This is a genomic window from Paenibacillus glycinis, from assembly GCF_009909185.1.
Lineage (GTDB): Bacteria > Bacillota > Bacilli > Paenibacillales > Paenibacillaceae > Paenibacillus_Z > Paenibacillus_Z glycinis.
This window is the reverse complement of record NZ_JAAAMV010000017.1, coordinates 1-57,671: the sequence shown is the minus strand read 5'-3', so window position 1 is coordinate 57,671 and position 57,671 is coordinate 1. Positions and strand designations below refer to the sequence as shown.

General features: G+C 60.9%; 49 protein-coding genes. 17 read left to right on the top strand and 32 right to left on the bottom strand.

Features of this window, described 5'->3' with window-relative positions:
• Positions 1–5: 5 nt before the first annotated feature.
• The 5 genes from GT019_RS18260 to GT019_RS18240 form a co-directional block, all read right to left on the bottom strand.
• Positions 6–938: a phosphotransferase family protein gene (locus GT019_RS18260; protein ID WP_161744628.1), complete on the bottom strand. Its 933-nt coding sequence runs from the start codon at positions 936–938 to the stop codon at positions 6–8.
• Positions 931–1,482: a hypothetical protein gene (locus GT019_RS18255; RefSeq protein ID WP_161744627.1), complete on the bottom strand. Its 552-nt coding sequence runs from the start codon at positions 1,480–1,482 to the stop codon at positions 931–933. The genes GT019_RS18260 and GT019_RS18255 overlap by 8 nt, the downstream gene beginning before the upstream one ends.
• Before the next feature lie 231 nt (positions 1,483–1,713).
• The gene (locus GT019_RS18250; protein WP_161744626.1) at positions 1,714–2,205 is read right to left on the bottom strand and encodes an SRPBCC family protein; all 492 of its coding nucleotides are present in this window, start codon (positions 2,203–2,205) and stop codon (positions 1,714–1,716) included.
• Positions 2,198–2,551, bottom strand: a complete 354-nt coding sequence (locus GT019_RS18245) for a metalloregulator ArsR/SmtB family transcription factor (protein WP_161744625.1) — start codon at positions 2,549–2,551, stop codon at positions 2,198–2,200. Before GT019_RS18245 ends, GT019_RS18250 begins: the two co-directional genes overlap by 8 nt.
• A 166-nt stretch (positions 2,552–2,717) precedes the next feature.
• Positions 2,718–4,529 carry an ABC transporter substrate-binding protein gene (locus tag GT019_RS18240; RefSeq protein ID WP_161744624.1) on the bottom strand — a complete coding sequence of 604 codons (1,812 nt, stop codon included), beginning with the start codon at positions 4,527–4,529 and terminating at the stop codon, positions 2,718–2,720.
• A 145-nt stretch (positions 4,530–4,674) separates the two neighbouring features.
• Between GT019_RS18240 and GT019_RS18235 the strand changes: the two genes are divergently transcribed.
• Entirely contained in the window at positions 4,675–4,860 is a 186-nt protein-coding gene (locus GT019_RS18235; RefSeq protein ID WP_161744623.1) for a hypothetical protein, read from the top strand.
• Here the strand turns inward: GT019_RS18235 and GT019_RS18230 are convergent.
• From GT019_RS18230 to GT019_RS18215, 4 genes are all read right to left on the bottom strand, one after another.
• Positions 4,848–5,426 (bottom strand): isochorismatase family protein, encoded by a 579-nt coding sequence (locus GT019_RS18230; protein ID WP_161744622.1) that lies wholly within the window; start codon positions 5,424–5,426, stop codon positions 4,848–4,850. The genes GT019_RS18235 and GT019_RS18230 overlap by 13 nt on opposite strands.
• 24 nt (positions 5,427–5,450) lie before the next feature.
• A complete protein-coding gene (locus GT019_RS18225) occupies positions 5,451–6,560 on the bottom strand; it encodes an AbrB family transcriptional regulator (RefSeq protein ID WP_161744621.1) in 1,110 nt (369 codons plus the stop codon).
• A gap of 125 nt (positions 6,561–6,685) precedes the next feature.
• Positions 6,686–7,090, bottom strand: a complete 405-nt coding sequence (locus tag GT019_RS18220; RefSeq protein ID WP_161744620.1) for an RrF2 family transcriptional regulator — start codon at positions 7,088–7,090, stop codon at positions 6,686–6,688.
• 116 nt (positions 7,091–7,206) lie between these two features.
• Positions 7,207–8,217 (bottom strand): formylglycine-generating enzyme family protein, encoded by a 1,011-nt coding sequence (locus tag GT019_RS18215; protein ID WP_161744619.1) that lies wholly within the window; start codon positions 8,215–8,217, stop codon positions 7,207–7,209.
• 276 nt (positions 8,218–8,493) lie between these two features.
• Between GT019_RS18215 and GT019_RS18210 the strand changes: the two genes are divergently transcribed.
• Complete coding sequence (locus tag GT019_RS18210; protein WP_161744618.1) at positions 8,494–9,036, top strand: YfiT family bacillithiol transferase; 543 nt, start codon at positions 8,494–8,496, stop codon at positions 9,034–9,036.
• Positions 9,037–9,039: 3 nt separating this feature from the next.
• Here GT019_RS18210 and GT019_RS18205 read toward each other — a convergent pair whose 3' ends face one another.
• Positions 9,040–9,402 carry a winged helix-turn-helix transcriptional regulator gene (locus GT019_RS18205; protein ID WP_161744617.1) on the bottom strand — a complete coding sequence of 121 codons (363 nt, stop codon included), beginning with the start codon at positions 9,400–9,402 and terminating at the stop codon, positions 9,040–9,042.
• Positions 9,403–9,550: 148 nt separating this feature from the next.
• On the opposite strand from GT019_RS18205, the gene GT019_RS18200 reads away from it, so the two are divergent.
• The 3 genes from GT019_RS18200 (at position 9,551) to GT019_RS18190 (ending at position 12,521) form a co-directional block, all read left to right on the top strand.
• Positions 9,551–10,729, top strand: coding sequence for an MFS transporter (locus tag GT019_RS18200; protein ID WP_161744616.1), 1,179 nt, complete (start codon positions 9,551–9,553; stop codon positions 10,727–10,729).
• Between the two features lie 113 nt (positions 10,730–10,842).
• Positions 10,843–11,514 (top strand): response regulator transcription factor, encoded by a 672-nt coding sequence (locus tag GT019_RS18195; RefSeq protein WP_161744615.1) that lies wholly within the window; start codon positions 10,843–10,845, stop codon positions 11,512–11,514.
• Positions 11,511–12,521: a sensor histidine kinase gene (locus GT019_RS18190; protein WP_161744614.1), complete on the top strand. Its 1,011-nt coding sequence runs from the start codon at positions 11,511–11,513 to the stop codon at positions 12,519–12,521. Before GT019_RS18195 ends, GT019_RS18190 begins: the two co-directional genes overlap by 4 nt.
• Positions 12,522–12,580: 59 nt before the next feature.
• Here the strand turns inward: GT019_RS18190 and GT019_RS18185 are convergent, their stop codons facing one another.
• From GT019_RS18185 to GT019_RS18150, 8 genes are all read right to left on the bottom strand, one after another.
• A complete protein-coding gene (locus GT019_RS18185; protein WP_161744613.1) occupies positions 12,581–14,545 on the bottom strand; it encodes an FtsX-like permease family protein in 1,965 nt (654 codons plus the stop codon).
• Positions 14,542–15,294 (bottom strand): ABC transporter ATP-binding protein, encoded by a 753-nt coding sequence (locus GT019_RS18180; protein ID WP_161744612.1) that lies wholly within the window; start codon positions 15,292–15,294, stop codon positions 14,542–14,544. The genes GT019_RS18185 and GT019_RS18180 overlap by 4 nt, the downstream gene beginning before the upstream one ends.
• Positions 15,295–15,488: 194 nt before the next feature.
• Positions 15,489–17,003, bottom strand: coding sequence for an MDR family MFS transporter (locus GT019_RS18175; protein ID WP_161744611.1), 1,515 nt, complete (start codon positions 17,001–17,003; stop codon positions 15,489–15,491).
• A gap of 28 nt (positions 17,004–17,031) precedes the next feature.
• Positions 17,032–17,616, bottom strand: a complete 585-nt coding sequence (locus GT019_RS18170; RefSeq protein ID WP_161744610.1) for a TetR/AcrR family transcriptional regulator — start codon at positions 17,614–17,616, stop codon at positions 17,032–17,034.
• 312 nt (positions 17,617–17,928) lie between these two features.
• Positions 17,929–18,531 carry a class I SAM-dependent methyltransferase gene (locus tag GT019_RS18165; protein WP_161744609.1) on the bottom strand — a complete coding sequence of 201 codons (603 nt, stop codon included), beginning with the start codon at positions 18,529–18,531 and terminating at the stop codon, positions 17,929–17,931.
• Positions 18,532–18,564: 33 nt separating this feature from the next.
• Positions 18,565–19,248, bottom strand: a complete 684-nt coding sequence (locus GT019_RS18160; RefSeq protein WP_161744608.1) for a class I SAM-dependent methyltransferase — start codon at positions 19,246–19,248, stop codon at positions 18,565–18,567.
• Positions 19,245–20,369 (bottom strand): glycosyltransferase, encoded by a 1,125-nt coding sequence (locus GT019_RS18155; RefSeq protein ID WP_161744607.1) that lies wholly within the window; start codon positions 20,367–20,369, stop codon positions 19,245–19,247. Before GT019_RS18155 ends, GT019_RS18160 begins: the two co-directional genes overlap by 4 nt.
• Positions 20,366–21,217 carry a class I SAM-dependent methyltransferase gene (locus tag GT019_RS18150; protein ID WP_161744606.1) on the bottom strand — a complete coding sequence of 284 codons (852 nt, stop codon included), beginning with the start codon at positions 21,215–21,217 and terminating at the stop codon, positions 20,366–20,368. The genes GT019_RS18155 and GT019_RS18150 overlap by 4 nt, the downstream gene beginning before the upstream one ends.
• Before the next feature lie 82 nt (positions 21,218–21,299).
• On the opposite strand from GT019_RS18150, the gene GT019_RS18145 reads away from it, so the two are divergent.
• Together GT019_RS18145 and GT019_RS18140 are read left to right on the top strand one after the other, a co-directional pair.
• Positions 21,300–22,904, top strand: coding sequence for a glycosyltransferase (locus tag GT019_RS18145; protein WP_161744605.1), 1,605 nt, complete (start codon positions 21,300–21,302; stop codon positions 22,902–22,904).
• A 13-nt stretch (positions 22,905–22,917) separates the two neighbouring features.
• Entirely contained in the window at positions 22,918–26,565 is a 3,648-nt protein-coding gene (locus GT019_RS18140) for a BclA C-terminal domain-containing protein (RefSeq protein ID WP_161744604.1), read from the top strand.
• Positions 26,566–26,668: 103 nt separating this feature from the next.
• Here GT019_RS18140 and GT019_RS18135 read toward each other — a convergent pair whose 3' ends face one another.
• Entirely contained in the window at positions 26,669–28,021 is a 1,353-nt protein-coding gene (locus GT019_RS18135; protein ID WP_161744603.1) for a TolB family protein, read from the bottom strand.
• Between the two features lie 173 nt (positions 28,022–28,194).
• Here GT019_RS18135 and GT019_RS18130 point away from each other — a divergent pair, with 173 nt between their 5' ends.
• Both GT019_RS18130 and GT019_RS18125 read left to right on the top strand, forming a co-directional pair.
• The gene (locus GT019_RS18130) at positions 28,195–28,896 is read left to right on the top strand and encodes a cupin domain-containing protein (protein ID WP_161744602.1); all 702 of its coding nucleotides are present in this window, start codon (positions 28,195–28,197) and stop codon (positions 28,894–28,896) included.
• A gap of 14 nt (positions 28,897–28,910) precedes the next feature.
• On the top strand, positions 28,911–30,092 hold the full coding sequence (locus GT019_RS18125; protein ID WP_161744601.1) for an oxalate decarboxylase family bicupin: 1,182 nt from the start codon (positions 28,911–28,913) through the stop codon (positions 30,090–30,092).
• 103 nt (positions 30,093–30,195) lie between these two features.
• Here the strand turns inward: GT019_RS18125 and GT019_RS18120 are convergent, their stop codons facing one another.
• From GT019_RS18120 to GT019_RS18065, 12 genes are all read right to left on the bottom strand, one after another.
• Positions 30,196–31,416: an MFS transporter gene (locus GT019_RS18120; RefSeq protein ID WP_161744600.1), complete on the bottom strand. Its 1,221-nt coding sequence runs from the start codon at positions 31,414–31,416 to the stop codon at positions 30,196–30,198.
• A gap of 17 nt (positions 31,417–31,433) precedes the next feature.
• Complete coding sequence (locus tag GT019_RS18115) at positions 31,434–31,907, bottom strand: MarR family winged helix-turn-helix transcriptional regulator (RefSeq protein ID WP_161744599.1); 474 nt, start codon at positions 31,905–31,907, stop codon at positions 31,434–31,436.
• A 193-nt stretch (positions 31,908–32,100) separates the two neighbouring features.
• On the bottom strand, positions 32,101–37,782 hold the full coding sequence (locus tag GT019_RS18110) for an S-layer homology domain-containing protein (RefSeq protein WP_161744598.1): 5,682 nt from the start codon (positions 37,780–37,782) through the stop codon (positions 32,101–32,103).
• A gap of 34 nt (positions 37,783–37,816) precedes the next feature.
• Positions 37,817–39,157 carry a glycoside hydrolase family 140 protein gene (locus GT019_RS18105; protein ID WP_235948538.1) on the bottom strand — a complete coding sequence of 447 codons (1,341 nt, stop codon included), beginning with the start codon at positions 39,155–39,157 and terminating at the stop codon, positions 37,817–37,819.
• A gap of 199 nt (positions 39,158–39,356) precedes the next feature.
• Entirely contained in the window at positions 39,357–40,667 is a 1,311-nt protein-coding gene (locus GT019_RS18100; RefSeq protein WP_161744597.1) for a carbohydrate ABC transporter permease, read from the bottom strand.
• Positions 40,668–40,672: 5 nt separating this feature from the next.
• Positions 40,673–41,602, bottom strand: a complete 930-nt coding sequence (locus tag GT019_RS18095; protein WP_161744596.1) for a carbohydrate ABC transporter permease — start codon at positions 41,600–41,602, stop codon at positions 40,673–40,675.
• A 69-nt stretch (positions 41,603–41,671) separates the two neighbouring features.
• A complete protein-coding gene (locus tag GT019_RS18090) occupies positions 41,672–43,138 on the bottom strand; it encodes an extracellular solute-binding protein (protein ID WP_161744595.1) in 1,467 nt (488 codons plus the stop codon).
• A gap of 274 nt (positions 43,139–43,412) precedes the next feature.
• Positions 43,413–45,026: a response regulator gene (locus GT019_RS18085; RefSeq protein WP_161744594.1), complete on the bottom strand. Its 1,614-nt coding sequence runs from the start codon at positions 45,024–45,026 to the stop codon at positions 43,413–43,415.
• Positions 45,004–46,869 carry a sensor histidine kinase gene (locus GT019_RS18080; RefSeq protein WP_161744593.1) on the bottom strand — a complete coding sequence of 622 codons (1,866 nt, stop codon included), beginning with the start codon at positions 46,867–46,869 and terminating at the stop codon, positions 45,004–45,006. Before GT019_RS18080 ends, GT019_RS18085 begins: the two co-directional genes overlap by 23 nt.
• A 246-nt stretch (positions 46,870–47,115) precedes the next feature.
• Positions 47,116–49,584 carry a GH116 family glycosyl-hydrolase gene (locus GT019_RS18075; protein WP_161744592.1) on the bottom strand — a complete coding sequence of 823 codons (2,469 nt, stop codon included), beginning with the start codon at positions 49,582–49,584 and terminating at the stop codon, positions 47,116–47,118.
• Positions 49,585–49,928: 344 nt separating this feature from the next.
• A complete protein-coding gene (locus GT019_RS18070; protein WP_161744591.1) occupies positions 49,929–50,753 on the bottom strand; it encodes an NmrA family NAD(P)-binding protein in 825 nt (274 codons plus the stop codon).
• 130 nt (positions 50,754–50,883) lie between these two features.
• Complete coding sequence (locus tag GT019_RS18065; RefSeq protein WP_161744590.1) at positions 50,884–51,336, bottom strand: MarR family winged helix-turn-helix transcriptional regulator; 453 nt, start codon at positions 51,334–51,336, stop codon at positions 50,884–50,886.
• A 238-nt stretch (positions 51,337–51,574) separates the two neighbouring features.
• On the opposite strand from GT019_RS18065, the gene GT019_RS18060 reads away from it, so the two are divergent.
• Positions 51,575–51,991 (top strand): hypothetical protein, encoded by a 417-nt coding sequence (locus GT019_RS18060; RefSeq protein ID WP_161744589.1) that lies wholly within the window; start codon positions 51,575–51,577, stop codon positions 51,989–51,991.
• Between the two features lie 47 nt (positions 51,992–52,038).
• Here the strand turns inward: GT019_RS18060 and GT019_RS32300 are convergent, their stop codons facing one another.
• Positions 52,039–52,173, bottom strand: a complete 135-nt coding sequence (locus GT019_RS32300; RefSeq protein WP_268896070.1) for a hypothetical protein — start codon at positions 52,171–52,173, stop codon at positions 52,039–52,041.
• 129 nt (positions 52,174–52,302) lie between these two features.
• On the opposite strand from GT019_RS32300, the gene GT019_RS18055 reads away from it, so the two are divergent.
• From GT019_RS18055 to GT019_RS18025, 7 genes are all read left to right on the top strand, one after another.
• Positions 52,303–52,758, top strand: coding sequence for a hypothetical protein (locus tag GT019_RS18055; protein ID WP_161744588.1), 456 nt, complete (start codon positions 52,303–52,305; stop codon positions 52,756–52,758).
• Positions 52,759–52,798: 40 nt separating this feature from the next.
• Positions 52,799–53,551, top strand: coding sequence for a plastocyanin/azurin family copper-binding protein (locus tag GT019_RS18050; RefSeq protein ID WP_161744587.1), 753 nt, complete (start codon positions 52,799–52,801; stop codon positions 53,549–53,551).
• A gap of 24 nt (positions 53,552–53,575) precedes the next feature.
• Positions 53,576–54,532, top strand: coding sequence for a plastocyanin/azurin family copper-binding protein (locus GT019_RS18045; RefSeq protein WP_161744586.1), 957 nt, complete (start codon positions 53,576–53,578; stop codon positions 54,530–54,532).
• Positions 54,533–54,610: 78 nt separating this feature from the next.
• The gene (locus GT019_RS18040) at positions 54,611–55,186 is read left to right on the top strand and encodes an RNA polymerase sigma factor (protein ID WP_161744585.1); all 576 of its coding nucleotides are present in this window, start codon (positions 54,611–54,613) and stop codon (positions 55,184–55,186) included.
• Positions 55,183–55,974 carry an anti-sigma factor gene (locus GT019_RS18035; protein ID WP_161744801.1) on the top strand — a complete coding sequence of 264 codons (792 nt, stop codon included), beginning with the start codon at positions 55,183–55,185 and terminating at the stop codon, positions 55,972–55,974. The genes GT019_RS18040 and GT019_RS18035 overlap by 4 nt, the downstream gene beginning before the upstream one ends.
• Positions 55,975–56,295: 321 nt before the next feature.
• Positions 56,296–56,406 (top strand): iron chelate uptake ABC transporter family permease subunit, encoded by a 111-nt coding sequence (locus tag GT019_RS32025; RefSeq protein ID WP_235948536.1) that lies wholly within the window; start codon positions 56,296–56,298, stop codon positions 56,404–56,406.
• 74 nt (positions 56,407–56,480) lie between these two features.
• Positions 56,481–57,176, top strand: coding sequence for a metal-dependent hydrolase (locus GT019_RS18025; RefSeq protein ID WP_161744584.1), 696 nt, complete (start codon positions 56,481–56,483; stop codon positions 57,174–57,176).
• Positions 57,177–57,671 lie beyond the last annotated feature (495 nt).

Here is a 57,671-nt window from a genome sequence, read left to right as displayed (position 1 = left end):
GCCGATCATGATCGGCGTTTGCGATATTGGTCCAGCACATGCAGCAAATACGCGTCCAACCGCGCGATGACCGTCGTTTTGTCCAGCCCGGTAAAGCCCAGGTCCGTCCATCCGCCGTACACCTCGGGTTCCCAGTAAGCCATGTCGATCAGGGAAACGAGATCCCAGTACGGATCGTAGGTAAACGTCTCGCCCGCATGCCGGCAATACGCGTCCAGAAACAGCCCGGCCGCCCGCACGCCGTAGAGCTCCGCCAGATTCACGCGGCAGTGGCCGACATCGATTCCCGCCGGGCCGATGCAGCCGTTCACCCAATCGACGATGCCGCTCACTTCCCCTCCCGACCAAAGGATGTTCGTGGGGTGGTAGTCGCGGTGGATGAAGCGCGGCTCGACTGGAGGCGGCGGAGCTAACACGATCCCGGCCGCGGTCTGCCATTCGACCGGAACCCGCGACCACGCGGAAGTATCCAGCCTCGAAGCATTGCCGTAACGGAAGTGCTTCCATGGAAAATCGCCTGCTTCGACGGCGTGCAGCGCCGCAAGCGCCTTGGCCATGCCATCGATCCACCGATCGAAATCCGGCGGTTCGAGCACCGTCTCCCCCTCCAGGCGCGACATTAACACGGCCGGCATGCCGCAGTCCGCTCCGCTTTCGTCGAAGGCGATGACCTCGGGTACCGGCACTCCCGCAGATCTGGCGGCCATTCGCAGGCTCTCGGCTTCGTGGCGAGCCAGATCCGGCTCGTTCCGCAGCCATTCCCCGTCATGGAACAAGCGCAGCACGACGGACCGCTCCGACTCGCCCGCACGTACCCGCAGCTCATGCACGAGCGACGAAACGCCGCCTTTCAACTGCTTCGCGGAGACGATCTGCGCCTCGGCGTGTACCGCTTTCGACGCCCATGCCAATGCTTCCCGCGTGATTCCGTTAATCATAACCGCCCTCCGCTTCCGGTAACGCTTGGTATGCGTGCTTGCTTTCGACGAGAGTGTGAATGTACTGCCGAAGCTCCAGCAGTTGCTGAGCGTCGTCCGTAATGTCGCAGCGTTCGGATGACCAGCTCATGGACGCGGTTTTGCCGTCTATGGTCACGGTCCAGCTGTCCTCGCTGTACGGCGTCCGGCTGCAAACGGTCGGTGATGCAGCTGCCGGGGCCAACTGCTTCTTGCCCATGATATCAATCTCGCTCATCTTCGCATAGATGCCTCTCATCTCGTCATCCGTCAGCTTCAGGTCGGCCTTGACCGTGCCTTTGGCGATCAGATCCTTCGTAATCGTATCGTCGTACGTATTGATCTCGTTCTTGTTGACCTCCCCGTATCCGTAACGGACTTCGAAATCGAAATCGGGCGGCATATCCGCCGGCATCTTGGTATTGTCGACAGCGGTCGTCTCGACCTTGTCCTTCACGTACTCGCGCTCGCCGCAGCCCGATAGAACTAGCACGGCGGTCAGAACGGCTATCGGCCATCTTCGCATCGCGATCTCTCCTTTTCCCCATAGACGCAGCGTACCGGCGCAGGTTGCAGCTTTCGAAGCCCGATAAGGAATTTCTATCCAAGCGGCGAAAAGAAGATATCCAAGCGGCGGGAAAAATTCGAGAAGCGGATCGATGATTTTATCGCCTATCATTATTCTAACGCGGACTTGAAACACCCGGCCGCGCCGGCAGCCGGGTGTTCGGAAATATCGTTCGTAACCGGCGCCCTTTTACTTCAACCGCGCCAACAAATCCGCCAGACGCGCGTACGAATCGTTGACGCCGCGCTCCATGTCGGATTGCAGCATGCCGTCCCGGTCCGCGACCGAGCGGAACACGGATTCCATCGCGATGCGGGTGCGGCCGCCGGGCAGCTCCTCGAACAGCGCGGTTTCCAGCGTGACATGCCCTCTCTCCGGAAGACCTTCGAACTCGAACGTTTGGATAATGCGCTCCGGCGCCGTCACTTCGTGGAAGACGCCGCGGAAGCCATACTCGTTGCCGGCCGGATCGCTATGCACGTAACGGTAGGCGCCGCCGTCGCGCGGTTCGAACGTCTCCAGCGTCATGGTCATCTCGCGCGGTCCAAGCCATTCCGCGTACAGCTCGGGATCCGTGAATGCCCGGAAGACAAGCTCCCGCGGCGCGTCGAACTCCCTCGTGATCACGATGGTTTGCTTGCCCGGTTCCGCCTTGATCGTCGTCTCGTACCCGTTAGTCATCGTTTTCTTCCTTCCCTTCGATTGAATTGGTTTGGAGCCGTCCCTGCTCTCGCTTCAACACGTTGTCCAATGCCTCGAACCGCTTGCTCCACATGGTCCGGTAATGCTTTGCCCATTCTTCCACTTCCTGCAGCGCGTCCGGATTCATCCGGTAAATCCGCTGCTGCGCACGCTTCTCCACCTCCACGACATGCGTCTCGCGCAAAATCTTGAGATGCTGCGAGATCGCCTGCGGGCTGACGGTAAACCGTTCGGAAATTTCCGTGGCGGACAGTCGGCCGTTGCGGGCCAGCAGCTCCATAATCGATCTTCGCGTGGGGTCTGCTATCGCTGTGAATGTGTCCATGAGCTTATAATAAACGAAATTCTTAATTAAGTAAATGCTTAAATAATAAAAATAAGTATTTCCTGTCTCGTTGAGGAAGGCTTCAAACAAGCTCGGCGCCGACCTGATCGCCGCCCGCGGCAAAAACTAAGGGACGCCGCTCAAGCGTCCCTTAACAGTCGCGGCGTCAGCCGGCGTTTCCCGCAAGCGGTTCGTCTTCGCCGAGCCAAATATCCTTGAAATCGATCCATCCGAGCGAATTCAAGCCGACGCCTTTGATATTCGGATTGTAGAACGTGTTTTGCTTCTTGTGCAGCAGGAACAGGACATGCGTCTCGTCCCTCAGCCTGTTCTCGATGGCGGATAGATACCTTGACCGATCCTCCGCCCGCTTGCAGCCCAGCGCCGCTTCGACCTGTTCGCTCGTCCACGCCAGCAGCGATTCGTCCATGTGTTCCCTCAGAAAATTGCCGGTCTGCTCGTAAAGCTCGATCAGGGAGACGTCATCCTCGTCGAACACGACGCAGTACAGCAGGCAATCGACCTCTTCCAGCACGCCCGGTTCCCGGATCGATTCGAACGACTCCAAGCGCACGGCGACCGCTACGCCGTAATCGGCCAACGTTCGCTGAAGCCAACGCGCATCCATTTCGTGCAAGCCGTAGGTACCGATCGCAATCTCGCTCCCGTCGTATCCCGATGCCAGCAGCAAACTGGCTGCCAGCTCATGATCGGAGCGGTCCGGCAGGCGGTCCAACCGTTCCTCCGGATGAAATCCGGACGCCGCATAAATTCGGTCTTCGCCCAGCTCCTCCACCATCCGGCCGCGATCCACGAGCAGATCCACAGCCTTGCGGAACGCGGCGCTTCGCTGCGGCCCGTCCTTGCGCATATTCCACGTCAGCATCGCGCAGCCGTTGCAGATGAATTCCTTTTGTTCCCAGTCGTCCTTGGGCTGCATCTCCCCCGGCTCCTCCTTCATGAGCAGTTGTTCCCAGCTCTTGGAGTAGGCGATGGTGCCTCCCGGCATGATGACGATCACGATCCCGTCCAGATGGGCGCGGCCCTTGAAATATTCGGCGTTCGCGCGCATCATGAACCGGTCCTCCGTCCATGCCTCGAACCGGAACGGTCCCGTTCCCACGGGATGGCTCCAGAACCGTTCGTCCCGCTCCGCCAGATCATGCGGCACGATCGACAGCGCGGGCGAGCCCAAGAACCGCGGAAACAGCCAGTTCGGCTTCGCGAGCGTGATCCGGACGGTGCGCTGGCCAACTGCTTCCGCCCCTACAACCGAACGGACGAACCATTCGGAGGCGCGGCTTCCCCGCAGGCGGTCCAGCGTATATACGACATCGGCAGCGCTCATCTCCCGGCCGTGATGAAACCGGATCCCTTTGCGAAGATGAAACGTCCACTCCATGCCGTTCTCGTCATGCGTCCACGCATGCGCCAGCGACGGCACGAGCTTGCCGGTCTCGCGGTCGTATTCCACGAGCGTATCGAACAGCTGTTTCACCATATGCGCGCTGAAGGAATAGTATAGCTCCTTCGGATCTAGCGTCAAGATCGGCTTATACACCGGCAAGCAAAGGATGTCGGAGGCTTCGGCGTCGTTCGTCTGCAGCCGGCGGTAGCCGAAATGCCCGTTCAGCCAAGCCACGAACCTTTCGCGCGCCTCCGTCCCCGCGCCGAAATGCTCGATCAGCTCGAACGCCCGTTTGTACTCGCCTTTCCGGGCCAGCTCCTTCGCGATCTCAAGCAGCTTCGCCGCCTTGTCGAACAAGAACGTGATTTGCGAACGGTTGCCCCGGCCGCGCCCGGCATGCCATTCGATGAATCCGTCGTCGATCAGCTTGCGGAGAACGAGCTTCACGTTGCGCGAGGAGCAGAACAACGCCCCGGCGAGCTGTTCCAGCGAGACCTCGACCGGATGGCCCGCCCCCGCCTCGCCGGCAAAGCTCGCGTATAACGCCAGGTACCGTTCGTAAGCCAACATGGGCAAACCTCCGTTTCGACCGCCCTCCGGTGAAAAGGGGAAAGTAATTGCTTTGATTCTACACTTTTTATCCCCTTTTAGCGACAGCATAATAAAGGAGCAAGCATGACAGCCCGCACAGCACCCGTCAAGGAGGATGTTAACCATGATGATCCCGACATACGTTGCCGAGCAATTGTGGCGCCACCGCGAAGCGGAATGGGACAGACGCCAACGCCGCGGCGATTTCATCGCGCCCGATAAGCCGGGCAAGAAAGCCGCCGACGGCCGGTCCAAAAAGAAAAGGCAGCCGATCCCGAAGGATAGGCTGCCTGCCTCCTACAACGATTGATTCTGCTCGATGCCGTCCAAGAACGCCGCCGTCGTGCGCAGCTTTCCGATCCGGGGGAAAATGAATTTGCATGTCGCGTCATGCTCTTCCTGGCTCATGGCCGCCATGGCGTCCGTGATGAAGATTTGATCGTAGCCCAGCTGAAACGCTTCCCTCGCCGTCGTTTCCACGCCGATATTCGTCGATATCCCCAGCAGCACGATCGTATCGATGCCGCGCCGGCGGAGCTGCAGGTCGAGATCCGTGCCGAAGAACGCGCCCCAGTTCCGTTTGGTCACGACGTGGTCGCGCGTCCCGACGCCGAGCTCCGGCGCGAATTCCGCCCAGCCTTCGGGATAGCCGCCTGCCCGAGCCTCCTGATCCGTCGCCGGCTTGAGCGCGTCCTTGCCGTCCAGAAAGTCGACCTTCACGAACGAGACGAACCCGTTGCGCGCGCGGAACAGTTCCACCAGCTTCGCGGCATGCCCGACGATCTCCGGTCCTTTCGGCGACATCCCGACGATGCCCTTCTGCAAATCGATAATAACGAGCGCGGTCTTGGCGAATTCCAGTTGCAATGCTTCCATGATCGATAACCTCCGAATAATAGATTAGGCGGCGCCCCGCCGCTTCTCGCCGCGGGGTTGTATCCGGAACAGCATCCGGATCACCGGCGGCACGATGAAATAAATGAATAACATGCGGAAGAGCTGGTACCCGGCCACGATGGACAGATCCGCATGAATCTCATGCGCGATGATCCCCATCTGATCCATTCCGCCCGGCGCAAGGCTCAGCAGGCCGGTCGCATCCGATACCGGTTGGATCGCGGCCAGCAGCAGCGCCATGCCGAGCGCGCCGACGATGAGCAGCACGCTGCTGCCGAGCGCCAGCGTCAAATTGCGGACCTTGTTCGGCAATTGCGCCGGACGCAGCATCAAGCCGACGTAGATCCCGATCATCAGCTGCGCGATGCCGGTAACGGTGCCGGGCAGCGCCGGACCGTGCACCCCGGCCAGCTGCAGCGCCGCCGTCCCGATGACCGGTCCCAGCATGTACGCGGTCGGCAGCTTGACGCGATTGCCGAGGAATGCGCAGGCTACGCTGACGATCGCGAAGAAGATCAGGTTCGGGAACAAGCTTCCCCAGCTCGCGACGGCTGCAGACGCCGCCGCTGCCGCGGACGCCGCCGCGTCTTTCGTTTGTCCCAGGATCGGGCTGAACACGAGCAGCGGCACGCAGATCACGATCATCATGAGACGCGTGACCTGCGTGAACGTCACCGCCGTGATATTGATGCCTTCCGTCTCCTCCGCCAGAATGATCACCTGCGACAGACCGCCAGGGATGCTGCCCATCAGCGCCGTCTTGAAGCCCATGCCGGAAAATTTCGACACGATGTAGGCGATGCCCCCGCAATAGGCGAGCAGCAGCACCGCCATCAGCAGCATGACGGGCAGCTGCAGCGCGATTTGCTTCAAGGCCGCCGCGGTCAGGGAGAGTCCGATCGTATACCCCACGATGATAAGCGCCGTGTTGCGCAGCGGCTGCGGCCATGCCATCCGGTTCGGAACCAGGTTGTTCACGACCAGCATCGCGAACATCGGACCGAGCATCCAGGGAATCGGAATGCGGATCAGCTCGAATAGCAGGGCGCCCGCGATTCCCAAGACCAGCGTCATCGCGACGGCGCCGATTCGAATCGGGCTTCGGTTGCTCATATGGTTCTCCTCGCTTTCTTTTCAGAATGCCATATCGCGCCGATTTCTATGAAAAGGTCGACGACAAGGCAATAGGCCGACGAAAAAATGTGAGCAATAATTTGCACATTTTACGCAAAAAAAATTTAGCGTTTGATCAGATCCGCCACGGTATAGTCGCCAAGCACCTTCGACACCTGCGTATTGATATCGGCCATGATTTTCCGGAACGATTCGTTGGCCTGTTGACCGAAGCCGTGGCTGCCGGTCGTATCCAGCATGCGGTCCCATACGGGCTGCTCTTCATGCAGGGAGGTGTACACCTCGAATAACGTAATCTCGTCCGGCGAACGCGTCAGCTCGTAGCCGCCCGCGCGCCCCTGGCGCACCTCGACGATGCCGGCGTCGCCGAGCTGCGCCAATATTTTGCGAAGCGCCGTCGGCTCGCATTGAATTTGCTCCGCGATTTCCGCGCTGGAGCGCAGGTCGTCGTTCGCGGCAAGCACGATCAACGCTTGAAGGCCTAAGCCGAACCGTTTTAATTGAGCCATCGTTTATCGCTAACGCCTTTCCGCTCTCTCTTATTGTGCTGATTTTAGCACATATAATGCCGGGATTCAACCTACAGCGTCAAATCCTGGCCCCGCATGGCCGCGCTGCGCGGCGGTCATGCATCCGCCGCGCAGCGAAAACCCATATTCCCCGTCGAGCTGTCCGGCGTGTTCGCGCTGCGCGCGGCGACCCGGTAACGATTGCAATACGATTTGTGGCAGAGGTACGAACCGCCGCGCATGACCCTGCTCGTTCCTTTGGCCGGTCCTCGCGGATTCGAAGCGCCGTTTCGGGCGGGACGGTCGGTGAACAAGTCGCCGCACCATTCCCATACATTGCCGACCATGTTGTACAAGCCGTATCCGTTCGGAGCAAACGATTGCGCGGGCGCGGTGCCGGCATAGCCGTCGGAAGCGTTGTTCTTGTCCGGAAACTTGCCCTGCCAGATGTTGCAGCGATGCTCGCCGTCCGGCTTGAGGAGGTCGCCCCACGGGTACCGTTTCTGAATAAGGCCGCCGCGGGCCGCATATTCCCATTCCGCTTCCGTCGGCAGCCGTTTGCCGGCCCAATCCGCGAAAGCGGCCGCATCGTGCCACGATACGTGCACGACGGGGTGATCCAACCGGTCTTCGACATGGGAGCCCGGTCCCTCCGGCCGCTGCCAGTCGGCGCCGTCTACGGCCAGCCACCAAGGCGTGCCCGGAACCGACTTCGTGCTGCCGGACGCCTTCGCCGCTTCCGGCACGAACAGATGAAACACGAACGACCAGCCGAACCGCTCCGCTTCCGTCAAGTAGCCGGTCGCTTGGACGAACGCGCCGAATTCCCTGTTCGTCACCGCGCAGGCGTCGATATAGAACGGGGCCAAGGCTACTTCCCGGATCGGACCTTCGCCGTCCTTGGGAAACCCCTCCTCGTCGTTCGTGCCCATCAGGAACGTCCCGCCCGGCAATAAAACCATCCCCTGCCGCCGTTCCCGGTCTTCCATCGGCTCGGATCCCGCCGCGTCTGGTTGGACCGGGATCGCCGTTTCAAGTTCCGCGCCTGCTTCATGAACCGCCGCCGAGTCGCGTTCGGCCGATCTTGACGCCGCGCAGCAGCAGGACGGTTGTGCTTCGGTTGACATCTCGTACAGCTCCTTTCGCCGGCCGGCCCCATCGGAGAGCGCTGCCAAGAACCGTCGTTCCCGCCTCGCGGCTGCTCGATATCGGTCCGCATGCGCCCCGTCGATCCTGGGATTCCATTCCTTCACTCGGTACTGCCATGTGTTGAATGATACCTCCCCCGTCCGACGCTTGTCAAAAGTTTTCGGCCGCCTGCCGGGCGGGAGGAATCGGCGCATGCACCGGCGAATCCCAGGTAAGCGCGACGAACGCGTCGATATTCCCTGGAGGTGCGAATCATGCATACGGAGCTTGAACGGTTGCGTTTTCCCATTGGCCGGTTTCAACCGACCGTCGATCCCGGAGCGGAAGACCGCCGCGCATGGATCGCGGATATCGCCGGCATTGCCGGGACCCTGAGGGCCTTGGTCGCGGATCTGACCTCGGAGCAGCTCCGCGTGCCTTGCCGGCCCGAAGGCTGGACCGCGCTGCAGGTCGTTCATCATTTGGCCGACAGCGATATGAACGCCTATATCCGGTTCAAACGGGCGTTGACCGAAGCATCGCCGCTCGCCGCAACCTTCCGCGAGGACGCCTTCGCGACCCTGGCCGATTACCGGGATACGCCGGCCGGCACGTCCGTGACGCTCTTATCGGCGCTGCACGGCAGGTTCGTCTCGCTGCTGCGGAGCATGACGCCGGAGCAGTTCGCGCGCTCGTTCACGAGCCCGACGCATGGGCGAATGACGCTTGATCAGGCCGCAGAGCGCTTCGCTTGGCACGGCCGGCACCATATCGCGCAGATCGCTTCCTTGAAGTCGCGCATGGGCTGGGATAATTAGCGCTTACTCGCCCTGCGCGCGCGGGTCGTTGTTCGTCCCGTCGCCCCATTTGACCGCCCATTTCTCCATTTCCTTCAACGCGTCCTGAAAATCCTCGCCTTTCTCCGTCAACGCGTATTCCACCGTCACGGGCACGGTCGGAAATACCTCCCTGCGCACGATGCCGCTGCGTTCGAGCTGGCGCAGCACGTCCGTGAGCGACTGCGTCTTGACGACCTTCAAATCCCGGTTCAGCTGATTGAAGCGCTTCGGTCCCGAGGTAAGCTCCGCGATCACGAGAAACGCCCATTTGGCGCCAAGGATCTCAAGCACGGCGCATATATTCGTGAACCTGGAGCGCTCCGGTTCGTTCAGACGGTTTTCCATGGCGACGCCTCCAATGACTTACTTATTGTTAGTAAGTCAAAATAGTTGGATTAGATCAAAATCATTTGCCTTCTTACAAAATGTTAGTTCCTTCATTATACTACAGCCAAGAGAAATCTTGCCAGCGATAATGAAGGGATGGATTAGCATGTCAAACAAAGCTCGATTTACGGTGTACGCCCTCGCGTTCGGGGCATTCTTCACGGCGACCTCCGAACTGGTCGTCTCCGGAATATTGAATTTTATCGCCTCCGATCTGCAGGTATCCTTTGCGACGGCAGGCTTGCTGATTACGGCCTATTCCGCCGCGTTCGCCGTCGGCACGCCTCTCGTCGTATCGCTCGCCGCCCGCGCGGAACGGCGCAAGGTGCTGCTCGGCGCGCTCTTCTCCTTCATCCTCGGCAGCTTCGCCGCGAGCGCGAGCACGACGATCGAGACGCTCATGCTGTCCCGGATCCTGCTCGGCGTCAGCTCCGGCGTCTATCTGGTCGTCGCGTTCGGCGCCGCCGCCCGGATCGTGCCGCCGGAGAAGCTCGGCAGCGCCATCGGCACGATCGTGCTCGGCTTCAGCAGCGCGATGATTCTCGGCGTCCCGATCGGCATCGCGATCGCGGAAAGCCTGGGCTGGCAGGCGATCTTCCTGCTGCTCGGCATCGTGAGCGCCGCGTTCGCGTTCCTGCTCTACCGCCTGCTGCCCAAGATCGAGGGCGATGCGCCGGTTCCGTTTCGCGCCCAGTTCAAGGCCATCGGAAGCGCGGTCATCATCGGCGCGCTCGTGCTGACGTTTCTCCGGGAATCCGGCAACTCCGTCCTGTTCACGTACATGACCCCGTTCCTGCAGCAGGTGCTCCGATTCAGCATATCCGGCGTCGGCGTCATGATGCTCGCGCTCGGCGTCGTCGGCGCCGTCGGCTCGCGGGTCGGAGGCTACGGCGTCGACCGCTGGGGCGCAACTCGCGTCATCGCCTCCGGCGTCATGCTCCATATCGCGGCGCTGGCGCTGCTCCCGTTGTTCTCGGGCTCCGGATTCGCGGGAACCTTGCTGCTGGGCGTCGTCGTGTTCGCCATGTTTGCCGTCGGACCGGCCATGCAGAGCTTCTTCCTTCAGCAGGCGCCGCAATCGGCCAATCTAATCCTGAGCTTGAACACGTCCGTCATTCATCTCGGGCTGGCGGCCGGCGCCGGAGCGGGAGGCGCGATGCTGGCCGGCTCCTCGACCTTGCGTTATCACCCTTGGCTGGCGGCCGGCGTTCTGCTGCTCGGACTGGGCGCGGGACTGATCGGCTTCGCGAAAGGGCGCAGCCTGCGGACAGCCCGGAGCCGCTGACGCTCTTCCCGACGGAAGGACCGGCCGTTCCGTCCCGCCTCGCGACTCGTCTTCCTTCATCTGGTATACTGGCATAGACAACCCCGGCAGCCCGCCGAAGGAGGCGTTCCCTTTTGTTCCGAATCATGCTCGTGGAGGACGACGCGGATATCCGCGGCATCGTCGCCGGCACGCTGCGCAAATGGCAGTACGACGTCGTCGAACTGGATGATTTCGGCGACGTGCTGCGCGCGTTCGAGGCCGATCGTCCCCATCTGATCCTGCTCGATATCAACTTGCCGGTATTCGACGGGTTCTACTGGTGCCGGCAAATCCGCGCGGTGTCCAACGTGCCGATCATCTTCCTCTCTTCCCGCACCCAGAACATGGACATCGTCATGGCCATCAACATGGGCGGCGACGACTTTGTCCGGAAACCGTTCGATCTGGAAATTCTCGTCGCCAAAGTCAACGCGCTGCTGCGCCGCAATTATACGTACCAGGAAGAAAGCCTGCAGCTTCGCCACCGCGGCCTGCAGCTCAATCTCTCGAACTCCTCGGCCGAATACCAGGGCCGCACGTCCGAGCTCTCGCGCAACGAATTCATCATTCTGCAGGTATTCCTGCGGAAGGTCGGCGCCATCGTGTCCCGCGACGATCTGATGCAGGCGCTGTGGCATGACGAGCAGTTCATCGACGACAATACGCTCACCGTGAACGTCAACCGCCTTCGGCGCAAGATCGCCGAGCTCGGCTTGGACGCGTTCATCGCGACCCGCAAAGGAATGGGGTATATCGTGGAATGAGGCCGTGGCGATTCCTCAAATACGAAGCTGCGTACATCCTGCTCTGCGCCGCTACCTTCTGCCTGGTCATGCTGATCTGGTACGCGGAGCCCGGGAGCCGGCTTCATGCCGAAAGCCTGGCGTACGCCGTCGCGCTGCAGCTGCTGCTCATGGGCGCCTTCTTCGGTTACCGCTACGCGCGCAGCGTGCGGGCGATTCACATGATGCGGCATGAAGACGTCGAGCCGCTGTCGCTCGAATCCGAGGCCTACCAGCAGGCGCTGCAGGACATGGAGCGCGCGCATATGCTGGCGCTGAACGAAGTCCACGTGAAGCAGAAGGAATATTATGATTTCATCGTATCCTGGTTCCACGAGGTGAAGACGCCGATCTCCGTCATCCGGCTGATGCAGCAGACCGAGGTGGAGCCGAGAAGCCTCGAGGAGCAAGTTACCCGGATCGAACAGTACGTCGATCAAGCGCTGTACTACGCCAAGCTCGACAGCTTCAACCAAGACTACGAGCTCGTCAACTGCGACCTGGAGCCGCTCGTCAAGGACGCCGTCAAAAGCTGCTCCAAAGCGTTCATCGCGAAGAAAATCCGCCTGGCCCTGGACGTCGGCCCCACCGTCGTGCAAAGCGATACCAAGTGGCTGCACTATATCGTCAGCCAGCTGCTCACGAACAGCCTGAAGTATACGCCCGCGAACGGCGAGGTCGTCATCGCGGCGCGCGCGGACGACAAGGAGAAGCAGCTTGTCATCCGCGACAGCGGGATCGGCATCGAGCCCCGAGACCTGCCGCGCATCTTCAACCGCGGCTTCACCGGCACGAACGGCCGCATCCACATGAAATCGACCGGCATGGGCCTCTACCTGGCGCAGGAGCTGTCCAAGAAGCTCGGGCATTACATCACCTGCGTCTCGGAACCGGGCCGGTTCACGGAGATGACCGTGCATTTTCCGCGGCATCACGATCCTTACCGCGCGATACTGCAGCAAGTCTGCGACGGCAATGAATTCGCCTGACGCCAATACCGAACGAACCGCCCCGGTGACTGGATACAGTCATCGGGGCGGTTCGTTTGTTACGCCGCCCGGTTGGCGATGCGGTAATAAATCGTCGTGGAGGCGAGATAGAACCCGGCATAGATCAGGAAATAGACCGCGATGATGCCCCAGACCATGCCTTTCAAATTCGGGAAATCCTGCACGGAATCCAGAATGTACGTCTTGATGATGAGCCAGCTGTTCACCAGGCCGGGCAGCAGCGGGAGCGCGAAGACGAACAGCAGCTGCTTGCGGATGACGCTCATCATCTCCCGCTTGTCGACGCCCAGCTGGCGAAGAATCGCGTACTGCTGCCGCGCTTCCGTCGCTTCGCGAAGCTGCTTGAAGTAGATGACGCTCGCGAGAGCGAACAGCGCGATCAGCGCGAGGAACGCGCTGGCGAACAGGAGCAGCGAGGAGCCTTCGATCTGCTTCGAGTACACGTCCGCGAACGACGAGTAATACGCTTCCGGATCCTTCGTCACGATCGCGTGCAGCCGCTTCGACAGCGCCTCGGCGTTTCCCGCGTCGGCGATGTCGTAGATAAGGTAATTCGCGGCGGCCGCGTTTCCTCGCAGCTCCCCGAACGCCGCATCGGAGATGATCAGCATCGCCGGCTTCTTCACCATGGACAGCACGGGGTCGGAAGCCCAGCCGAGCAGCGCGTAATCCTTCTTCTCGATCAGCCTGAACGTCTTATCCGACTTCGCGCGAACGGTAAAATCGATCCCGCCGCCCGGCAGCGCTTCGGGAAAGTCCATGCCCTGCGACAGCGAGACGGCTTGATTCCCCTCCAGTCGGACCTGCTGCCCTTCGTCGTGCCGATCCTTGACGATGGCGTTGTACTCCGCAGCCGATACGAGCAGCAGACCGGGGAAGAAATACGCGGGATTGTCGAAGGCGGCGCCGGCATCCGACACCGCATCGGCGCACAGCAGCTCGAGCGCATGTCGGCCCGTAATGGCATGCCCGGAGGCCTCGATCTCCGACTTCACTTCGGCATCGACGGCGTCGCTCTTCGATTCGTACGCGACGTCGTTCGGCAGATTGCGGCCGACGGCTTCGAATTGAACGGCGTAGTTGATCGATACGAAGCACATGAGCAGGATGAGAACGGTGCTGAACAGCGAGATAAACGATAAATTCATCGTATTGCCGCGAATTTGGAACCGGATCGCCGACGTCCACAGCACCGTGTTCCCTTCGAAATACCCTTTGCCGCGACTGAGCTTCTGCAGCACCCATCCCGCGAACTGGCGGAAGAACAAGTACGTGCCGCCGATGATGCCGATCGCGCAATAGATCATCGAAGCCGCCGCGTAATCGGTCCAGAATACCGTCTGTTTGCCGCCGCCGATGATCGCGATCGCCGATCCGAGCAGCGCGACGGCCAGAATCGCCAGCGGCGCGGACGAAGCTATCGGCTTCTCCGTCCTCTCCCTCGCCCGGAACAGGTCGATGAGCTGGACGCGCGTAAGCAGCAGGTAGCTCTGGACGCACGCCGCGGCGGTTACGATCGCGAAGACCGCGACCGTCGCGAGGATCGCCTGCACCGGGTACGACAACGAGATGACCCGGTCGTACTGCATCAGATTCATGAGCAGCGACCCGAAGATTTTGGAGAGCAGCCCGCCGAGCAGCCCGCCGATCGCCAGCGAGACGACGCCGATCATCAGCGTCTCGTACATGAGCATCAGCAGAACATGCCGCTCGTTCATGCCGTAGAGCATATAGAGCCCGAGCTCCTTCTTCCGCTGGCGGACGAAGAACGAGTTCGCGTACAGGATGAACAGCACGATGAACAGCACGATGACGAACGATGCGATGGCGAAGCCCGTTTGGAAATTCTGCCGGTTCTCCAGCGCGTCCAGAATATCGCCGTTGTACATGACGGACGCGAAGGAGAAGAAAATCATCATGCCGATGACCATCGAGACCGCGTAGATCGTATACAAGCCGAAATTGCGGCGGACGTTCTTCAGCGTTAATCCGAGCAGGCTCATCGCGGCTTTCCTCCCAGCAGGCTCTGAGTTTCGAGGATGCGGTCGTAAAAGGCCCGCTGAGGCTGATCGCCGGCGTACAGCTCGTTCACGATCGCCCCGTCGCGCAGGAAAATGACCCGCTTGCAGTAGCTTGCCGCATACACGTCATGCGTGACCATCAAGATCGTCGTGCCGAACTTGCGGTTCAGCTCCGACAGCTCCTCGAGCAGCTGCGTGGCCGATCTCGAATCCAGCGCTCCGGTCGGCTCGTCCGCGAACACGATCGCCGGCTTCGTGATGATCGCGCGGGCGCAGGCCGTTCGCTGCTTCTGGCCGCCGGACAGCTCGCTCGGGTACTTGCCGAGCAGCTCGGCGATGTTCAAGGCTTGTACGACCGGCATCAGGCGGCCTTCCATTTCCCGCGGATTCACTTTGCGCAGCGACAGCGGAAGCAGGATATTCTCCTTCACCGTCAACGTATCGAGCAGATTGTAATCTTGAAAGATGAAGCCCATCCGATCCTGCCGGAACCGGCGCAGGTCCTTCTTGCCCAGCGCGAGCAGCGACTGCCCTTCCAGCCAGACGTCGCCGCCGGTGAAGCGGTCGATCGTCGACAGGACGTTCATGAGCGTGGATTTGCCGGAACCGGACGGTCCCATGACGGCGGTAAATTCGCCGGAAGCTACGGTCAAATCGATATTTTTGAGAACCGTCGTCTTGCCGTAGGCTTTCGAAATGTTTTCGGTGCGGATAATCGTGGCCGCGTTCATGGCGCTCCCTCCTCTTCGTACCTCTACTATAGACTGGAACGAATCGCCATATCCATCGAAGGAGGATGCCGCCGGGTGACGTTTTTGTCACTTACGATCATGAATCGCCGCCCCTTATGCGCTCCCTCCGGCGCTCCGGCTCGAAGCATGCCAAGAATCGCGCGCGTGTTGTCGGCTTTGGACAGGGCTGCGCCTTATGCCTGAACGGCCGTCGCCTGCTGCTCCGATTCGGTCTGCGGCGTCAGCACCTCGCGCTTCATGAACCAGCAGATCGCGAAAGCGACGGCCGCGAAGGCCGCGCCGATCAGGAACATCTCTTGGAACGCGTCCGCGAACACGGTCTTGATGCTTAGCACCAGATCGGCAGGCAGCCCCTGCGGAATGCCGCCGTTCATGATCGATTCGGCCGAATCGGCCGGGAAGCGATCCGACATGCCCGCGATGCCGTCATGAATATGACGGGACAGCAGACTGCCGAAGATGCTGAAGCCGAGCGTCGCGCCGAGCGATTGGAACAACTGGACCGTGGCGACGCCGACGCCGGTATGCTCCTTGTCGACGGTTTCTTGCACGATCAGGTTATCGCTGCCGAACAGGACGCCGATGCCAAGGCCAAGGACGAAGAACGCGACGAGAATGTAGAGAACGGTCGTTTCGACGTCGATGCGCGAGAGGATCAGGTAGCCGACGATCGGCAATACGAAGGATACGACGAACAAATATTTGTACGCGACCCGGGTAATGAGAAATCCGCACAGGACGCTCATCGGGATCGCGCCGGCCATGAACGCGAGCGACAGATAGCCGGAGGCCGTCGGGGTCAAGCCCATGACATTCTGCGCGAAGAACGGGAACCCGGACATACCGCCCATGACGCCGAGCATCGTCACGAACACGATCAAGGACAGCACGACGACGGAACGGTTGCGGAACAGCTGCAGCGGAATGATCGGCTCCGGCGCCCTCGCTTCGATGCGGACGAACCATACGATGAACAGCAGGGACAAAACCAGCAGGCCGATGACGACCGGGGACGACCACGCATACCCCTTGACGTCGATCAGAACCGGGGCGAACAACAGCGACAAGATGGCGAGCACGAGCGTCGATGCGCCTGCCCAGTCGATTTGCTTCTTCTCGGGGCTGACCGATTCGCGCAGCCCCTTGGCCACGAAGAACGCCGCGACGAGCCCGACCGGAATGTTCATCAGGAAGATCCAGTGCCAGTCGATATGACTGACGAAGTATCCGCCGATCGTTGGGCCGATCAGCTGCGGCAGGATCAGCATCGGACCGACGAGGCTCTGCACCTTCGCGCGCTGCTCCAGCGGGAAGGAGTCGCCGATGATGATCATCGCGAGCGGCATCAGGCCGCCGGCGCCGATCCCCTGCACGCATCTGCCGGCCAGCAGCATCGTCATCGACTGCGCCAAGCCGCAGATGATCGAGCCGATCATGAACATGACGACGCACATCAGATAAATCCGCTTGCGGCCGTACAGGTCGGCTAGCTTGCCGAAGATCGGCATGAAGACCGTGATGGACAGCATATAAATGCCCGCTACCCAGCCGAACAGCGACAAGCCGTGCAGTTCACGGATAATCGTCGGCAGCGCGGTCGATACGGCCGTCTGGTCCAGCTCCGAGAAGACGAGACCGAGCAGCAGCCCGATCATGATAAAGGTTTTGTTCGTGGATGCTTTCGTCATTGCGTTTCCACCAGCTCTCTCTTCGATATTAAATTGGCTTCACGAGCAGCCGGATCATGAAGTCCGGACCCGGACGCCGATAACCCTCGATCTCGACGGCATGCAGGTTCATCAAGCCGACCAGCGTCGTCAAGTACCACATGCTCAGCTCCCGCGGGTCGCCGTCGATGAATTCCCCGGTCCGCTGCCCTTCTTCGATAATGGTCGCCAGCGCCCCCAGCATCGCAAGCGGGTCGTAATCCTCCATCAGCCTCGCCACCTCGTCCGGCACGTCCCGGGCGACCATTACCTGCTGCATCAGGATGAAGGCATGATTGTCTTCCTGCAGAATCTCCTGGGCGATCATCCGGATTCGGTCGGTCGGCGTGCCCGGCATCGTTCCGACGAGGGCGAAGGCTTCGTTCGCGCCGTCGATGGACGATTTGACGAGCTCGGTCAGAATCTCGTCCTTGGACTTGAAGTAGCGGTAGGACAGCCCGTCGCTGATCTTGGCTTCCTTGGCGATCATGCTCATCTTCGTGCCGATCAAGCCATGCTGGGCAAATACCTTCAGCGCCGCCTTCTTGATCTGTTCCCTGCGTTCGTCGCGAATCTGTTCCGAATCGATGGTCATGCGTCGTTCTCCTCCGTCAGTTGAATATGAGTGAATAATTCATTCATTCACTTTATGAACTTATCTTATTCAGTTCCTGCCGCGATGTCAATCTTATTTTCTTTGTCGCTGCCAAAATTTTTCCGCGCTTCATCATGATTTCCCGCCCGCCATGCGGCAGGGCCGCCTAGCGTGGTGTAAACGGCATCGATCGTGGGCAGGCGCCGGATATACGCAAGTCAAATAGCATCGCGCGGGGATATCTGCGCGATGCTATTTGGGCTTTTTATGTTGCCGTTGCTTTCTTATTCTATCGCTGTTGCTAACGGCCCCCTAGCCGTCCGAAGTTCGCCTTAGGATGATGAAATCCGCGGAAGACAGCTCCTTATGCCGCTGCGGGATGACTTCCTCCACGTAATAATCCTGAATCGCCGCCAAGTAGTGAAAGACGTCCCGGTCCTGAATCGTCTCGATCACTTGCGGCGCGTTGTCCCGGGTGAGCCTCGTGTACAGCACGACGACGCGCGGGCGCGGACTGAACAGATCCCGGAGCGTCGCCCGGTAATCGTCCTCGTCCGTAATATGGTAGAGGACGTCCAGGCAGACGGTCAGATCCGCTTCCACGAAGCCGCGGTTGACGAACATCCCCGGCCGGTACAGCATGAAGCTCTTCGAGCCGTCCACCGCGTATTTCTCCGCGCACAGCCTGATCGCGGAAGGCGAGATGTCCAATCCGAGATACTGCGGATACTGCATGAGCGACAGCTGATGACCGTCCCCGCAGCCGAATTCCATGACCCGCCGGATGCCGTACTGCGCGACGAGCTTGTTGACCACGTCCGCTTTGAACGCGGCCAACTCGCCTATCGAGCCGCTGCCGGACGTACCGCCGCCCTTGTAATTGTTCTCCCAGTATGCCATGTAATCGAATCCCATCGGTTCCTTCGTCTCCCCCTTCGAACGGAGCGCCTAACGTTTGCGCAGGACGGCCCGATAGCAGTACAAGCGCCCCCACAGGTCGGACGACACGGCGTCGGAAGGGAGCGTCTCGTCGAAGTTCCCCGCAAAATCGAAGCCGTTGCCCAAGGCCAACCCGCGAAAGCGCGTCAGATTCACCGTCGGAAAGTCGAAGGTCAGCACGAGCTTCCCGCCCGGTTTCAAGGTCCGGTTGAATTCCCCGAGCGATGCGGCCAAATCCTCGGCGGACAAATGCTCCAGCACCGAAATGCAGAAGATCGTATCGAATCGGCTCGCCGGATACGGCAGCGACGCGATGCTGGCATGCGCCCGGCGCAAACGGCTCATGCTCGACGAGCGCATCAGGCTTTCCGCGGCCCCCTTGCCGAAATCGCGGACCACGTCGAGCAGGATCTCCGTCTCCGATTCGATGCGCGCGTCCCAGTCGCACGCATGCGCCTCCCTGCACCGGTCGGCCAAATAAAACTTGAACGGATGCGAGATGCCGCACGCCGCGTCGAGCGCGACGTCGTCCGGATGCGCGAAGCCGGCGCACCACGCGTATTCGTAAGGCCTGCTCCACCACGGAACGGGAAGCGGAAACACGAACGTGTCCGCCCGCTCGTCGGAAGCCGTGAAGAAGCGGGCCGCGTGCGGATCGCCCGGCCCTGCCGCGCCGCTTTCCGCCCGACTCATAACGAGACCTCCTCATGGATCGAGCCGGAGGTCGCCGGCGATGCGCCGGGCAGCTTCAACACGGCTTCCAAATACGATTTATTATGCAGCACCGAGGCGTCGTCGGGACGATAAGCCCGCGCGCGTTCGTTGTGCGCGTACGCTGTCGCGTAATCGCCGAGCTTGTCGTAGCAGACGCAGAGCTGCAGATGGGGCAGCCACGTCGAGCAGGACATGTTTTGCAGCGACCAGGCTTGATCGAGCTTCGGCGCGTTCGCGGCCGCTTCGTACCAGTAGGCCGCCGTCGCGTAATTGCCCTCCTGCAGATGCCAGTATCCGATGCGGCAGCAAGCATCCGGCCTCGGGCTGCCGTACTTGAAGGACCGCAGCGCGTATTCCAGCGTCAGCTCCTTCACGCCGAGCGCGGCGTAGCAGTCGGATATTTTCCCGCAGGCGGCGATGTTGTCCTCCACCCAGCCCTCGCCGGTCTGGAGGAACCGGCTGTAATAGGCGATCGCCTGCTCGTAGCGGGCATGGTCGTTCAATTCGTTGGCGTAATAATACAGGTCCCGCGGACCGAATGCTTCGCCATGCCCGAGCCGCCGTTCGTAAATGCGCAAATTCCGGTCGCCGTCGTGCCGCAGGCTGGCATGCGTGACGGCGATATCCGCCGCGATGGGCGTGCCGATTACCTGCAAATATTCATGCACGGCGCCGATCCAGCGAAATCCGCGCATCCGATTGACCAGCCGGTTGCGGCGCAGCGAGCTGGTAACGTTACCGTATTCGTCCCTGGCCAAATGATAGTGCATGGAGACCGCATCGGTGTCCGGCGGCAGCGTGCTTTTGAGCGCCAGCAGCTTCTGCAGGTCTTCTTCCAGAAACACGTCGTCCGCGTCCAGCCACAGGATATGCGAGGAGGTTGCTTTGCCGAAGGCGAAATTGCGCGCGGCCGCGAAATCGTCGATCCATTCAAAATCATGCACGCAGTTCGTGTACCTCGCGGCGATGGCCTTGGTCGAATCCGTCGAGCCCGTGTCCACGATGACGATCTCGTCGACGGCGGCTTTTACGGATTCCAAGCATCGGGCGAGCACCTCCTCCTCGTTCTTCACGATCAAACATAAGCTGATGCCGATCACGTTATCGCGCTCCCTTCCGGCGCCTTGTACGCCGCGCATACGATTTCATGGCCGGCGCCTTCGCCTTGAAGGCGCGCGATCAGGCCCATTCTTTGTTCCAAGGACAAGCCGGCGAAGACGGGGTGCGCCGCCAGCAAGTCCTCGAAGCCGTGCACGTATTGGCGGGTGAACAACATGCGGATGCCTATACCGGCAGCAGAAGCCAATTGCCGGATGTTCGCGAGATCGAAATGGCACAGATGGTCGACCTCGGCATACAGCGCGGATCGCATGCCGTGAAGCATGTTCATGAGCGACCGCCGGTTCGGCACGCTGAACGCGATGACTCCGTCCGGCGACAGCAGCGATGCGGCCTCGCGCATGAACGCGACCGGTTGATCGAGATGCTCGAGCACGTGCCAGGCCGCGATGGCCTGATACGGGCCGCCGCTCGCGGCAAGCTCCCGGTTCCACGGCGACCGGTTCAGCGGCAGGCCGTATTTGGCGGATGCGTACGCGCACGCCGCCGCCGACGGTTCGATGCCGACGACATCCCACCCGCCGCAGCGCGCCATATACAAGAACTCTCCCGTCCCGGACCCGATTTCCAGGAGCTTCCCTTTCGCCGGCGCAACCATGTCGAGCAGGAGCGCATTAAAGACCGCGTGATTCATGAAAGTGAAATGCCCGTACTGCTCGCGCATGGCTACCCAAGCCTCGTCGTAGATCTCTTCAATAAGGGAAGCGCCGCCGCGCAGCTTGCCCGGATCTTGGTAGACGAGTCCGCAGCTTGCGCAAGTCTCCAGCTTATGGCGCTCGTAGACCGCGAACAGGCGGGAATCGGCGGCGGCGCAAAGCGGACAAGGCATGCCTTTCCCTCCCGATTTCGAGAATATTACTACTTTATGGCTCATAACTTTCAATATTCCATGATTCGAGGGGAGTGGTGAAATGACCGAGCGGCGCATTCTCATCGGCAGCCCCGTCCGCCAGAAGGAAGAGATTCTCGCCTTGTTTCTTCAATCGCTGGGAAGGCTGCGCCAGACGACCTGGAAATGCGATTACGTGTTCGTCGATGACAACGAGGATGCCGCTGCGAGCACGCTGCTTGTCCGGTTCGCGGACGCCGTCAATGACCAGGGATCGTCCACGGCCAGGCTTCTCGAGCGCAGTCCGACAACAGACGCTTATCGGCGGGACGAAGTGACCCATTATTGGGATGATGAGCTGATCGGCAAAGTAGCCGGCTGGAAAGACCGCTTTATCCAGATCGCCCGCGAAGAGCGGTACGACGCCTTGTTTCTCGTCGACTCCGACTTGCTGCTCCATCCCGAAACCATGGAATCGCTGCTGGAAACGGAGAAACCGCTCGTATCCGCGATATTCTGGACGCAGTGGTATCCCGAGAGCATGGAATTGCCCCAGGTTTGGTTAAAGGACCATTATTGGCCCTGGCAGACGGACGGCGACCCGGACGCCGCCAGAGCCGAGCAGGCAGAGCTGCTCATGAAGCTCCGCATGCCCGGCGTGTACGATGTCGGCGGTCTGGGAGCTTGCACGCTGATCGCGCGAACGGCGCTGGAACAGCCCATTTCGTTTCAACCGATACCGAACTTGTCCCTGTGGGGCGAGGATCGGCATTTTTGCGTGCGCGCCGCCGCGCTCGGCCTCGGACTGTCGGTCGACACCCGTTATCCGGCTTTCCATATCTACCGGGAGACGGACCTGCTGCGGGCGCGGCAGTACTATCGCCTAACGGCGCCGGAAGACAAGGAACGGCGGACGCCGCCTTATTTTTTCTTGAAATACGCGGGTCCGAAGCTGGTCCTCTCCATGGTCGCGCGCAACGAGGAAGGGCGTTACTTGACCGAGGCGCTGAGCCGGCACCGCGAATATATCGATGCTGCCGTCATCATCGACGACGGCAGCACGGATGCGACCGCGGATATCGTTCATGAGCGGCTCGAAGGCATCCCGCTCTATTACGTGCGCAACGAAGAGTCCCGATTCGCGAACGAGGTGGATTTAAGAAAACAGCAGTGGGACGCGACGGCCCGGCTTCGGCCGGAATGGATCTTGAACTTGGACGCGGACGAATATTTCGAAGACCGGTTCTCCCGCGACATCGCTTCCTTGCTGGCTAATCCCCGCGCGCATGCGTATTTGTTCCGGTTGTACGATTTTTGGAACGAACGACAATACCGGGAAGACGCGTACTGGCAGGCGCATTTGACCTACCGTCCGTTTCTCGCCCGGTTCGTCGCCGGTTTCCCTTACCTATGGCAGGAATCGCGGCAGCATTGCGGACGTTTCCCGCGGAACATGTTCGACACCGCCTCGATGCTGTCGGATTTGCGGCTGAAGCATTTCGGCTGGGCGAGGGAAGCCGACAGACGCTTGAAGGCGGCGCGTTACGCCGAGCTCGATCCCGACGCGCGTTACGGCTGGAAAGAGCAGTACGACTCCATTCTCTCCGTTCCCCGGTTGATCGACTGGCAGGAGAACGAAGCTATGCCGACGATGACGACACCTCCCCTTCCCGCAGCTATGACATAGAGGAGTGAACCGAATGGCAAACGACGATGCGAACAACGGGAACCCCTTCGAACTGGACCCGACGCTAAGGCCGTCGCTGCACGACCAGCAGCCCAAGCCGCCGTTGCACGATCCGCAGGGGCAGCGCCTGCATCACGAACCGCCCGTCAGAAAACCGAACTATTCGATTCCGTTAACGCAATCGCAATTGAATCGGCTGAAGCAGCTGCTGGGCCAAATGGCCGGGCTGCTTTCTTCCGTCCTCGCTTCGCCGTCGCCGAGCGGCATCGCCCAGCTGAACGCCTTGCTCCGCGAGCTGCGCGCGCTGGCGCTCGAAATCGATTTCTCGCGGCCGGAACAAGCCGAACTGCTGGCCTTGCTTGAAAATTTCATCACGCTGGTGGAAGCCGTGCCCTTCTCCCCCCTTGGCGCGGCCGTCATCAGCAGCGAGCTGCTGAACCTGCTTGGCGGACTGATCCTGCTGTTCGCGATTCCGCCGTCGGACAAAGACGCGCTGGTGTCCCTCGTCCGGGCGAACGAACAGCAGCTGGCATCGATCTTCTCGCAGTTGGGAATACCGCGCGGGACGCCAGGGCCGCCGGGGCCTCCCGGACCCCCGGGAGTCCAAGGGCTTGGAGGACCGCAGGGACCGGCCGGTGCTGCCGGACCTGCCGGCAGCGTCGGCGCGACGGGCGCGACCGGAGCGACCGGCGTCGGCATGGATGGCGTTACGGTCTTCAACCCGCTCAACGAGCCTTTCTATTCGGAAGGCCAATTGGTCACCTTCGCGGGCAGCACCTTCATGGCGTTGATCGCAAGCCCTTCCGGTTCGCCGGACAATTCCGGCGACTATCTGTCGATCGCGGCCGGCGGCGGCACCGGGGCGACGGGCGCGACCGGCGCGACCGGAAATCCCGGACCGATCGGACCTACCGGAGCCGGCTTGGACGGCATCACGACGTTCAATCCGTTGAACGCGCCGGGGTATCCCGAAGGCCAGGTCGTCACCTTCGGCGGCAGCACTTACGTTGCGCTGGTCGACGGACCGACCGGAACGCCGGGCTCCTCGCCGGATTATCTGCTCGCGGCAGCGGCCGGCGCGACCGGCAGCACCGGGGCCGCCGGGGGAACCGGCCCGACAGGCGCAGGCGCAACGGGAGCCGCCGGCGGCACTGGAGCGACGGGGACCGCCGGTCAGACCGGAGGAACCGGCCCGACTGGCTCGACCGGGGCGCCGGGCGCCGTTGGCGCGACGGGTGCGACCGGCTCGACCGGCGTCGGCTTTGAAGGCATCACGGCTTTTAATCCCGTCAACGCGCCGTCTTATCCGGCCGGGCAGGTCGTCACCTTTGGCGGCAGCACCTATATCGCGACGGTGGCAGGGCCGAGCGGAACGCCTGGGTCTTCGCCGGATTATCTGCTGATCGCCGCGGCCGGCTCTACGGGCAGCACGGGAGCGACCGGCGCGACTGGCGCCGGCACGACCGGGGCCTCCGGCGACACCGGGGCTACGGGCACCCCTGGATCGACCGGCACTACGGGCTCCACGGGCGCAACCGGCGATACGGGTACGACCGGGGCTACGGGCGCCGTTGGCGCGACGGGTGCGACCGGCTCGACCGGCGTCGGCTTCGAAGGCATCACGGCCTTCAATCCCGTCAACGCGCCGTCTTACCCGGCCGGGCAGGTCGTCACCTTTGGCGGCAGCACCTATATCGCGGCAGTGGCAGGACCGAGCGGAACGCCGGGGTCTTCGCCGGATTATCTGCTGATCGCCGCGGCCGGCTCTACGGGCAGCAGTGGGGCGACCGGCGCGACTGGCGCCGGCGGCGACACTGGAGCTACGGGAACGCCAGGAACGACCGGCACTACGGGCTCCACGGGCGCGACCGGCGACTCGGGTACGACCGGGGGTACGGGCGCTACCGGGGCGACGGGAGCTACCGGGTCGACCGGCATCGGCTTCGAAGGCGTCACGGCCTTCAATCCCGTGAATGCGCCGACATATCCGGCGGGGCAGGTCGTCACCTTTGGCGGCAGCACCTATATCGCGACGGTGGCTGGGCCGGGCGGAACGCCGGGGTCTTCGCCGGATTATCTGCTGCTCGCAGCGGCGGGCAGCACGGGCAGTACGGGAGTAACTGGCGCGACTGGCGCCGGATCGACCGGGGCCACCGGCGACACCGGGGCTACGGGCTCCGCAGGATCGACCGGGCTGACGGGCAATACCGGGGCCACAGGCATCGCAGGTGCGACTGGCGCTACGGGCGGAACCGGCGACACTGGCGCGGCGGGCAGCACGGGCAGTACGGGGGTTACCGGAATCACTGGAGCTACTGGAGCTACCGGTGCCGCAGGAACAACCGGGCTGACCGGCAATACTGGCGCGACCGGCGCCACGGGCGGGACTGGCGCGACCGGCGACATCGGGGCTACGGGTACCGCTGGAGCTGCAGGAGCAACCGGAGCGACTGGCGGAACTGGCGCGACCGGCGACATCGGAGCTACAGGTAACACTGGAGCTGCAGGAGTAACCGGAGCTACTGGCGGAACTGGCGCGACTGGCGACATCGGTGCTACGGGTACCACTGGAGCTGCGGGAGCTACCGGAGCGACTGGCGGAACTGGTGCGACCGGCGACATCGGTGCTACGGGTACCACTGGAGCAGCGGGAGCTACCGGAGCGACTGGCGGAACTGGTGCGACCGGCGACATCGGAGCTACGGGTACCACTGGAGCTGCGGGAGCTACCGGAGCGACTGGCGGAACTGGTGCGACCGGTGACATCGGAGCTACGGGTAACACTGGAGCTGCGGGAGTAACCGGAGCGACTGGCGGAACTGGCGCGACCGGCGACATCGGACCTACGGGTACCACTGGAGCTGCGGGAGCTACCGGAGCTGCCGGCTCTACCGGCGCGACGGGCGCCGCCGGAAATACCGGTGCAACCGGCGCGACCGGCGATATCGGAGCTACCGGAGTAGCCGGCTCTACCGGTGCGACTGGCGCCGCCGGAAATACCGGTGCCACCGGCGCGACCGGCGATATCGGGGCTACCGGGGCTGTGGGCTCTACCGGCGCCACGGGAACTACCGGTGCTACGGGCGCGACCGGCGCCACCGGAAACACCGGCTCTACCGGCGCAACTGGCGCCACCGGTGCCACGGGCACTACGGGCGCGACTGGCGATACCGGAGCCACCGGTTCTACCGGCGCGACTGGCGATACCGGAGCCACCGGTTCTACCGGAGCGACCGGCGCCACCGGCACGGTCTTTACGAACATCAACAGCTTTGCCGCCAACACGGGCGGCGGCGTCATCGCGGTCGTGCTCGGCGGCACGAACGTCCCGCTGCCGAACAACCAATTGCTGAACGGCGGCATCACCGTCAACGGAGCCAACGATACGTTCACCGTCCCTTCGGCCGGAAGCTACATGATCTCCTACCAGGCGAATCTGACGGCCGCCTTGCTCCTCAGTACGCGATTGTTGATCAATGGAACGCCGTCGACGCCGTCGATCGTCGCGCCGGTCCTCTCGCTCTCGGAATTCAACAATATGGTCATTCTGACGCTGACGGCCGGATCCACGATCACGCTCCAATTCTTCGGACTGCTCGGAGCCGCGACCTTGATCAGCGGAGCGGCAGGCGCCGCGCTGACCATCGTCAAGCTCTCGTAGATCAGGTCCGTTTTCGGCAAAGCAAAAAGGCTGCCAAGGGATTCCCTTGGCAGCCTTCCCTGTATTCGGGCGAATGCGCCATGATCGGCGAACGCACCGGATTCTATCGCTGCGGGCCTGCACGCTCGGGCGAGTAGAAGCGCAGCACCGGCAGCCAATTCCACTGCTCGTAGAAATTATCGCCGGCGTCGATCCCCTTGATCCACGGCCGCGCGTTCTTGGCCTCGGCCGCGGACTTCGCGACCAGCACGTCGGAGACGGTCCGGTCGGAGCGAACCCAGCCAAGCGCGGCTCCCGTCAACCGTTCCGGGCTGAAATCCCCCCTTCCTCCGCCCGGTTTGGCGATCGCCGTTTGTCTGCCGCCGGACAAGTCCGCCTGCACGAGAAACGGCATCGGCCTCTTGCCGTGATCTCCCGCCCAGGCGCCTTCCTTGGCGCGGGAGACGACGATCGACCCGTCGCCGTACCAGGCCGGATTCTGATCGACGAAGCCGTCCGGCGTATAGACGACCGGCCGCAGCGAGGGAACCGGCGTCACCTTGAGCCGTTTGTTCGAGGTCGCATCCCTGCCGATGCCGGCAATGTACGCCAACCGGTCTCCGGCGGGCGCGGGCGACTTCGGCGACCACTCGAACCATCGCTCGTTATGCGCCATGGAATCGAAGGGGAGGAACGATCGGCCGTCCGCCGATAACACGCACAGCGTGTTGGCGTCCGCCGACAACGAGGCGGTCGGAATCGCGAGAAAGGCGACCCATTCCCCGCTTCCGGACCATTTGAATCCGGTCGTGCCCACGACGATCTGGTCGCCGATTTGTTTCGGCAGAACGTGCAGCGGCTCCTCCTGAACCGGATCCGAGCTTCCACCGGGCAGCAGGATGCGGCTGATCCGCACGGGCGTCCATCCCTCCGGCAGCAGCTGCGCGGCCGACGAGACGATGAAGCCGCTTCCGTCGGGGAGCCAGCCGAAATTCCCGATATCGGCCGCGATATCCGCAGGCTCGTCGCCTTCTTCCGCCCCGACCATGCGAAGCTTCCCGTCGCTCAGGTACGCCAATCTATTCCGCGCCGGAGACCATAAGAACCGGCTTCCGCCTTCGGGGGCAGCCAGATGACGCTTCCCGGTGCCGGCTTCCACCACCCATAACTGCCGTTCGTCTTCCCCGGCATTATAGGCGATCCATCTGCCGTCCGGGGACCAGGCCGGGTTGCGCGCATAACCCCCGGCTTCCGTCAATCGGCGTTCGCTTCCCCGCTCCTTCACCCATAACGCGCCTCCTCGGACGAAGGCCGCCTGCTCCGATATATGTTGAGACGGGATCGCTCGGCTGGCCGCTCCGGCCGACTTTCCGCCTCCTCCGGCCGAAGCCGGAAGAGCCAGCAAACAAAAGCCGCTCGCCACGATCGCGACTCGAAGCCCTTGCCGCAACAGGCCGCGTACGGTCTTCTTATTCATCGCGTGTCCTCTTTCCGCCGGGACGTTGTCTTACGGCATTGCGAACCCGGCAATTTAGCTTGTGCCAAATCGCGCCATTTTATCGCCGGCCGATGCCGCACCCGCAACCGCCCAGCAACATACACTATGGCGTCAGGCAAGAGCCTATATGGATAGAAAGGCAGGAGAAAAAAATGGCAGTGTCCTATATGGATTACACCGCTCCGAACGTGCAGTTCACCTATGATCTCAAAAACAACAACTTTTACACGAAGGATTCGCGCAATTATATCAACGCGCTCGGCATCGGACAGCTGAATACGCTCGGCAACGTGTCGCTGCTCGACATCTACCTCAGCACCGGCAACGTCGTCGAGCCGCATTATCATCAGAACGCCTCCGAGCTCGTCTTCTGCATCAGCGGCGCGGCCGTCGTCTCGCTGATCAACCCCTTCACGAAAAAATTGCTTAACTTCCCCATCCAGCCGGGCCAAGTGGCGAACGTGCCGCAGGGCTGGTGGCATTACGAGATCGCCACGGTCGACAATACCCACTTGCTCGCCATATTCGACGCGCCGGTGCCGGAATTCATCCCCGGTTCGGATCTCCTCCGTTTGACCCCGGCAAGCGTGTACGCCCATACCTACTGCCTCGACGAAGCCGCTTGGAAAGCGGCGGTGGCCCCCATTACCCAAACGGTCGTCATCGGACCGCCGGTCGGCTGCAAGCCCGGCCAAGTCGCGGGAGCCGCGGCGACGCCTCCCCACGCGCAGCAACACGGCGCCCATTATCCGCAGAAGCCTTACGGACAGCGGGAGCAGCCTGCTTACGGATATCCGCAGTTCCCCGCGCCCGTGATCGGCAACGGCTGGGACTACGGCAACTTCAACGGATAAAGGAGGCTATGCGCATGGCACTTGATCAACCTAACGGCGCGAAGACGGAATTCATCCCGCAGCCGATCCGGATGAGCGACGGCTTCGGCGGTCCGGACTTCGGTCCGCGCGACATTATGCGCGACAAGGAAAATCCGAACATGCTCGTTCCCCCCGTTACGGATAACGGGCTGCTGCCGAACATGAAGTTCGCGTTCTCCGACACGCATATGCAGCTGAACAAAGGCGGTTGGTCCAGGGAAATCACCGCTCGCGACCTGCCGATCGCCACGACGCTAGCGGGCGTCAACATGAGCCTTCTTCCCGGCGGCGTGCGCGAGCTGCATTGGCATCAGCAGGCCGAATGGGCCTTCATGATATGGGGCTGCGCCCGCGTCACGTCCGTGGATTGGCAGGGCCGCAACTTTATCGCCGACATCGAGCAGGGCGATTTATGGTATTTTCCGGCCGGCCTCCCGCATTCGATCCAGGCGCTGGAGGGCGGCTGCGAATTTCTGCTCGTGTTCGACGACGGCAATTTCTCGGACCTGAACACGCTCACGATCTCGGACTGGTTCGCCCATACGCCCAAGGACGTGCTCGCCGCCAATTTCGGCGTTCCCGTGAATGCTTTCGACGGTATCCCGAAGGGCCAGGTGTATATCTTTCAGGATAAAGTGCCGGGCTCGCTGGAAAGCCAAGAGGTGCAGTCGCCTTACGGCACCGTGCCGCTGTCGTTCAAGCATTCCATGCTCGCGCAGGAGCCGATCGTCACGCCCGGCGGTTCGGTTCGGATCACGGATTCCAGCAACTTCCCGATCGCCAAGACGATCGCCGCGGCGCTCGTCGAGATCAAGCCCGGCGCGATGCGCGAGCTGCACTGGCATCCCAATAACGACGAGTGGCAGTATTATTTGTCCGGCCAAGGCCGCATGACGGTGTTTGCCGGGAACGGCATCGCCAGAACCTTCGATTACCGCGCCGGCGACGTCGGCTACGTGCCGTTCGCGATGGGCCATTACGTGCAGAACACGGGCAAGGACACGCTCTGGTTCCTGGAAATGTTCAAAGCGCCGCGGTTCGAGGACATTTCCCTGAACCAGTGGATGGCTTTGACGCCGTATCAGCTCGTGAAAGACAACCTGAACGCCTCGCCGGAGCTGATGGGTTCGCTGCGGAAAGTCAAATGGCCGGTCGTGAAATACCCGGCGCGTTAATCGGCGCGGATGTCCCCCCGCATCTCGCCCGAATGCCAAAAAGACCCTCCGGTTCTGAAGGGTCTTTTTGCGTCGTGCGGACATGCGGGCAAACCAAACCGCTTTACATGCCGACGGCCGCGCCGGCCGAAGCCCGCTTGCGCCGCTTCGCGGACGCGAGGTACTGCCAGGCGCCGAGGATAACGAAAACGGCCATGCAGGCCGCCGAATAACGATACATCACGGAATAATTCGTAGCCGCGGACACGGCGCCCAGAATAATCGCCCCCAGCGCGACGCCGAAATCCGTCGAGTTGTAAAACATGCCGTTCGCCGCCCCGTACTGCTCCGGCGTCGATGAGCGAAGCATCCACGCTTGGATCGTCGGCTGGATCGCGCCGAAGCCAAGACCGTAGAAGAGCGCCGACACGATGAGCATCGGCATGGCATGCGCGTTCGAGAGGAGTACCATGCTGAGCATCACGGACAAGCCGGCGGGAAGGAGCACGGCCGCATGGCCCCGTTTATCGAAGATCCGCCCGGAGAACGGACGAACGAGAATGATCGTGATCGCATTGAACAGGAAGAACAGTCCGACCTGTTCGATATGCACATAATCGCCGAACAACGCGAGAAAGCTAAGGAGACCGCTGTACGTGATCGACAGCAGAACGTTCAGCAGCACGGGAAACAGCAGCTTGCGGTTGAAGCCGGGCTTGGCCGCCGCCGGCTTGGCCGAGGCTTGAAGCTGGTCGCCGTCCGCCGGCTGGCGCTTCGAACGCGCCAACCACAAGACGGGGAATATCAGCACCGCCGCGACCCATCCAAGCATCGTCAGCTGCGCGAAACCGGCATGCTTCATGACATTCAAGCCGATCGACGGCCCGACGGACATGGCCAAGCTCGTCGACAGCCCGAAGTATCCGATGCCCTCGCCCATTCTGCGCAGCGGAATGATGCGGGAGACGAGCGTAGGCAGGATCGTGCTGGCCATCCCGAAGCCGATGCCGTAGCCGATCCGAAGCGCCAATAACGCGCCGAAGGAGCCGGCGGCGGTGTACAGCGCCGTCGTCGCGGCGGCGATGGCGAGTCCGGCGATCAGCAAGGTCATGCGCGATACGCGCCGCATGAGCGCGGCCGTGGCGAACCGGGAAACGATCGCCGCCAGCGCGAATACCGTCGTGACGAGGCTGGCCTGCACGTTGCCCGCGTGGAACTCGTCCTTCACGTAGGCCGGGAAGGACGACAATAACATTTGCAAACTGAGGAATAACAGAAAAAAACAGGTCGTAAGCGCAATAAACGGTCTAGTCCACAAAGGGGCTCGTTGTTGGTCCTGCTGCATGTTCATCGCTCCCATGGTTAGTCTTCCGAATCATCCGGGTGTTCAAGCTTGTCCCCGATATGCTGCTGAATGCGAACGAGCAGCTCCATCATCGCGTCGTATTCCGCTTCCGAGATGCACCGCTTCACTTCCGCCGTTACGCGGTCCTCGATCGGCGTCGTTTCGGCGATCACCTGTCGCCCGAGTTCGGTGCTGAACACGAGAAACGATCTCCGGTCCCGCTCGCCGGGCTTCTTATAGATCAAGCCCTTCTTCTCCAGATGATCCAGAATGCGCGTCACGGTCGGTTTGTCCTTGCCCGTCCGGTCGGCGATCTCCTTCTGAATCAAGCCCTGCGCGCAATCGATCTGGTTCAGCGCGGACCATTGCTCCACCGTAATGCCGTAGGCATGGAGCCCTTGCTGAAACAAGGCCGTCAGCTTCCTGTGCGTGACGCCCATCAAAAAGCCGATCGGCAACGGACGATTGACGTTCTGCCCTATTGTAGTCATCTGCGTTCATCCTTCGCGGAATTTAGTTGTTAAGACAACTATATGTGAAACAACTTCTTCTGTCAACAGCAGCACGCATGCTTATTCTTAGCATCGGCCTATTCTTGCCCCTTGATGCCGCAAAACGAAATAAAGCCCTCAAGTCGCAATGACTTGAGGGCTTCGGGCACACTAACAACGGCTGCGAGGATGCTTATTTCCGGTTATAGATCCGGTCCATCAGCACGGCTGCCTGCGCGCGCGTGACTTCGCCTCTAGGCAGCAGATTCTTGCCGTCGCCTTGCAAGAAGCCGGCTTTCGCGAGCGCCGCGACGTTCTTGACCGCATAGGGGGCGATTTTCGAAGCGTCGGCGAACGCCTTGAGGTCGGCTGCCGTTCCGTCAGCCGCCGGCTTCCCTGCCGCTTTCAGGCCTCTGACTACGAGCGCGGCCATGTCCTGGCGCATAATCGGCGCGTCGGGCTTGAAGGCGTTGCCGCCGATGCCGTTCGTGATGCCGAGCTTGCGCGCCGCGCCGATCGAATCGTAGTAAGCCGATGCCGAAGGCACGTCGCCGAAATTCGATTCGAAGCGCGCGGACAAGCCGAGCGCCTTGACCAAGGCATCTACGAATTCCGCTCTGGAGATGCTTGCGCCTGGTTTGAACAGGGTATCGCCGGCAGCAGTCAGGATGCCTTTCGACGTCACCGTCTCGATTGCCTGCTTCGCCCACTTCAGGGCGGCGATGTCCGTGAAGGTCGTTTCGACGTAAGCGACGGCATAGCGGCTAAAGTGCGTAGCCGTGAAGACCATGGACTTCGAAGCCTCGTCGTACCGGCCGTTCGGCACCGGTACCGCATGGCCGGATTCGTCGACGTACCAGATCGCGAGATGATCCGGGTTCGACTGTTCGGCCGCGGACGGCGCGTACGGGATCGACACCGTCACCGGCGCGTCCGCGTTGTTCCAATGCACGGCCTTGCCGTCGACCTTGACGGTCACTTCGACCGCCTGCTTCGCGCCGGCGCCAAGCCCCGCCGTATCCGCCGTGCCGATCGTCCATTCGACGGTCGAGGCGCCTTGGATGTCCTTCGCGTCGAACAGATGGAGCGGAAGCGTCAGTTCGCCGGCGGCGGTGCGGACGATAATCCGGCGATCGGCGTTATCCGTTGCAAATAACGATGCCGGCAGCTGCAGCGCGTAAGCCTTCGCGCCGTTCACCGCTTGGAGCTCGACGGTCGCGGTCCGCGCGTCTCCCGATTTTTCCACGGCTTTGGCGAATTCGTCCGCCGTAATCGCGCCTGTCGCCTTGCCGTCCGCCAGCTTTGGCGATACGCCGATGACCGCGTCCGTGACCGTGTTCGGGCTGCCGGGAGCGACGATGACCGGACCGCCGCCGCCCGCGTTTGCATCCACGCTCAGCAGGTACGGTTTCTCCTGCTCGAGGGTGAAACTCCCCATATCCGCCGTGCCGCCGTTGATCAGCTCGCTTGCCGTGCCCGCCGGCCGGCCGTTCACTTCGATGCTGACCGTCTTGGACGCGACGGAGGTATCGTAATTCGCGATATCGATCAACAGCTTGCCGTCATAGACGGCGCTCTGCCATTCGACGCCGTCGACGATGGCCCCCGTGCCTGTGTCTTTCAGCACCACGTTCATCAACCCGAGACCGGAGAGCTGCGCTCTGACGGACTGCAGGATCGCCCCGGAATCCGCGAGCACCTCCGAACCGGCGAATACCGCGTCGCGGTCGTCCGCGTCCAGCGGCCGGTTGTTCTCGTCCTTGCTCAGCGAATCGCTGCCGACGATGACGACTTTTCCGCCGTTCTGAACGAACGATTTAATCGCCGCCAGCGTGGATTCGCCGACGTTGGTCGCTTGCGGCACGATGAGCAGCTTATACGCGCTCAAGCCGCCGGCTTTCGCTTGCTGCTCCGACACGAAGCCGGCTTTCTGGCCGCTCAGCGTGAGCGCGGTGTGGGCTTTGTCGATCGCATCCTGATAGCTTCCGGAGTAAACCAGGGACGGCAAGGAATACAGGATCGCCGCCTGCGGCTTCACGTTCTGCAACGCCGTTACTTCATACGCCAAACGGTTAAGGTCCAGGTTTAATTTGCCGATCGTTTTCACGACGTCCGGACGTTCCAGCACGCTGCCATAGAAGTCGCTGTTCGGATCGTAGGATCTCTCCCATACCCAGATCGCCGATGCCGATTTGCCGTGTACCGCCGATTGGAACAAGGAGGTTTCCACGTGTCTGGCCTGCTCGGGCGAGTACACGGTATCCCTGTCGCCGATCACGTGGGTCTCCGAGTTGAAGATCGGCGCCTGCCGCATCGAATTTTGCAAATCGTAGAACTGGTTTTCCTTCGTATAGCCCGTAATGCCGCTGCCCAGGTAATTCCAATTGTCGTCGCCGTTCAGGTCGCCGAACTTGCTGAAATCTTCCGGGTCGACCCCGAAGGACACCGCGTCGTCCAGCTTTGCCATGATTTTGGTGCTGGTATGCAATTTCGGCGCGAGCTTCTGAATGATGCCGGCCATCCATGCATGCCAGTCGGAGAAATACTTGTTGTTGAATACGGTCCAATCGTAGAATTGCACCGTCGCCGTCTTGCTTGCCGGCATCGCGACGTCGTCAAACGATTCGTACGTCGTGCCGTATAGCGCGTTCAAACTCGCGATATCGCCGTATTTATCGGTCAAGAATTGATGCCATGGCGCTACGGCGTAAGAATCGGTGCGTGAATCATACGTCGGCTCGTTGCTGATGACGATGCTTTGCAGCGATGCATAATCCTGGACCATCGGAATGATCGTATCCAGGAACGCTTCGACGATGGCCCTCGCTCTTGGATCGTTGACGTTATAGTGCAGGAAGCCGCCGTTGTCGTTCTTGAGATCCGGCCACTTCTGCAGCGCCCAACCCGGGAAATAATGCGGCGACAGCAGCAGGCTCACGGCCACGTTATGCTCTTCCGCCGATTGCAGGACCGGAAGGACGCTGGATTCGATAGCGGCGGTAGAAATGCCGAACGCCTTGCCGCTTCCCTCTGCCGGCGCCATAACGGTGCTGTCCGGGCCGATCTCCATCTGGATGATATTCGCGCCGAGAGCATTGAATTGCGGGATGTCCTTCTGCGCTTGGCTGAAATGCCCATAGCCCGTGAAGAAGATCGGACGCTTCGCCGCCGGATCCGACGCCGATGTTTTCATATCGCCGATGAACGACCCGCCTTCGATCGTCGGTTGGCCGGACACGTATTTCGGCACGGCCAGGGCTGTTTTCGAGCCGTCCAGGTAAGCCTTCAAATTCGTTTCGGCTTCTAGGTACAGCGATTCCAGCTCGTTCTCGACGTAATCCGCGCGGCTGAGCAACGAATGGCTGATGTCGTCCTTGCCGTATTGGATGAAGTTCTTGATGACCGTCAGATTCACCGTTTCGTAATCCGTGGCAATATGCCGCGCTTTCGCTTGATCAAACAAATCCTCGAGCGCGGGAAGCTTCGCGTTCAGCTCATCCAGCGCGGCCGTTAATTTGTCGGCATCCCTCAAAATCGAGACTTGGATGCTCGTTTCCTTCGTTACGCCGCCCTTGCTGACCGTTGCCGTGACCGCTTGCTCGCCGGGAGCATCGAAGGTGACGGGGATGGTCTTCTTCACGACTTTGCCGGCCGGTACGGCGACTACCGTATCCACATCCCCAGCCGGTACTTTCACTGCGAAATCCGCGGTTTCCGTTCCGAAGTTAGGCAATGTCAATACATAATCGTACGGGGTGTTCGAGATCCCGTCTTGCGGGCCATGCAGCGCAGGCGACCACGTCGTGTCCGCGTCCAGCAGCGCCAGCGAGCCCATGCTCGTGGCATCCTTCGGCGTAACGCCGATACCCGGCGTCCATTCGATGTAGCCGTCCCGGCCCCCGCCGTCGTTATCGTTGATCAGGAGCGTGAACGGAACGTTGCCCGTCGGCGCCTCGGCCAGCGCGGCCAGCCACGGCATCGCGATGTCATAGGTCGTGACCTTCGCGCTCTCGTCGCGCGATGCTTTCAGTTTGACGGAATCGACATCGAGCTTGGCGCTGCCGCTGCTCCATCTGAACTTGCTGAGCGCGCCTCCGTTATACGAGAATCCGTATTCCGGACCGTAGGCGTAGCCGTCTTGGGAGAAAGCCATCTGAATTCCGTCGCCCAGCCAAATATCGCCGCCCGATTTGTCGGATTGAACGTTGTCCTTGACCTTCACGTGCAGATAGAGATTCGCATCGTCATGGGCAAGCGAGACGTCTGCGGACAGGTCGTCATCGCCGGTCCAGCCGGACATTTTCACCTGCTTGCTCGCATTGGACGGCAGCTTGAAGGTTGTTTGGCCGCTCCAATCGCTGACGAAGCCATCCTGGCCGACGCTGGCCGGCTTGTTGATCCCCGCCACCATGCGGTCGAGCGTATCCGCTACGTTGCCGTTCAAATTGAACAGCTCTTCGCCCGGCGCGCCCGTTCCGATGGTGTATTGATACGCGGAAACCGCGCTCTTCGAGCCGCCGATCTCCGCATAGGCTTTGATCACCGTCGTGTCTTGAACGATAATCGGCGTCGTATACGTCGTCTTCGTTCCCGAGGTTCTCGGATCCGAGCCGTCCAGCGTATAGTAGATTTGACCGCCGGCGGCCGGCGTGGACAACGTTACCGGCGTACCGGGCGTCACCGCCGATGATCCGGGCGAAGCCGATACCCCTTGCATCTCGTGGGTGAGTACGCGCAAATTGTCGAACTTGTACTGCAAAGAGGTTCTGTTTTGAATCGAGCCGTCTTTGTTGTACACATAAAATACGATATACGTAAGGGATGAACGATCCCCCGGAACCTTGGCAAGGTCCAGCGAGTACGTTTTCCAGTTGTCCGATCCCGTCGTGACGGTCCACGGGCTTTGCGAATCTTGCAGCGTTTGAGTCGGGATGGCGTCCTCGTAGAGCGCGGCATCCGCCCCGTTCACGAGCTTGAAGCGGATCGCTTCCATATCGCCCGTCGTCAGCGTGCCGTTCGCGTCTCCCATTGGCTTAAGATCGAACTTCAGCGTGGACGCGTTCGAGAGATCCAGCGGGTTCGCCGTCATATCCCAATGGATTTCTTTCCATACCGGAATGCCTTTCGGATCGGCGATCGGAACCGTCATGCTTAGCGATTGCGCGCCTTCGGTCTTGTCGGACAGGTCGGCGGCAGCGGCGACGTCGCTGGTAGGCGCCCAGTCGCCTGCCTTATCGAATCCGTTGACGAGCTTCTCGACCAATGGCGGCAGCGGCTCAACCGCGCGCAAATTGTCGAATTTGTATTCAACCGACGTCCGTTCGTTCAAATTGCCGTCTTTGTTGTACACATAGAATACGATGTAGGTGATCGATGCGCGTTTGGCTGCCGGAATGCCGCTCAGATCCAGTTCGAACGTATTCCACTCGCCGGAGGTTTGCGCCGGAATGTTATCCTCGTAAATAGATTGTTCTTGCGAGGCATCCACGAGCTTGAAGTGAACCGGCTCCGCGCTGGTCGATTGCGAACCGACGGGCTTCATGTCCAATTTCAAGCTGGTCGCCGCCGATAGATCCAGCGGGCTGGCCGTGGTATCCCAGGAAAGCTCCCTCCAGGCATTATCCCCTTGCGGGACGGGATACGTGACGTCCAGCGATTGCAAGCCTTGCGTCTTGTCGGCCGTATCGCCGGTTTTGACGATGCCGCCGTCGTTCGCTGCCCAGTCGCTTGCATTCTCGAAGCCGTCGATCGCGACTTCCTGCGTCTCGGAAGGAACCGTATCCGCGAAAACGCGGCTCGCCGGCAGTGCGCCGAGTCCGCTTGCGCCGAGCAGCAAACTGGCTGCGAGGGCGATGGAACTTGCTTTTCTCAACATGAGGCACCTCCGTTATAGTAGATGGATCGCATTCTTAAGGGGCTGGATACCCATTGGAAGCGTCGTCGAGCATCAATACCCAGTCATCCGTTCTGCCGGAAGAAGGCGGCGCGAACCGTTCTTCACCCGAATTGGTTACCGTGCAGGCAGCAAACGATTCTCCTGTCCGCGGGTCGAACCAGCGGACGGCCAGCTCGCTGCCGGGCAAGCTGCCGAGCCGGCATACGACCGGCAGTCCGTTCGGGCTGTAGATGAAGGCGTAATCCTTGCCGCGGCAGGCTTGCAGCCGGCAAGCGCCGGGATAGTTGGAGACGAGCAGGCTCTGATCCGGCACGCGATCGAGCGTCGGCCGCGAAGCCGCGAGCCGTTTGAGATGGGCCATCTGATTCGCCCCCGGCCGCGAAAGCGTTTCCGACCAAAGCATGATGAACGTGTCCGTCGTCTCCTTAGTCATGGACCACACGCAGTGATGGCCATAGGTATGGCCGAAAGCGCCGGCGAACACGGCGAAGTAAGCGGCCTGCCGGACATCCTTCGCATCGAAGAAGCCGTTCTCGATCCGAAAGCCGATCGGATGGTCCTCGTAACAGGGCTCAGCGTCCACGACCGGTTTTGCCGGACTCAACCCGTAATCCTTCGTGATCAGCGCCTCGTTCGGATAGTTCAATTCGTAATGGCTGGACTGGATCATGTTGAAGTCGAGCCAGTCCTCTTCATGCATGTACAAGGACGAGCTCTGCTTGCCGTTCGGATGAAAGGTCATCAGCTGCTTGCCGCGGGCAGCTTTGCGGATCGCTTCCGCCATCGCTTGGATGACGGAGAAATGCCGCCGGTTCGTCAGCTCCCGGTCGCCGCCCAGCACCCAGACGATATTGGCGCTTGCCCCGTATCGGCGCCCGATCCAATCGCCGAAAGCCGCTGCGTTATCCGGACGGAATATTTCCGGGCCTTTGCCCCAGGCTTGATTGATCTTGTCGCCCCAAGCCGGCAGCAGCCCAATGTACAACCCGTATTCCGCCGCTTTGTCGACGATATAATCGACATGCTCCCAATAGCCGTAATCGCCTTCCGCGGCCAAATCCGGCTGCAAGGGATCGTATTCGCCGTCGCCGTTCTTGCGGAGCGGATGCCTGTTATAGGCATTGCCGGCGCCGGCGCCGTCCAATTCCGCCAGCACGACGGCCAAGATAACGGTGAAGCCCTGCTCCGCCCGACTGCGGAGATAGAGGTCCGCTTCCGCCCGGTCCAGCTTTCGGAACAGCTGCCAGGCCGTATCGGCCAGCCAGAAGAACGGCGTTCCGTCCGCTTGGATCAAGTGGCGTCCGTTATCGCTGATGCGCAGCGGCTGCATCCTGTTTCTGTTGATCTCCGCCAATTTAACTCCCAACCTTTCGCAGTTCGTCGTACGGCTTAATCGCCCGATCGAAACGCATCCCAATATTATGTGAAGCGCTTTCATAAACGTTCGGTTATGAAATATTCCCTCCCGAAAGCGGGGGCGGTCGAGCCGCGCCATCATAACGCTGCGGACTCGGACGCGTTGAAACCTGCTTCGACGAGGTCACCCCCTTCGCTCAGCCTTTGATGCCCGTAAAATTAATGCCTTTCTCGATCGCGCCCTGCGTGCCCATGAAGACGAGCAGCAGCGGGATCATGGAGACGACGCCGCTTGCGCTGATCCAGTTCGCGCGCGGATTCGCGCCGCCCTGCAAATCATTCATCGCAACCGTGAAGGTCCAATTATGCGGCGATTTCGTGACAACGTACGGCCATAAGAAATCGTTCCACACCGGTATGAACGTCATGACCGCCACGATCGTAAAGACCGGTATGGACATGGGAATCACGATGCGCACGAACGTCCTGAATTCCGAGGCGCCATCCACGCGCGCCGCTTGCAGCAATTCCTTCGGAAGCTGGTCGAAGAAGCCTTTGAACAAGAAGATCACGAAGCCCCAAGCAAAATGCGGCAGGATAATCGCCCAGATATTGTCCACGAGTTTCAGCTTCTGCATCAGCAAGTACTGCGGAATCAGCACGGATACGCCCGGAATCATGATGGTCATCAGAAAGTACATCAGTACGATGAACTTGGTCTTCTTATTGCGCACGAGCTGCGAGAGCGCATAGCTTGCCATCGCCCCGAAGACCAGCTGCCAGACGATGACCACGGCGCAGACCAGCAAGCTGTTCAGGAAATAATGATAGAACCCCAAGCTGACTTTGGCTTCCGAGGCAAGAATGTTCAAGCTGCGGTAACTGTCGAACAAGCGGACCCAGTTGCCGGACTGCTCCAAGGACGTTAGCTTGCCGTCGAGCAGTTTACGGTCGCTGAAGAAGGTCTGAAGATTCTTGCTTAAAGGTTTATCCGACAGCGTGCCGTCCCCGGTCTTCGCTTGCTTGCCTTGACCGTACCAATTGAAGTCCGACAACCCGCTTGCCTTGATTCTCGGCAGCTTGGCTTTCATGACGGTGTCGTTGAATACCTGCGTCGGCACGATAAACGGCTGACCGACGGAGAAGCTCGCGGACGTCGTCTTCGAACTGTACAGCTCATGCCCGTCCTTCACGCCCTTGATTTTGATTTCCCCGATATTTTCCCGGATATTGGCCATCCACGGGAACCAGGTTGCTTTCATGGCATCCTTCAGATAGAAATCCTCGTTCTGATCCGGCTGGCCCGAATAATCGAGCGTAATCGAGATCGATTTGGGAATGTCGGGAATGAACTTCGGCGTCGTCGCATCAATGGAATCGTTGTCCATCAAGGACGTAAGCAGCAGCCAAACGAGCGGCAGGACGCCCAAAACGATGAAGACGATCGTTACGATATACGAGGTGACCGCGAGCTTGCGTTCGCCTTTCTCTTTGATGCGGCTGTTCATGTCGCTTAGTCATCCTCCTTCTGCAATCGGAATTGAACGATCGTCAGCACGGCGATGACGATGAACATGAAGAACGAGAGCGCTGCCGAGATCCCGAATCTGGACTGCACGAATGCCGTTCGCTGAATCATGAGGGCGACGACGAGCGAGGCGTCGGCCGGCCCGCCTTGCGTCATCACGAAGATATTATCGAACGATAGCAGGACGCCGGACATGAAGCCGACGAATTGAATCAGGATGACGAACGTGATGTTCGGCAAAATAATGATGACCATCCGGCGCCAAGGCCCGCAGCCGTCGATCTTCGCCGCTTCGAACAATTCGGCGGAAATCGATTTGATTGCCGCGTAGTAAAGCAGCACGCTGATACCGCCTCCGGTAAAAAATCCAGGAAGCACGATCGCGAGCTTGGTCATGTGCAGATCGTTCAGCCAACCGTACGGTCCAAGCCCGATCTTGGCCAGCAAATAGTTGAACAGCCCGCGGTCGGGATTGTACATCCATTTCCATAGCAGGACGCCGGCCACGACCGGAAGTACGCCCGGGATTTGGTACAGTACGCGGTAGAATGCATTCCACCGCTTGACCTGGCTAAGGAACAGCGCCTGTGCGATCGGTACCCAGAATACGATCAAGACGGACAGGACGAAGAAAATCAATGTATTTTTCATGGCCACCCAGAACGTCGCGGATTTCAGAAATTCAAAATAGTTGCCGAGTCCGACGAAGTTTCCTGGCGGGTTGACGATATCGTAGTTGAACAGACTGATATAGATCGCATCGAAAATCAGATAATATTTGAAAACGAAAAAAACGATAAGGGACGGCAGCAAGAAAAGGATCGGCGTCCAACGAATTTTAAACGTCGCGCGCGTACGCGTTTGCGTCTGCTCGCGTATCACAGTATCTTGTTTCAGCTCCAATTGATTGCCCATGTCCGCACCACCACCTTATGAAAACCATCGGGATTTCCGGTTCGGAAATCCCGACTTATGAGTTCAATGCTATTTATTGGCTCCCGATTTCAGATCGGCATTGTATTTGTCGATGACTTCTTTCTGCGCAAGCTCTTGCGCTTTCTTCAGCTCCGTCGCCGGATCCGCGTTCTGGTCGAGCAATACTTTCTGGATCGGCTTGACGAGGTAGCTGCTGAGGCTGCTCTTCAAGAAGTACTCCAGATGCTGGTCTTTCGCGGATTCGTTGACGGCATCCAGGTAATCCTGCGGAACGTCCTTGATGTACTGGGTGACGTCGAAGTCCTTCAGCACCGTGAACGGGCGCACGCCGAGACCGTTGTCGACTTTGAACTGGCCGAGGGCGTCGTTATAGTCCTTGGACATGAAGTACATCGCGTATTCGAACGCCGCCTTCTGCTGTTCCGGGGACGATTTGGGATTCAGCATCGAGAAGCTGCCGCCCACCTGCGCCGGCGCCTTGCCCGAAGGACCTGCAGGGAATGGAGCGAAGCCGATGTCTGCCGGGTCCATGCCTCTGCCCACGAAGTTCGTGAAGCTGTCGGACGTGCCGATGATCATCGCGGAACGGCCGCTGTAGAAGTCCTTCTCGTTCTCTCCGATATCCTGCACGACGTTTTTCTGCGTCACTTTGTATTTCCATTTCAGGTCTTTGTAGTATTGAAGCGCTTTAACCGCCGCGTCCGACGTGAAATCCAGCTTCGCCGTGCCATCCGGCAATTGCTCCGTCAGATCGCCGCCCGCCTGCCAGACGTAATATTCGAAATGCCAATCCGCCCAGTCCATGCCGAGAATATCGAAGCCGGTGACGCCGGGGTTCTTGGCTTGAACGGCCTGCGCGTCCGCCGCGAATTCTTCCCACGTCTTCGGCGGCGCCGCGATGCCCGCGTTGGCGAACAGCTTCTTGTTATAGATCAGGCCGCTCGTATACATATCGTTCGGAATCCCGTAGATTTTGCCGTCTTTGGAAGCGAGGTTGAACGCGCCGTCGATGAAACGATCCTTATCCGGCGAATTGTTGACCATATCCGTGATATCGGCTGCGATGCCCTTCGGAATATAAACCTGCATATCCGGAAATGCCGCCGAGGAAAGGTCCGGGCCTTCGCCGCCGGCGACCGCCGTCAGGAACTTCTCGCGGACGTCCGGCTGCCACGCCTCGACGTGCTTGACCTTGATGTTCGGGTGATCCGCATCGAATTTGGCGAATTGCTCTTCGATGAACGACTTGCCCGGATCATCCGGGGAAGGCTGGTCCCATACCGTGATCTCGACGACCGGGTCGGCCGCGTTGTCCCCCGCGTTCGCCGCAGCGTTCGTCGAAGCGTCCGTGCCGGCGTTGGCGTTCGCCGCAGCGTCGTTCGTCTGCGTCGCCGCGTTGTTCGCGCCCGCCGCGTTATCTTCTTTCTCCGAGCCGCAAGCCGACAGCAGACCGGCTACGATCGTGGCGGCAACCAGGACGGAAGCCGGTTTGTTGATTCCCCCATGTTTTTTCATGCGATGCCTTACCTCCTAGTGATATGTCCGATTGGTTTTTCGTTACAAGCTAATCATAGCGGGAAAGCCCGTGGCCGTTAATGGAAATAACGTACTTGTGCGCTATGAATATTTTGACGAAGCGGCGATGCTCCCGCGATCGCGAAAGCCGCCGGAACCTTTCTCCGGCGGCTTTCGAATGTCCAGTCGTTCGGTCTTGCGCAAGCGCCGGCAAGAATCTGGCGGCAGCCGCGTCGGCTGCCGCGTGCCGCATCCCCCGTCGCGCGCGCATCGGTCAGCTGGACCGGTACTGGTTCGGCGTCATGCCCGTCGTCTTGCGGAACACGCTGCTGAAGTACGCGGCATCCTTGAAGCCGACCAGCTCGGCGACCTGCTGGATTTTGAGGTTCGGGTCGCGGAGCAGCAGCTCCGACTTGCGGATTCGGGCGTTCGTCAGGTAGTTGACGAAGTTCTCGCCGAAGCGCTCCTTGAAGCGGCGCGAGAAATAGCTCGGGTGAAAGTAAAAGCGTTCGGCGATCATCTGCAGGTTGAGCGGCTCGTGCAGCGACTGGTCGATGAACAGCTTCACCTCGTCGATCGCGCTGTACTCCGAGGAATGCCGCAGCTTATAGAGATGGCCGACGATGTTATGCACCATCTCGATCAGGTGCTCCGGGATCTGGCGCCAATTCGCCAACCCCTGCAGCCAGTGCAGCAGATCGTCCAGCTCGCCGATGATCCACTCGGGGATGCTGGTCTGCGTGAGCAAATATTTGCGCAGCAGCAGATGAAATTCCACGCAGAAGCTCTCCAGATGCGCGAAATAGACCCGCCCGTCGGTCGCGATCGTCTCGACCCGCTGCCCGATCCACGCATTCAGCGCCCCGGCGTTGCACTCGTTCAGGCAGCTGAGCAGGAAGGCTTCGTCTTCGCGGGAGATGACGGAATGCGGGGCCGCCTTGACGTATTCGGTATCCGCCGCGTAGACGCGGCCGGTACCGTAGATGATCCGGTTGCGCAGCGCTTGCTTGGCTTGCTGGTAGGACTGTTGGATGACCTCCATCTGGCGGACCGCGGTACCGCAGCCGATCGTCGCCTCCAGCTTCAGATGGCGGCGGATGCCCGCCAATATCTCGCCGAGCTCCCGGTTGAACGTCTCGGTTTCGACGGGCGAATGTCCGCCCAGCACGTAGACGAGCTCGTTCTCGTGCATGACATGCTTGAAGAGCACGCCTTCGCGTCCGTTGGCGTCGAGCACGGTGGAGATGATGTTCTGCACGGCGAACCAGAGCAGCTTCCCGTCTTCCGGGCGGAAGGAGAGATGCGGCAGCGCGACCGGCTCCAGCTGGAACACGACCGCCGCGAAATGGCTGCACTTGGCCTTCATCGCCTGCAACCGTCCGTCGCGGTCGGCCGCGCTTTGTCCGGCGTCTTCGCCGTACTGGATGAGCTTGCTGAGCATTTGATCGCGAAGCGACTCCTCGCCGCGGCTTTGCAAATGCTTGACCTGCTCGCCCAACGCTTGCTGCCGGACGCGCCATTCGATTTTGTGGATGATCCGCGCCAGGCTTTCCTTGAGCTCGTCCCTGTCCACCGGCTTGAGCAAATAGTCCGTCACGCCGTATTGGATCGCCTTGCGCGCGTATTCGAATTCGCCGTAGCCGCTGACGACGATGAATTGCAGCTCCGGCATGGCCCGCAGCGCTTCCTGAAGGAAGGCAAGGCCGTCCATCCGCGGCATCCGGATATCCGTGATGACGATGTCCGGCCGCTCTTCGCTCAGCTTGGCGAGCGCTTCCATCCCGTCGCCCGCTTCCGTGATGACCGTCACGGGAAGCCCGGTCATCTGGATCTTCTTGCGGATGCCTTGGCGCATCAGCTGTTCGTCATCGACGATCATCAATTTCATCGTGTGCTTCCTCCACCCGCATTTTTTTGACCGACACCGTCGCCGTCGTCCCCTGATCGTCGCTGCTGTGCAGGGTTAAGCCGTAATGATTGCCGAAGACGAGCTTGATCCGGTACTGCACGTTGAACAGCCCGATCGACGACGCCGAATTGCTCGCGTAATTTTGCTGCTGGCACTGTTCCAGCATGAGATGAAGCGCCTGCAGCCGCTGCGGCTCGATACGCGGCCCGTTGTTCCAGACGGTGATGACGGCATCGGTATCCGACAGGCTATAGGCGCGGATACGGATCTCCCCGCCCGCGGACAGATGGTCGATGCCGTGAATGAAGCTGTTCTCCACGAGCGGCTGGAGCAGCAGCTTCGGGGTCAGGATCGTCTGCAGCCCTTCTTCCATGTCGATCGTATACGTCAGCCGGTCCGCGAACCGGATCTGCTGGATGGACAGGTAGATCTCCAGCTGGCGGATTTCCGCGTGCAGCGTGGACATATGCCCGGCGCTGATGTTATACCGGAACATTTTCGCGAGCGAGGAACTGATGATGCTGATCCGGTCGTCGTCGTGCAGGGCGGCCAGGCTGTCGATCATGCCGAGCGTATTGTACAGGAAATGAGGATTGATCTGGGATTGCAGCGATTTGATCTCCGCATCCTTCTTGACCAGGTCAGCCTCGTACACCTTGACGATAAGCTCGTTGATTTCCTTGGCCATCTGATTGAAGCGCCGGACGAAATAGCCGATCTCGTCGGTCGAGGTTACCGGAACCGCAACGCCGTAATCGCCCTTCTCGATGGCGACGATTCCCTTCTTGAGCTGCTTGAGCGGGGTGATGATCTTGGATGACAGAACGCTGGCGATGATCATCGCCCCGAGCAGGCAGACCGCGCCGATCATCAAGGTGCGCAGCGCCAGCTCGTTGACCTGCCGGAGCAGGATGCCGAGCGGGATCTGCCCGACCAGCACCCACGACGTATTGTCGAGCTTGTTGGACACGAACAGCGTCTTCTCGCCTAGATGGTCGGCGTAGAGATACCTGGAGGTGACGTGATAACTGAACGCGAACAACCGGTCCAGTCCCGTGAGCCGTTCGCCGAGCGATTTCTCGTTCAGCGTGAACATGACCCTGCTGTCCGCGGAATCGACCAGCGCATACTGCCCCTGTTCCTCGCTGCCGATCTCGCCCAGCCAATCCTTCAGAAAGTCGGACGAGAGCCGGATGAACAGCACGCCGACGACGGGGTTATCCGAATTGAAGTCGATCGTCTTGATCGCCTGCGTGAAGATCAGCGTCCGGACGCTTTTCTTCGTCCGCGGATCGATGACGACCGTGGGCAGCCACGCGCCTTTGCCGTCGTTGCGGATTGCAATCGTTTTCAATTGTTCGAAATCCTGGTCCAGGCTGTTCACCTTGCTGATGCCCCCGGACGTGAGCCGGTTGCCGTTCATTTGACTGACCATGATCAGGTCCGCGACGGGATTGCGCGAGAGGAACTGATTGAATTTGGTGGAGTAATGGCTGTACGTTCCCGGATCCGCCCCGAGATGTTTGACGAACTGCTGGAAGTCCTTGTCCCCGAAGTACTCCCAAGCGAAATTCTTGATGTTCGTCATGTACGATTCCAACGTAGCCGCGGACTGGTTGCTGATCTGCTCCATGTTCCCGATCGCCTGCCGCTTGATGTCGGACGACGTCTGCACGTAGTAATCCAGTCCCAATGTGACGACCGTGATCGAGATCGTGACGAAGAAGCAGAACCATATTTTCCGGTACAAGGATTTGGTGATGAAGCGATAGGGAAAAAGCAGCATGCGGGTCGTTCTCGGAAAGCGCTTGGTTGTCGTCATCCGCTCTATTCCCTCGTCTCGCCATGTGATCGTATCGGGCAGAAGCTTGCCATGAGTAAATTATAGAGCGGACGATCGCGTTATTTCATTAAATTTTTTACGATCGGGTATGAAAATATTGAATCTTTCGCCGGGCGGAAAGAATCGGGGGGACTTTCAGAAACGATTAGTTAAATTTGGATATGATTAGGACACAAAAAGAGACAGCGCGTCCGCTGTCCCTTTTTCCGTTATCGCTTTGACGTCCTACGCCCCGGCCGTCCGCGTCATCGTCCTGCCGTTCACCGTCACGTCGCGCAATTCGCCGTACAACACCTCGAGCTCCCATTCCGCTTCCCCGGTGCGTTCGACGATCGTCTGCTTGTAGACGCCCCACGCCGTCCCGGTGCTCCAGAAGCAGGAGAACGCCTCGCGGAACAGCTTCGGCGCGAAGGACATCGTCCCGGCGACCAGGTCGCACCGGTAACCGCTGAGCGCGGGAAGCAGCGCCCAGCTTGCCATCGATCGGGCGTAATGGTTGCCGCATTCCACCTCGTTCCACGGATTCCGGCGAAACCCGTCATGGCGTTCGCGCAGCGCCTTCACGATCGTCAGCCCTTCTTCGAGGCAGTCCTCGTAGATCAGATGCGCCGCCACCTGGTATTCGACGCCGGTCCATACCTCGTCCGAATAGATGAACGGAAACTTCGGCCGGCCGCCATGGGGCCAGGAGCAGAGCAGCAGTCCGGACTCGTCGCCGAGCGCGTACGCCCGCTGCACGTTCGGATGGTTCGAGAAGTCCGTGCGGAAGTTGTAGCGGTACACGGAACGCAGCGCTTGCTTCACGTGCGCCTCGGGCAGGACGTAGCCCAGCCCGGCGACATGGGCCATGAACTGTCCGATCAATTGATCGGACAGGCAGCCCGTCCCTTGCTGGTACCGGTAGGCATCGACGTCGTCGAGCCGCTGCACGTAATACTCCCCGCCCCAGAGCATCGCGTCCATCGCGGCGCTTCCCCGCTCGCGCGCCGCGGCGTAGAAGCCCGCGCGCTCCCCGTCGCCCGCGTAGGCGGCCATCTCCGCGCCGGCCTTCAGCGCGGCATAGAACATCGCGTTCGTGAGCGAGTTCGGCCCGAAAAATTCCACGTCGTACGTATTGTGCTGCTCGCTGTCGAGCACGCAATCGCCGTCGGAATCCCAGTACCCGAACGCGAAATCCAGCGCCAGGCGGGCCTTGGGCCACAGCTCCAGCATAAACCCGTCGTCGCCGCTCAGCTTCCACTCCCGGTACAGCCGGACGATCGTGCCCAACTGCCCGTCGGCGGCAGGCACCATATCCCAACGTTCGCCGCCGAAGACCCGGTTCGTGCGAAACGCCATGCTGCCCCGGTCGTCCGTCTCCAGCAGAAATTCCACGCGCCGCATCGAGCGTTCGAGCGACGGGAACAGAAAGGCCATCGTCTGCGCGTAGTTCCATACATGGGTGCAGGAGCCCTCGCAGCTGCCGCGATGATCGAAGCCGCCCTCCCAGCCGAGCAGCGTGCCGTCCCCGATGCGAAAGCAGGTCGTGCTGCGAATGACCGTGATATTGGCCGCCAGCGCGTCGAGGACATAATCCGGCAGCGTGCTGCCGAACAGCGCGCGGCGGAAATCCCGGGAGCGGCCCTCGAGCCGGTCGAGGTTATCCAGCAGATAAGCGCCGGCGTGCCACGCGTCCTCGAACAGCGTCGCATAGTAGTTGCGCTCTTGCCCTTCCTCGCTGCTTGCCGGCAGGATATGCCCCTGCCAGTTCTTCGGCCGATTCGGAAAATGCCAGGTCAACGCGAATTCGAACACCCGCTCCTCGCCCGGCATCAGCGTATGACGAATGCAGACCGAGCCGTAGCGTTCCTTCCCGCCCGCGTGCAGCTTGCCCGTCCCCGCTTGCGTATCCTGCCACGCTTCCAGCCGTCCGTCCTCGGCGAAATCGTTCCAGAACTCCTGGATCCCGTCCCACCAGGCGCCGGGCAGCCATTCTTCCTTCACGGTCGCGTTCGCGTCGCGGGTCATGAGCGCCAAGGTGCCGTTCCGAAGATGGCCGGACGGAAGGTCGGGCGAATAATAATAGATGCCCTGCTTCCCTTGACCCGAGCGGTATTCGTTGCGGACCTCCCCGGCCAGCCGCATGTTGTGGAACAATTCCCGTCCCTCGTAACCGGCCGCGTTGGCCAGCGAACCGGCGATCGACACGTCCACGGCCCGCTCGGACGCGTTCGTCACCCGGTAGCGGATCATCGCGCCCGGTATGCCTGAATCGTCGGGATTCAGCGGAATAAACGGCGTGAACGCCTCCAGCGTAATCTCGACCGGCAGGTCGCGGTCCGTAAACGCCACCTCCGCGAACGGATACTCCCCGCGCAGGCTCGACGCCGCAAGCCTCGGCAGGCCGGCCGTTTCGTCGGCGAAGAAGCCGTGCGAATGGGCAAACGGCGGCGCCAGCTTCGCTTCGAGCACCTTGGCCACGGCCGCGTCCTCGCCGGCTTGCGTCCGGATGGCGAAGAACGAATACGGCAGGGCATTGCCCTTGCCCTGGCTGTTGAACAGCTCCCAGTCGCAGAACTGCCCGCGCGAGCCGATCGAGACATTGCCCGTGCCGATGCCGCCGAGCACAAACTTCGCTTCCCTCGCCTCATGCGTATACGAACGCTGTGGCCCACTGCGCAGCAACTCTTCCTTCGCGTAGATCGGAATGTCCATGAATCGTCCTCCCACTCTCTCTTAACCGCCTTACCAGTCAGGATAAGACATCGGGGAAGCCGCCGAAAGCGAATATTTCAACTCGTTGCCTGGAATATCTTGATTGTTATCGCGGTTGATGGCAGAAATTCCTCGCTCCAAAGCGCCGATTAGCCGACCGCGGTCCGAACGGACGCGCGCGAGCTTGATCCTGCGTCAGCCTATGCAATATGCTACGAGGAGGCATCCGCTATGCCTGTGGACCGAACAGCCGTGCGATCGCTGGCGGCGTCGGGACCAGCGGCGACGATTGGCGAATGCCGATCGCAGCTGCGATCGGACGCGGAGCGATGCCTTCATCGCGCTTACGGCCGGGCGTTCGGACCGAACATCGTCCGCACCTCGTCCCGCATCGTGCGGAGCGGCCGGCCGGCAAGGCGCGCCAGGTCCTCCGAAGTGAACCGCATATCCGCGAGCGCCAGCATGCGGTAGACCGGATTCGTCAGATCCGGATTCGTCCGGTGCACGACGCGGCGCCCGGTCGATGCCGCGACGGCCCGCGCCAGATCCTCCGGTTTCCAGACGCGCGGCGCGGTCAGCTCGTACGTTCGGCCGTCATGTCCCTCCTCGGTCAGCACCGTCGCGGCGGCCGCGGCCAAGTCTTCGCGGGCGGCCGTGTTGAACGTCCACTCTCCCGGCGGACTCCATAATTCTCCGCTCGCCGCCGCTTCGCGGACGCCGAGAAACTTTACGACGTCCATGTAATAGGCATTGCGCAGGATCGTGCTCGGAATCTTGGACTCGCGGATCAGCTGCTCGGTTTGCAGATGCAGCCGATGCAGCGGCAGCCGGCCCTGCTCCGGCCGGACGATGCTCGTGTAGACGAGATGCCGGACGCCGGCCTGCTTGGCGGCTGCGATGGCTCCCGCATGCTGGCGAAGACGGACGGCATCGTCTTGATGGGGCGACGAGATCAACAACAGCTTCGTCGCGCCCCGAAACGCGGCGCCCAAGGAATCGGGAACGTCGTAATCGCCATGCCGGATCTCGATGCCTTGGCGCTGCCATTCCGCGGCCGCTTCCGGCTTCCGTACGCTGACGGCCAAGCTCGAAGCAGGCACCCGATACAGCAGCTGTTGCAATACAAGTCCGCCCAAATTGCCGGTCGCTCCCGTAAGCACGATTCTCATGATTAGTTTCACCCTTTTAACCTAATTAGTTAAACATTTAACTAGTTGCGCGAACGAAACGACCGCATTGAACGTCGTCGTTCAACGGCCGTTTTCGCTCTGGTTTACCGATTCGCGGGCGCGGTCGTTTTCATTCCTCGTTCCTTTGCAGCTTGCGCAGCAGCGCGAACAGCTGCTTCATCTCCGCTTCTTCCAACCCTTTCATCCGGCCTTCGATCGTCGCTCGATTCCCGGGCAGGAGGTCCGACAGGATACGCTCGCCTTCCGGAGACAACACGATCCTCCGCTTCCGTCCGTCCTCGGGATGGCTCGTGCTATGAATATAGCCGAGCTCCTCGAGCGGGGTCAGCAGCACGCTGACGTTGGCCTTCGTCACGCCGATCCGGCCGGCAAGCTCCGACGGCAGTATCGCGCCGCCCGCCTTGGCGATCTCGACGAGAATGCGGATCCGCGCCCCGTTCGTTCCGTTCGCGGACCAATATCGCTCCGAAGCGCCGACAAGCCCGGCCGTCGTCTCCACGAGCGCGAAGAAGGTCCGAACCGCAAGCGGCTGCTCCGCGACGTAATTCCGGATATCCGTCATCCGCGCCGCCTCCATCTAGTTAAATGTTTAACTATAATTAAAATAAGGGAACCGAAAGCCGTTGTCAATCACTTCTATCGCCGGCAAAGCGGAAAACCTGAATATGGATTCTCGCATCAAAGCAGCAATGACGAGAGTCGGGCATTTCGCTTCCGGATAAATGGCTATACTGAAAAATACGATCCAGCGCTGCACGCTTGAAGTCCGCCTACGAGAAAAGAAGATTGGAGCGCTTATGATGTACTTGGATACCCTCAACCGCCAGTGGCGCGCGTTCATGCTCGGCGCCGGATTCGAAGAAGCCGCATCCGTCCGGCTCACGAATACGGCGAAGCTTACCGGCATTCAAGGCATGAACGGCGCGTGCCTGCTGGAATTCGAACGAGCCGGCGCGCGGCATCATTTCTACTCTATGCCCGGCGAGGCGGACGAGCTCCGGAGGCTCGACGGCGCATATGCCGCCGCAAGCTGGCAGGACGCGATCGGCATTCAAGGCGCAAGGGCGGATGCCTTCGCGAATGCCGCGCATGCCTTCGTGGCCCTGCATCTCCCCGGCGTGCAAACCTCCGTCGATTGCAGCGGCGGCCTCCGGCAAGCCCAGGATCGGATACGCGACATCCGGCTGGCGCAGTGGCGCCCGTCCTCTCGAAGCTAAAGGGCTGCTTGTACATGACAAGCGGCCCTTTGGCTTCGATGGTTCGATTATTGCCCGTCGGCCGCCACCAGGCCGACCTCCTGGCACAGCACGATCAACTGATGGACGCCGTAATATTGCCTGCGGTTGCGCTCGTGAATCGTCTGCAGCGCGTCCTCGGTCACGCTTTTCGCTTTTTCCACGCTCCTCACCGCCTGCACGATCTCCCCGTCCGAACAACGGCCCGCAAAATAATTTCCGCCGGGCTCAAACCGCTTCCGCCTTTCGTTCGTTTCTCTCATTGATGTAACCATGCCAAGGAGGAATGAAAAATGAAAGGTCAACGTTTTGGGCTGTTAAGCCTGCTGTTCATGCTATGCTTCGCCATGCTGGTTCCCGCGGGCGTCTCCGCCGCCGAATCGGCCCCGGCGACGGTTACGACGGACGGCGACACCGCTGGCAAGCTGGGCCTCCTGCTGGGCGACGGCAACGGCGTGACCGCGGATTACCTGAAGAAATCCGCGACGCGCATTCAAGCCGCGATCATCTCGCTTCGCCTGCAAGGCCACCTGGCGGAGGCGGAGGCGTTCAAAGGCAAGGAAAACTTCTCCGATGCCTCCTCCGTCGGCACGAGCAACCAAGCCGTGCTCGCCTACCTGAAAGCGCATCCCGAGCTCGGCTGGAACGGCACGGGCGGCGGCAAATTCATGCCGCTCGAGAAGATCAGCTCCCAACAGCTGTACAATCGGCGATTGCCTGAAATCGTGGCCGATCTACGATGCGCCTAGCCTGCAGATTCCTTCGACGCTGAACGCCGCCGATTTCGCCGTGCTGAAGCGCGCGGACGGCACGGAGCAAACGACGTACAAAGGCTGGCCGCTCTACTATTTCGCGAAAGACCAAAAAGCGGGCGACACGCTCGGCGAAGCGGTCGGAGGCGTATGGTTCGTCGCCAAGGCCGATTATGCCGCGATGATCGGGGCGTCTCCGACGCTGGGCAACTACTTGACGGACGCTTCGGGACGCACGCTGTATTACTTCGACAAGGACACGGCCGGCAAGAGCAACTGCGCGGGCGACTGCCTCGTCAACTGGCCGGCCTATTCGGCAGGCGGCACCGGCGTTCCGACCGGCGTGAACGCGGCCGACTGGGGCACGATTACGCGCGCGGACGGCAGCATGCAGTCCACGTTCAAGGGCTTCCCGCTGTATTACTTTATCAAGGACGCCAAAGCCGGCGACACGCTCGGCCAAAACGTCGGCAGCGTCTGGTTCGTCGTCGACCCCGCCAAGTTCACGGGCACGACGGCGCCTGCGGTTCCGGCGGCGAAGACGTATCACGTCGACATCAAGGATTACTCGTTCGGCTCGGGCCCGCTGACGGTGGAAGCCGGCTCCAGCATCGTCTTTACGAATTTCGACGACATGAAGCACAACGCCGTCGCGGTTAACGGCGCCTTCTCCCTGCCGCTGCTCGCGAAGGGCGAATCCTACACCATCACGTTGGATAAACCGGGTACTTACGATTATTACTGCCAGCCGCACAAGGCGTTCATGACGGGTCAGATCATCGTCAAATAACACGGGCAAGGAGGTACGAACGCGATGACATTGCACCCGCATCCAGGAAAACGCCGTTCGACGCCAGCCATTATCGGCCTCATGCTTATGATCTGCTGCCTGATGCTCGCCGCCTGCGGCAATTCGGACAGCTCCGGCAACACGAACGATACAAGCAACGCGAACACCGCGAACGCTGCGGACAATATGAGCGGCATGAACAATGCAGGCAATGACGCGACCGCCGCAGACGGCAGCGATACCGCCGTCCAAGCCGGCTCGAACGACGGAAGCGGCCAAACCGCGGACAACGGCGGCGGCGCCTACGGCTCGAACGCGCCGGGGGGCTCGGGAGATGCCGCCGGCGGCCAAACGCCTGCCGCTCCCGCCGATCCGGCGCCGTCCTATTCGGACGGCAAGCCGGCGACGCCGGCCGCGCCGGATAAGGGCGGCACCGATGACCACCCTTCCGCGTCGGACGCTAACGACGACAAGGCTGCCGGGTCCTCCAAAGGCGACGACGACAAGCCCGCCGGCACCGACGACCATCCTTCCGCCTCGGACAACGACGACAAGGCTGCCGGGTCTTCCGAAGGCAGCGACGACAAGCCCGCGGCGACGGACGCTGCCAAAGGCGCGACCGAGGATAAGCCGAAGCCCGGCGAGGACGACGGCAAGGACGCGGCGAAGCCGCCCGCGAACGCGGGCAAGGACGATGCCAAGCCGGCAACGGCCGAAGATGCCGCCAAACCCAAGACCTATACCGTGGAGATCAAGGATTTCGCTTTCTCCCCCGCCAAGCTGGAGATCAAAGCCGGGGACAGCGTCAAATTCATCAACCGCGACGAAATCAAGCATACCGCCACGTCGGTCGACAACGTGTTCGACACGGATCTGCTGGCCAAGGACGCGTCCAAGACCGTCACGTTCAAGGACGCGGGCTCGTTCAGCTACAACTGCACGCCGCATCCCGGCATGCAGGGCGTCATCACCGTCAAATAAATTCGCGCCGCAAGACTGTCGCTCCGCGCGGATTGCCGTTACAATGAAGACCATAACCTGCCTGTCCTGGAGGCTGCCATGCAGAACCTGACCGATTACGAATTGATGCTACTCATAAAAGGAAAACAGCACGCCGCGCTCTCCGCGCTGTACGACCGGTATGCGGGGCTTGTCTATTCCTTCGCCTGGAAAGCGCTGAAGGAGGAAGCGGCCGCGAAGGACGCCGTGCAGGCCGTCTTCCTCCGGCTGTGGACGACCGAATCGGAGTACGACCCCGGCAAGGGCAAGTTTACGAACTGGCTGCTCACGATCGTGCGCAACATCGCGGCCGACATGCTGCGCAAGCGGCGAAGGGAAAACACGGGCATCGTGCATTATTTGAGGGAAGACCTCGAGCGGATTCCCGATAAGCGAACCCTGTCGCCGGAAGAACGGGCGGAGCATCAATTCGTGAGAGAGCAGATCCGAAGCGCGTACCGCTACCTGAGCAAGCAGCAGATCGCGCTGCTCGAGCACTTCTACTGGCAGGGCTACACGCTGAGCGAGCTGGCGGCGCTGTACGACCAGCCGCTCGGCACGATCAAGAACCGATTGCATCAAACGCTCAAAATATTGCGAAGACATCTGTCTGCGGAAGGAGTAGGAACGGGATGACGGAACGGGGACGAACGCCGGTTTGCGAGGATTGCCTGAGCTATATAGCCGGCTTATGCAGCGAAGAAGAAAAACGCGTATTCGAACGTCATCTCCCTTCCTGCGAGAGCTGCCGGCAGGAGCTTGAAGATTTGCACATCGTTTGGGAGGCACTGCCGGCCGCTATGGATATGATGGAACCGCCTGCAGATTTGAAGCAGCAAGTGATGAACGCCGTTCGCGCGGCGGATCGGGACACCGCGGACGGAGGCGTGAGCCGAGACGAATTCGTGCCGCCGGTCGAGCGCCCGGCAAGCCGGCGTCCGCGGGGAAGAAAGCCGATGGTCGCGATTCTCGCGGCGTCGGCGTCCGTCATCCTGCTGTTGTCGCTTTGGAATATCCAGCTGCGCCGCGAACGGGATGCCGCACCGCTGCCCATAGAGAAAGCCTTGTCCGTCTCCGCCTCCAACATCGATCAGGTGGTCGCGCTGAAGTCGCAGGCGCCCGAATCGGCCGGTTCCTCCGGCGTCGCGTGCATCATCGACAACGGGCGCAGCAGGCAATTCGTCGTCTACCTGTTCGGGGCCGCCGCGACGCAGGGCGATGAAGCTTACCAGGTATGGCTCGTCAAGGACGGCAAGCGCGCCAGCGCCGGCACGTTCCGGGTCGGGCGGGACAGCCGCGGCATCGGGCTGCTGGCCATGCCGATCCAGGGCGGCAAGCTCGACTTCGACGCGATCGGCATCACGCTGGAGCCGGATGAGCACGGCAGCCAGCCGCGCGGCGAGAAGATGTACGGTTCGGCGTAACCGGGACGCGGGAACTTTCGGCTGCGCCGGAAAACGACTGGACGCTTCGCGCGTTAGAGGTAATAATAAGCGCATGGCCCATCGTCTCTATCGATCATCATCGATCGCGATATCATCGACGCCCTCCGCATGGCCGACCGGCCGCGCGGGGGGCATTTTATTACGCGACGTCAGCAGCGCGGCATGCGCCCGTCCGAGCTGCGGCGCAAGCGTGTCCGTCGGCGCCAAGCATCAGCGGCTGATCCCGCTCGCGGCGCTCGTCGGCGCCGAACCGCTGCTTGCCGTCCTCTGCGTGTGCTGCTCGGCGACTGCCTCGGACGCGTGCTTATCGTGCCGCGCGAGGTGCCCGTCGGCATCATGACCGCCGTCATCGGGGCGCCGTACTTCGTCTATCTGCTTCGCCGCGAGCGCCTGCAGCGGCAGCGACGTTGAAATCGCCTCCCGGTTATGTCACTATTAACAAGGTACGACAAATAGTGAGTAACGAAACAAAGGAGCGCGATCTAGTGAAAATCAATTATCATGGTCATGCCTGCATTCAAATCCACACGGGCGGCAAATCGCTAATCATCGATCCTTTTCTTAGCGGCAACCCCGCAGCCAAAATCAAGCCGGAGGACGTGAAGGCCGACGCCGTGCTGCTGACGCACGCCCACATGGACCATATCCTCGACGCGGCGCCGATCGCCCAAGCCAACAACGACGCGCCTGTCGTAGCCATCGTCGAGCTCGCCGCCTACATGTCCTGGCAAGGCGTGAAGAATACGGTCGGCATGAACATGGGCGGCACGTTCGACCTGGGCTTCGCGAAAGCCAAAATGGTCCAAGCCTTCCACAGCTCGGGCATCGTCGTCGAGGAAACGAAGCAAATCCTGTACGCGGGCATGCCTGCCGGCTTCCTTGTGTTTGCCGAAGGCTTGACGATTCTGCACGCGGGCGACACGTCGTTGTACGGCGACATGAAGATGATCGGCGAACGCCATCCGATCGACGTCGTCTTCCTGCCGATCGGCGACCACTACACGATGGGACCCGAGGACGCGCTTCAGGCGGCGGAATGGTACAACGCCAAGCTGACGGTACCCGTCCATCACAGCACGTTCCCCGGCATCAAGCAGGATGCGGAGCTTTTCGTGCGGCAGCTGGAAGAGCGCGGCCTGAAAGGCAGAGCCGTGGCGCCGGGCGACGAGTTCGAAGTTTAATGCTGTCACGCGGTTTACTTCGGTCGCTTGGGGTTTGCTTCCTTAACGCGAGGTTCAATGCCATGACCGAGGTTTAACCTCTTCGCGCGCGGTTAGTTGCTGCCGCAGCGAGCTCGGCGACATCGTCGCTGCCGAACAAGCCGGAATTCCCGTCATGCGGAATTCCGGCTTGTTCGCGTAGCGCGGCGAATTCGATGAACTGCCTGGAAAGCCTGCCTATCATCGACAGGCCGGACGACGCGCCTGCCCTGTAGACCCGCACTGCTGGCCCGCGTCCGATTGAACCGCCGCCTTGATCGTGGGCAAGCTTCGGTGCGGACGCCTCGCAGGGGGAGCAGTGATTCCTTGCCCTCCCTTCGCACGCAACGCCGGCCCGGCGGAGGCCGACGCGCTGCATGCAAAAAAGCTGTCCCCTCTGTGGTCATACCCCCGTCAAGTAGACAAATGAAAAAAGCTAAGCAGCCAACGCGCATCGATACTCAATCGGTGCGCGTT

Excerpts from the sequence above, each read along its gene's own strand:
- GT019_RS18260 (WP_161744628.1), bottom strand. The coding sequence starts at position 938 with ATGATTAACGGAATCACGCGGGAAGCATTGGCATGGGCGTCGAAAGCG.
- GT019_RS18255 (WP_161744627.1), bottom strand. The coding sequence starts at position 1,482 with ATGCGAAGATGGCCGATAGCCGTTCTGACCGCCGTGCTAGTTCTATCG.
- GT019_RS18250 (WP_161744626.1), bottom strand. The coding sequence starts at position 2,205 with ATGACTAACGGGTACGAGACGACGATCAAGGCGGAACCGGGCAAGCAA.
- GT019_RS18245 (WP_161744625.1), bottom strand. The coding sequence starts at position 2,551 with ATGGACACATTCACAGCGATAGCAGACCCCACGCGAAGATCGATTATG.
- GT019_RS18240 (WP_161744624.1), bottom strand. The coding sequence starts at position 4,529 with ATGTTGGCTTACGAACGGTACCTGGCGTTATACGCGAGCTTTGCCGGC.
- GT019_RS18235 (WP_161744623.1), top strand. The coding sequence starts at position 4,675 with ATGATGATCCCGACATACGTTGCCGAGCAATTGTGGCGCCACCGCGAA.
- GT019_RS18230 (WP_161744622.1), bottom strand. The coding sequence starts at position 5,426 with ATGGAAGCATTGCAACTGGAATTCGCCAAGACCGCGCTCGTTATTATC.
- GT019_RS18225 (WP_161744621.1), bottom strand. The coding sequence starts at position 6,560 with ATGAGCAACCGAAGCCCGATTCGAATCGGCGCCGTCGCGATGACGCTG.
- GT019_RS18220 (WP_161744620.1), bottom strand. The coding sequence starts at position 7,090 with ATGGCTCAATTAAAACGGTTCGGCTTAGGCCTTCAAGCGTTGATCGTG.
- GT019_RS18215 (WP_161744619.1), bottom strand. The coding sequence starts at position 8,217 with ATGTCAACCGAAGCACAACCGTCCTGCTGCTGCGCGGCGTCAAGATCG.
- GT019_RS18210 (WP_161744618.1), top strand. The coding sequence starts at position 8,494 with ATGCATACGGAGCTTGAACGGTTGCGTTTTCCCATTGGCCGGTTTCAA.
- GT019_RS18205 (WP_161744617.1), bottom strand. The coding sequence starts at position 9,402 with ATGGAAAACCGTCTGAACGAACCGGAGCGCTCCAGGTTCACGAATATA.
- GT019_RS18200 (WP_161744616.1), top strand. The coding sequence starts at position 9,551 with ATGTCAAACAAAGCTCGATTTACGGTGTACGCCCTCGCGTTCGGGGCA.
- GT019_RS18190 (WP_161744614.1), top strand. The coding sequence starts at position 11,511 with ATGAGGCCGTGGCGATTCCTCAAATACGAAGCTGCGTACATCCTGCTC.
- GT019_RS18185 (WP_161744613.1), bottom strand. The coding sequence starts at position 14,545 with ATGAGCCTGCTCGGATTAACGCTGAAGAACGTCCGCCGCAATTTCGGC.
- GT019_RS18180 (WP_161744612.1), bottom strand. The coding sequence starts at position 15,294 with ATGAACGCGGCCACGATTATCCGCACCGAAAACATTTCGAAAGCCTAC.
- GT019_RS18175 (WP_161744611.1), bottom strand. The coding sequence starts at position 17,003 with ATGACGAAAGCATCCACGAACAAAACCTTTATCATGATCGGGCTGCTG.
- GT019_RS18170 (WP_161744610.1), bottom strand. The coding sequence starts at position 17,616 with ATGACCATCGATTCGGAACAGATTCGCGACGAACGCAGGGAACAGATC.
- GT019_RS18165 (WP_161744609.1), bottom strand. The coding sequence starts at position 18,531 with ATGGGATTCGATTACATGGCATACTGGGAGAACAATTACAAGGGCGGC.
- GT019_RS18160 (WP_161744608.1), bottom strand. The coding sequence starts at position 19,248 with ATGAGTCGGGCGGAAAGCGGCGCGGCAGGGCCGGGCGATCCGCACGCG.
- GT019_RS18150 (WP_161744606.1), bottom strand. The coding sequence starts at position 21,217 with ATGCCTTGTCCGCTTTGCGCCGCCGCCGATTCCCGCCTGTTCGCGGTC.
- GT019_RS18145 (WP_161744605.1), top strand. The coding sequence starts at position 21,300 with ATGACCGAGCGGCGCATTCTCATCGGCAGCCCCGTCCGCCAGAAGGAA.
- GT019_RS18140 (WP_161744604.1), top strand. The coding sequence starts at position 22,918 with ATGGCAAACGACGATGCGAACAACGGGAACCCCTTCGAACTGGACCCG.
- GT019_RS18135 (WP_161744603.1), bottom strand. The coding sequence starts at position 28,021 with ATGAATAAGAAGACCGTACGCGGCCTGTTGCGGCAAGGGCTTCGAGTC.
- GT019_RS18130 (WP_161744602.1), top strand. The coding sequence starts at position 28,195 with ATGGCAGTGTCCTATATGGATTACACCGCTCCGAACGTGCAGTTCACC.
- GT019_RS18125 (WP_161744601.1), top strand. The coding sequence starts at position 28,911 with ATGGCACTTGATCAACCTAACGGCGCGAAGACGGAATTCATCCCGCAG.
- GT019_RS18120 (WP_161744600.1), bottom strand. The coding sequence starts at position 31,416 with ATGCAGCAGGACCAACAACGAGCCCCTTTGTGGACTAGACCGTTTATT.
- GT019_RS18115 (WP_161744599.1), bottom strand. The coding sequence starts at position 31,907 with ATGACTACAATAGGGCAGAACGTCAATCGTCCGTTGCCGATCGGCTTT.
- GT019_RS18110 (WP_161744598.1), bottom strand. The coding sequence starts at position 37,782 with ATGTTGAGAAAAGCAAGTTCCATCGCCCTCGCAGCCAGTTTGCTGCTC.
- GT019_RS18100 (WP_161744597.1), bottom strand. The coding sequence starts at position 40,667 with ATGAACAGCCGCATCAAAGAGAAAGGCGAACGCAAGCTCGCGGTCACC.
- GT019_RS18095 (WP_161744596.1), bottom strand. The coding sequence starts at position 41,602 with ATGGGCAATCAATTGGAGCTGAAACAAGATACTGTGATACGCGAGCAG.
- GT019_RS18090 (WP_161744595.1), bottom strand. The coding sequence starts at position 43,138 with ATGAAAAAACATGGGGGAATCAACAAACCGGCTTCCGTCCTGGTTGCC.
- GT019_RS18085 (WP_161744594.1), bottom strand. The coding sequence starts at position 45,026 with ATGAAATTGATGATCGTCGATGACGAACAGCTGATGCGCCAAGGCATC.
- GT019_RS18080 (WP_161744593.1), bottom strand. The coding sequence starts at position 46,869 with ATGACGACAACCAAGCGCTTTCCGAGAACGACCCGCATGCTGCTTTTT.
- GT019_RS18075 (WP_161744592.1), bottom strand. The coding sequence starts at position 49,584 with ATGGACATTCCGATCTACGCGAAGGAAGAGTTGCTGCGCAGTGGGCCA.
- GT019_RS18070 (WP_161744591.1), bottom strand. The coding sequence starts at position 50,753 with ATGAGAATCGTGCTTACGGGAGCGACCGGCAATTTGGGCGGACTTGTA.
- GT019_RS18065 (WP_161744590.1), bottom strand. The coding sequence starts at position 51,336 with ATGACGGATATCCGGAATTACGTCGCGGAGCAGCCGCTTGCGGTTCGG.
- GT019_RS18060 (WP_161744589.1), top strand. The coding sequence starts at position 51,575 with ATGTACTTGGATACCCTCAACCGCCAGTGGCGCGCGTTCATGCTCGGC.
- GT019_RS18055 (WP_161744588.1), top strand. The coding sequence starts at position 52,303 with ATGAAAGGTCAACGTTTTGGGCTGTTAAGCCTGCTGTTCATGCTATGC.
- GT019_RS18045 (WP_161744586.1), top strand. The coding sequence starts at position 53,576 with ATGACATTGCACCCGCATCCAGGAAAACGCCGTTCGACGCCAGCCATT.
- GT019_RS18040 (WP_161744585.1), top strand. The coding sequence starts at position 54,611 with ATGCAGAACCTGACCGATTACGAATTGATGCTACTCATAAAAGGAAAA.
- GT019_RS18035 (WP_161744801.1), top strand. The coding sequence starts at position 55,183 with ATGACGGAACGGGGACGAACGCCGGTTTGCGAGGATTGCCTGAGCTAT.